Annotated in this window: 55 protein-coding genes and 1 other RNA gene (1 of these 56 running past the window's edge); 44 read left to right on the forward strand and 12 right to left on the reverse strand. The window is 62.5% G+C overall.

What is annotated here, in order from left to right; all coding sequences use genetic code 11:
- The 3 genes from RKP46_RS17610 to clsB form a co-directional block, all read left to right on the forward strand.
- Nucleotides 1-192: hypothetical protein (locus RKP46_RS17610; RefSeq protein ID WP_311107832.1), on the forward strand; the 192-nt coding region annotated here is incomplete at its 5' end.
- 9 nt (nt 193-201) lie between these two features.
- Complete coding sequence (locus RKP46_RS17615; RefSeq protein WP_311107833.1) at nt 202-1,035, forward strand: mechanosensitive ion channel family protein; 834 nt, start codon at nt 202-204, stop codon at nt 1,033-1,035.
- A 164-nt stretch (nt 1,036-1,199) separates the two neighbouring features.
- Complete coding sequence (gene clsB / locus RKP46_RS17620; protein ID WP_311107834.1) at nt 1,200-2,360, forward strand: cardiolipin synthase ClsB; 1,161 nt, start codon at nt 1,200-1,202, stop codon at nt 2,358-2,360.
- On the opposite strand, the gene gluQRS is transcribed toward clsB, so the two are convergent.
- The gene (gluQRS, locus tag RKP46_RS17625) at nt 2,289-3,290 is read right to left on the reverse strand and encodes a tRNA glutamyl-Q(34) synthetase GluQRS (protein ID WP_311107835.1); all 1,002 of its coding nucleotides are present in this window, start codon (nt 3,288-3,290) and stop codon (nt 2,289-2,291) included. The genes clsB and gluQRS overlap by 72 nt on opposite strands.
- A 67-nt stretch (nt 3,291-3,357) precedes the next feature.
- Here gluQRS and argB point away from each other — a divergent pair, with 67 nt between their 5' ends.
- The 3 genes from argB (at nt 3,358) to RKP46_RS17640 (ending at nt 8,664) form a co-directional block, all read left to right on the forward strand.
- Complete coding sequence (argB, locus tag RKP46_RS17630) at nt 3,358-4,245, forward strand: acetylglutamate kinase (protein ID WP_311107836.1); 888 nt, start codon at nt 3,358-3,360, stop codon at nt 4,243-4,245.
- Nucleotides 4,246-4,254: 9 nt separating this feature from the next.
- A complete protein-coding gene (locus tag RKP46_RS17635) occupies nt 4,255-4,905 on the forward strand; it encodes a pyrimidine 5'-nucleotidase (RefSeq protein ID WP_311107837.1) in 651 nt (216 codons plus the stop codon).
- Nucleotides 4,906-5,049: 144 nt separating this feature from the next.
- A complete protein-coding gene (locus RKP46_RS17640) occupies nt 5,050-8,664 on the forward strand; it encodes a PAS domain S-box protein (protein WP_311107838.1) in 3,615 nt (1,204 codons plus the stop codon).
- A 166-nt stretch (nt 8,665-8,830) separates the two neighbouring features.
- On the opposite strand, the gene hemB is transcribed toward RKP46_RS17640, so the two are convergent.
- Nucleotides 8,831-9,847, reverse strand: coding sequence for a porphobilinogen synthase (gene hemB / locus RKP46_RS17645; protein WP_311107839.1), 1,017 nt, complete (start codon nt 9,845-9,847; stop codon nt 8,831-8,833).
- A gap of 208 nt (nt 9,848-10,055) precedes the next feature.
- The gene (gene yihA / locus RKP46_RS17650; RefSeq protein ID WP_311107840.1) at nt 10,056-10,766 is read right to left on the reverse strand and encodes a ribosome biogenesis GTP-binding protein YihA/YsxC; all 711 of its coding nucleotides are present in this window, start codon (nt 10,764-10,766) and stop codon (nt 10,056-10,058) included.
- Nucleotides 10,767-10,907: 141 nt separating this feature from the next.
- Between yihA and RKP46_RS17655 the strand changes: the two genes are divergently transcribed.
- Nucleotides 10,908-11,543: a c-type cytochrome gene (locus RKP46_RS17655; RefSeq protein WP_311107841.1), complete on the forward strand. Its 636-nt coding sequence runs from the start codon at nt 10,908-10,910 to the stop codon at nt 11,541-11,543.
- Nucleotides 11,544-11,599: 56 nt separating this feature from the next.
- Nucleotides 11,600-12,028, forward strand: coding sequence for a CBS domain-containing protein (locus RKP46_RS17660; protein WP_311107842.1), 429 nt, complete (start codon nt 11,600-11,602; stop codon nt 12,026-12,028).
- Nucleotides 12,029-12,032: 4 nt separating this feature from the next.
- On the opposite strand, the gene RKP46_RS17665 is transcribed toward RKP46_RS17660, so the two are convergent.
- The gene (locus tag RKP46_RS17665; protein WP_311107843.1) at nt 12,033-12,671 is read right to left on the reverse strand and encodes a histidine phosphatase family protein; all 639 of its coding nucleotides are present in this window, start codon (nt 12,669-12,671) and stop codon (nt 12,033-12,035) included.
- 254 nt (nt 12,672-12,925) lie between these two features.
- On the opposite strand from RKP46_RS17665, the gene RKP46_RS17670 reads away from it, so the two are divergent.
- From RKP46_RS17670 to RKP46_RS17715, 10 genes are all read left to right on the forward strand, one after another.
- Entirely contained in the window at nt 12,926-14,323 is a 1,398-nt protein-coding gene (locus tag RKP46_RS17670) for an FAD-dependent oxidoreductase (protein WP_311107844.1), read from the forward strand.
- A gap of 110 nt (nt 14,324-14,433) precedes the next feature.
- An RNA gene (gene ffs, locus RKP46_RS17675) (signal recognition particle sRNA small type) lies at nt 14,434-14,532 on the forward strand.
- 152 nt (nt 14,533-14,684) lie between these two features.
- Entirely contained in the window at nt 14,685-16,361 is a 1,677-nt protein-coding gene (gene dnaX, locus RKP46_RS17680; protein WP_311107845.1) for a DNA polymerase III subunit gamma/tau, read from the forward strand.
- A 20-nt stretch (nt 16,362-16,381) separates the two neighbouring features.
- Complete coding sequence (locus RKP46_RS17685) at nt 16,382-16,705, forward strand: YbaB/EbfC family nucleoid-associated protein (RefSeq protein WP_311107846.1); 324 nt, start codon at nt 16,382-16,384, stop codon at nt 16,703-16,705.
- On the forward strand, nt 16,705-17,307 hold the full coding sequence (gene recR / locus RKP46_RS17690; protein ID WP_311107847.1) for a recombination mediator RecR: 603 nt from the start codon (nt 16,705-16,707) through the stop codon (nt 17,305-17,307). The genes RKP46_RS17685 and recR overlap by 1 nt, the downstream gene beginning before the upstream one ends.
- Nucleotides 17,308-17,407: 100 nt before the next feature.
- On the forward strand, nt 17,408-18,004 hold the full coding sequence (gene petA / locus RKP46_RS17695; RefSeq protein WP_311107848.1) for a ubiquinol-cytochrome c reductase iron-sulfur subunit: 597 nt from the start codon (nt 17,408-17,410) through the stop codon (nt 18,002-18,004).
- Between the two features lie 3 nt (nt 18,005-18,007).
- Nucleotides 18,008-19,327 (forward strand): cytochrome bc complex cytochrome b subunit, encoded by a 1,320-nt coding sequence (locus tag RKP46_RS17700; RefSeq protein WP_311107849.1) that lies wholly within the window; start codon nt 18,008-18,010, stop codon nt 19,325-19,327.
- A gap of 12 nt (nt 19,328-19,339) precedes the next feature.
- Nucleotides 19,340-20,050, forward strand: a complete 711-nt coding sequence (locus tag RKP46_RS17705; RefSeq protein ID WP_311107850.1) for a cytochrome c1 — start codon at nt 19,340-19,342, stop codon at nt 20,048-20,050.
- A 103-nt stretch (nt 20,051-20,153) separates the two neighbouring features.
- On the forward strand, nt 20,154-20,750 hold the full coding sequence (locus RKP46_RS17710; RefSeq protein ID WP_311107851.1) for a glutathione S-transferase N-terminal domain-containing protein: 597 nt from the start codon (nt 20,154-20,156) through the stop codon (nt 20,748-20,750).
- Nucleotides 20,751-20,827: 77 nt separating this feature from the next.
- The gene (locus RKP46_RS17715) at nt 20,828-21,259 is read left to right on the forward strand and encodes a ClpXP protease specificity-enhancing factor (RefSeq protein WP_311107852.1); all 432 of its coding nucleotides are present in this window, start codon (nt 20,828-20,830) and stop codon (nt 21,257-21,259) included.
- Between the two features lie 110 nt (nt 21,260-21,369).
- On the opposite strand, the gene hisD is transcribed toward RKP46_RS17715, so the two are convergent.
- Nucleotides 21,370-22,716: a histidinol dehydrogenase gene (gene hisD, locus RKP46_RS17720; protein WP_311107853.1), complete on the reverse strand. Its 1,347-nt coding sequence runs from the start codon at nt 22,714-22,716 to the stop codon at nt 21,370-21,372.
- On the reverse strand, nt 22,713-23,357 hold the full coding sequence (gene hisG / locus RKP46_RS17725) for an ATP phosphoribosyltransferase (protein ID WP_311107854.1): 645 nt from the start codon (nt 23,355-23,357) through the stop codon (nt 22,713-22,715). The genes hisD and hisG overlap by 4 nt, the downstream gene beginning before the upstream one ends.
- A 320-nt stretch (nt 23,358-23,677) precedes the next feature.
- Between hisG and RKP46_RS17730 the strand changes: the two genes are divergently transcribed.
- Nucleotides 23,678-25,192 carry a hemolysin family protein gene (locus RKP46_RS17730; RefSeq protein ID WP_311107855.1) on the forward strand — a complete coding sequence of 505 codons (1,515 nt, stop codon included), beginning with the start codon at nt 23,678-23,680 and terminating at the stop codon, nt 25,190-25,192.
- 55 nt (nt 25,193-25,247) lie between these two features.
- Here RKP46_RS17730 and RKP46_RS17735 read toward each other — a convergent pair whose 3' ends face one another.
- The 3 genes from RKP46_RS17735 to apbC all read right to left on the reverse strand — a co-directional run bounded on the left by RKP46_RS17735 (nt 25,248) and on the right by apbC (nt 29,313).
- Nucleotides 25,248-27,485 carry an arginine/lysine/ornithine decarboxylase gene (locus tag RKP46_RS17735; protein ID WP_311107856.1) on the reverse strand — a complete coding sequence of 746 codons (2,238 nt, stop codon included), beginning with the start codon at nt 27,483-27,485 and terminating at the stop codon, nt 25,248-25,250.
- A gap of 65 nt (nt 27,486-27,550) precedes the next feature.
- Nucleotides 27,551-28,117: a dCTP deaminase gene (gene dcd / locus RKP46_RS17740; RefSeq protein WP_311107857.1), complete on the reverse strand. Its 567-nt coding sequence runs from the start codon at nt 28,115-28,117 to the stop codon at nt 27,551-27,553.
- A 104-nt stretch (nt 28,118-28,221) separates the two neighbouring features.
- The gene (gene apbC, locus RKP46_RS17745; RefSeq protein ID WP_311107858.1) at nt 28,222-29,313 is read right to left on the reverse strand and encodes an iron-sulfur cluster carrier protein ApbC; all 1,092 of its coding nucleotides are present in this window, start codon (nt 29,311-29,313) and stop codon (nt 28,222-28,224) included.
- 793 nt (nt 29,314-30,106) lie between these two features.
- Between apbC and RKP46_RS17750 the strand changes: the two genes are divergently transcribed.
- The 12 genes from RKP46_RS17750 (at nt 30,107) to motD (ending at nt 43,375) form a co-directional block, all read left to right on the forward strand.
- Nucleotides 30,107-31,069 carry a chemotaxis protein gene (locus tag RKP46_RS17750; protein WP_311107859.1) on the forward strand — a complete coding sequence of 321 codons (963 nt, stop codon included), beginning with the start codon at nt 30,107-30,109 and terminating at the stop codon, nt 31,067-31,069.
- A gap of 35 nt (nt 31,070-31,104) precedes the next feature.
- Nucleotides 31,105-32,043: a chemotaxis protein gene (locus RKP46_RS17755; RefSeq protein ID WP_311107860.1), complete on the forward strand. Its 939-nt coding sequence runs from the start codon at nt 31,105-31,107 to the stop codon at nt 32,041-32,043.
- Between the two features lie 20 nt (nt 32,044-32,063).
- The gene (gene cheY, locus RKP46_RS17760; protein ID WP_311107861.1) at nt 32,064-32,453 is read left to right on the forward strand and encodes a chemotaxis response regulator CheY; all 390 of its coding nucleotides are present in this window, start codon (nt 32,064-32,066) and stop codon (nt 32,451-32,453) included.
- Between the two features lies 1 nt (nt 32,454).
- Nucleotides 32,455-33,324, forward strand: coding sequence for a protein phosphatase CheZ (cheZ, locus tag RKP46_RS17765; protein ID WP_311107862.1), 870 nt, complete (start codon nt 32,455-32,457; stop codon nt 33,322-33,324).
- A 9-nt stretch (nt 33,325-33,333) separates the two neighbouring features.
- Complete coding sequence (locus RKP46_RS17770; protein WP_311107863.1) at nt 33,334-35,274, forward strand: chemotaxis protein CheA; 1,941 nt, start codon at nt 33,334-33,336, stop codon at nt 35,272-35,274.
- Between the two features lie 317 nt (nt 35,275-35,591).
- Nucleotides 35,592-36,731, forward strand: coding sequence for a flagellar biosynthesis protein FlhB (gene flhB / locus RKP46_RS17775; protein WP_311107864.1), 1,140 nt, complete (start codon nt 35,592-35,594; stop codon nt 36,729-36,731).
- Complete coding sequence (flhA, locus tag RKP46_RS17780; protein WP_311107865.1) at nt 36,724-38,808, forward strand: flagellar biosynthesis protein FlhA; 2,085 nt, start codon at nt 36,724-36,726, stop codon at nt 38,806-38,808. Before flhB ends, flhA begins: the two co-directional genes overlap by 8 nt.
- Nucleotides 38,805-40,175, forward strand: a complete 1,371-nt coding sequence (gene flhF, locus RKP46_RS17785; RefSeq protein ID WP_311107866.1) for a flagellar biosynthesis protein FlhF — start codon at nt 38,805-38,807, stop codon at nt 40,173-40,175. Before flhA ends, flhF begins: the two co-directional genes overlap by 4 nt.
- 1 nt (nt 40,176) lies before the next feature.
- A complete protein-coding gene (locus RKP46_RS17790) occupies nt 40,177-41,055 on the forward strand; it encodes an AAA family ATPase (protein WP_311107898.1) in 879 nt (292 codons plus the stop codon).
- A gap of 19 nt (nt 41,056-41,074) precedes the next feature.
- A complete protein-coding gene (locus tag RKP46_RS17795; RefSeq protein WP_311107867.1) occupies nt 41,075-41,815 on the forward strand; it encodes an RNA polymerase sigma factor FliA in 741 nt (246 codons plus the stop codon).
- The gene (locus tag RKP46_RS17800) at nt 41,808-42,548 is read left to right on the forward strand and encodes a flagellar motor protein (RefSeq protein ID WP_311107868.1); all 741 of its coding nucleotides are present in this window, start codon (nt 41,808-41,810) and stop codon (nt 42,546-42,548) included. The genes RKP46_RS17795 and RKP46_RS17800 overlap by 8 nt, the downstream gene beginning before the upstream one ends.
- Before the next feature lie 2 nt (nt 42,549-42,550).
- Entirely contained in the window at nt 42,551-43,375 is an 825-nt protein-coding gene (gene motD, locus RKP46_RS17805; RefSeq protein ID WP_311107869.1) for a flagellar motor protein MotD, read from the forward strand.
- An 8-nt stretch (nt 43,376-43,383) separates the two neighbouring features.
- Here motD and RKP46_RS17810 read toward each other — a convergent pair whose 3' ends face one another.
- The 3 genes from RKP46_RS17810 to flgA all read right to left on the reverse strand — a co-directional run bounded on the left by RKP46_RS17810 (nt 43,384) and on the right by flgA (nt 44,863).
- Nucleotides 43,384-43,851, reverse strand: a complete 468-nt coding sequence (locus RKP46_RS17810) for a flagellar protein FlgN (RefSeq protein WP_311107870.1) — start codon at nt 43,849-43,851, stop codon at nt 43,384-43,386.
- A gap of 34 nt (nt 43,852-43,885) precedes the next feature.
- Entirely contained in the window at nt 43,886-44,173 is a 288-nt protein-coding gene (gene flgM / locus RKP46_RS17815; protein ID WP_311107871.1) for a flagellar biosynthesis anti-sigma factor FlgM, read from the reverse strand.
- An 84-nt stretch (nt 44,174-44,257) separates the two neighbouring features.
- Complete coding sequence (flgA, locus tag RKP46_RS17820; protein ID WP_311107872.1) at nt 44,258-44,863, reverse strand: flagellar basal body P-ring formation chaperone FlgA; 606 nt, start codon at nt 44,861-44,863, stop codon at nt 44,258-44,260.
- Between the two features lie 320 nt (nt 44,864-45,183).
- On the opposite strand from flgA, the gene flgB reads away from it, so the two are divergent.
- The 13 genes from flgB to RKP46_RS17885 form a co-directional block, all read left to right on the forward strand.
- Nucleotides 45,184-45,588: a flagellar basal body rod protein FlgB gene (gene flgB, locus RKP46_RS17825; RefSeq protein ID WP_311107873.1), complete on the forward strand. Its 405-nt coding sequence runs from the start codon at nt 45,184-45,186 to the stop codon at nt 45,586-45,588.
- Between the two features lie 2 nt (nt 45,589-45,590).
- A complete protein-coding gene (gene flgC, locus RKP46_RS17830) occupies nt 45,591-45,995 on the forward strand; it encodes a flagellar basal body rod protein FlgC (RefSeq protein WP_311107874.1) in 405 nt (134 codons plus the stop codon).
- Nucleotides 45,996-46,022: 27 nt separating this feature from the next.
- On the forward strand, nt 46,023-46,709 hold the full coding sequence (locus RKP46_RS17835) for a flagellar hook assembly protein FlgD (RefSeq protein WP_311107875.1): 687 nt from the start codon (nt 46,023-46,025) through the stop codon (nt 46,707-46,709).
- 14 nt (nt 46,710-46,723) lie between these two features.
- On the forward strand, nt 46,724-47,974 hold the full coding sequence (gene flgE / locus RKP46_RS17840) for a flagellar hook protein FlgE (protein ID WP_311107876.1): 1,251 nt from the start codon (nt 46,724-46,726) through the stop codon (nt 47,972-47,974).
- A gap of 34 nt (nt 47,975-48,008) precedes the next feature.
- Nucleotides 48,009-48,758: a flagellar basal body rod protein FlgF gene (locus RKP46_RS17845; RefSeq protein WP_311107877.1), complete on the forward strand. Its 750-nt coding sequence runs from the start codon at nt 48,009-48,011 to the stop codon at nt 48,756-48,758.
- 14 nt (nt 48,759-48,772) lie between these two features.
- Nucleotides 48,773-49,555: a flagellar basal-body rod protein FlgG gene (gene flgG / locus RKP46_RS17850; RefSeq protein ID WP_300330985.1), complete on the forward strand. Its 783-nt coding sequence runs from the start codon at nt 48,773-48,775 to the stop codon at nt 49,553-49,555.
- An 8-nt stretch (nt 49,556-49,563) separates the two neighbouring features.
- Nucleotides 49,564-50,253: a flagellar basal body L-ring protein FlgH gene (locus RKP46_RS17855; protein WP_409194164.1), complete on the forward strand. Its 690-nt coding sequence runs from the start codon at nt 49,564-49,566 to the stop codon at nt 50,251-50,253.
- Between the two features lie 15 nt (nt 50,254-50,268).
- Complete coding sequence (locus RKP46_RS17860; protein WP_311107879.1) at nt 50,269-51,402, forward strand: flagellar basal body P-ring protein FlgI; 1,134 nt, start codon at nt 50,269-50,271, stop codon at nt 51,400-51,402.
- Nucleotides 51,403-51,440: 38 nt separating this feature from the next.
- Entirely contained in the window at nt 51,441-52,397 is a 957-nt protein-coding gene (flgJ, locus tag RKP46_RS17865) for a flagellar assembly peptidoglycan hydrolase FlgJ (protein WP_311107880.1), read from the forward strand.
- An 82-nt stretch (nt 52,398-52,479) separates the two neighbouring features.
- On the forward strand, nt 52,480-54,522 hold the full coding sequence (flgK, locus tag RKP46_RS17870) for a flagellar hook-associated protein FlgK (protein ID WP_311107881.1): 2,043 nt from the start codon (nt 52,480-52,482) through the stop codon (nt 54,520-54,522).
- 11 nt (nt 54,523-54,533) lie between these two features.
- The gene (flgL, locus tag RKP46_RS17875) at nt 54,534-55,883 is read left to right on the forward strand and encodes a flagellar hook-associated protein FlgL (RefSeq protein WP_311107882.1); all 1,350 of its coding nucleotides are present in this window, start codon (nt 54,534-54,536) and stop codon (nt 55,881-55,883) included.
- Nucleotides 55,884-55,895: 12 nt separating this feature from the next.
- The gene (locus RKP46_RS17880; RefSeq protein ID WP_311107883.1) at nt 55,896-56,444 is read left to right on the forward strand and encodes a hypothetical protein; all 549 of its coding nucleotides are present in this window, start codon (nt 55,896-55,898) and stop codon (nt 56,442-56,444) included.
- Nucleotides 56,445-56,684: 240 nt separating this feature from the next.
- Nucleotides 56,685-56,948 carry the 5' portion of a hypothetical protein gene (locus RKP46_RS17885; RefSeq protein WP_311107884.1) on the forward strand. The gene runs 21 nt beyond the window's last position, so only the first 264 of its 285 coding nucleotides appear in the window; its start codon is at nt 56,685-56,687; the stop codon falls past the right edge of the window.

Below are 56,948 nucleotides of genomic sequence, written 5' to 3' on the forward strand. Positions count from 1 at the left end.
CTGGTTTTAATACAAGTGTTTGTTGCCTTGTTTACGGTTTTTGTTCCACACAACCCTTCTGAGGCCGGCCAGGCTTCGGTTGCGGGTTGGTCTGTTGCGCGGGCAGCGGCGGCTGGCGCCGGGCGGGCCAGCCGCCGCGTACTTGCCCTCGAGCTCGCCACATGGGAAACTGAACTCACCACTAACCGCTAGGAGAAATCCATGAACGCTCAGGACATTACGCGTTGGCAGGAAATGGCGCTGCAGTACGGCTCGGAACTGGGGATAAAAGTCCTCGCCGCGATCGCCTTCTGGGTCATTGGCCGCTGGTTGATCGGCCAGGTGGGAACGCTGGTGCAGAGCGCACTCGAGCGCCAGAAGGTCGACGCGACGGTCATGCGTTACCTCGGTACCGTCATCAACGTGACGTTGAACATCCTGCTGGTGGTCGGCATCCTCGGCTATTTCGGGATCCAGACGACGACCTTCGCTGCGCTGTTCGCCGCCGCCGGCGTCGCCATCGGACTCGCCTGGTCAGGGCTGCTGGCCAACTTTGCGGCGGGCGTCTTCCTGATCATCCTGCGTCCGATCAAAGTGGGCGATTTCGTCACGGTCGCCGGCATCACGGGTACGGTCAAGGAAGTCGGGCTCTTCGCCTCGGCGATCAACACGCCGGACAACGTCCTGACACTGGTCGGCAACAACAAGATATTTTCCGACACGATCCAGAACTTCTCGCTCAATCCTTATCGGCGTGTCGAGCTCAAGGCACAGTTGTCGGGCGCGGCCGACCATGCAGCTGCCATGGCGCTGCTCAGGGAAAAGATCGGCGCGATTCCGAACGTGTTGGCCAGTCCACCGGTAGATGTCGAGATTCTCGAGTTCAACCTCGTTGGTCCGGTTCTCGCCGTGCGGCCTTACTGCCATAACGATCACTATTGGCAGGTTTACTTCGATACCAATCGGACGATACGCGAGTCGCTGACTGGCGCGGACTTTCCCGCGCCAATGCCGGCCCAGGTGGTCTTTGTCAACCAGCCAGCAAGCGGCGCTTGACACGGTGTGACGCGCCGCCACGGTCGGCCGCGCGGTTCGGCACGTCGGGCGACCCGGGGCGGCTTGCCGCGGGTCGCTGGCGTGCGCGCCAGCGGCTGTCGGGCGTGCCGTTCGTCGGCCAGAGAGTGCTGCCATCCTCGCTTCGGCCCGGGTCGTGACGCGCCATGGCTGCCAGGTTTCTGAGCGGGAATCTGCTCACGCTGCTGAATAGTGGTACCGAATACTTTCCGGCGCTGATCAAGGCGATCGACGAAGCTCGGCATGAAGTGCATCTGGAAAGCTACATCTTCGAAGACGATGCGACCGGCCGTGCGGTCGCCGACGCCTTGTCCAGGGCTGCGCAGCGCGGCGTCACCGTGCGCGTGCTGGTCGACGGTTTCGGCGCGCGCGATTTCGCCGACCGACTGCTGCCTGAACTGCTTGCCGCTGGTGTTCAGGCGCTGGTCTATCGGCCCGATATCGCACGCTTCCAGTTGCGTCGCCATCGCCTGCGTCGCCTGCATCGCAAGCTGGTTGCGGTGGACGGCGATATCGCTTTCGTCGGTGGCATCAATGTCATCGACGATCTGAATACACCACATCAGGTTCCGCCACGCTACGATTATGCGGTGCGCATCGAAGGGCCCTTGCTGACGCCGATTCAGCAGGCGCTGCACCGCTTGTGGGAGATCGTCCTGTGGGCCAAGCTGAACCGCCGCTATCGTCTGCTGCCGACGGCCCAGAAGGAGCCTGAGGCGCGCGGCGAGCAGACGGCGGCCTTCCTCGTGCGCGATAACATACGCCATCGACGAGACATCGAGGAGGCGTATCTCGCGGCCATCGCTGCGGCCAGCGAAGACATCATTCTGGCCAACGCGTATTTTCTTCCTGGGCGGCGTTTTCGCCGGGCTCTGCAGGATGCCGTCAAGCGTGGCGTGCAGGTGGTCATCCTGCTCCAGGGCCGCATCGAGTACCGGCTGCTGCACTACGCAACACAAGCGCTTTACGGCAAGCTGCTCGGTGCCGGGATCCGCATTTTCGAGTATCGGCGCAGTTTCCTGCACGCCAAGGTGGCGGTGATCGACCACCACTGGGCAACCGTCGGCTCGTCGAATATCGATCCTTTCAGTCTGCTCCTGGCGCGCGAAGCGAATGTGGTCGTCAAGGACCGGAAGTTCGCCGATGAACTGCGACGCAGCCTGCGCCAGGCGATGCAGAACGGCGCGCGCGAGCTGCCCTTTGATAGCTGGAAGCGCCTGCCCTGGCATTCCAGGTTACTGCGCTGGGCGAGCTATAATCTGGTTCGCATCCTGGTCGGTATTGCCGGTTACGGGGGCAAGCGATAGGCCGACAGGAAGGCAGCGCGCCGCCGGCACGTGCGCGATCGACCAGGCGGCCGTCGCCCAGTGCCAGAAGTCGCGTGTTGGCCCATGGCGGATTTCTTCGGGCACACTGTACCCGAGATAACGCAAGGCGGCAGCCAGCAGCGTGCTGCCTTGCGTCGGGTCGATGGCTGCGGCGCGTGTCTGTTTGGACAGCTTTTCCCCAGCCATGTCGGTGACGACTGGTAGGTGGGCGTAGCTCGGTGTGGCCAGTGCGAGCTTCCGTTGCAGCCAGATCTGCCGGGGTGTCGAGTCAAGCAGATCGGCGCCGCGGACGACCGCAGTGACTCCCTGCTCGGCGTCGTCGACGACCACGGCCAACTGGTAGGCGAACTGTGCGTCGGCGCGCAGGACGACGAAGTCGCCGACTGCTCGCGCCAGATTCTGCCGGAGACGTCCGTGCACGCGATCGTCGAAGGCGATCTCGCAGTCGGCGACACGCAGGCGCCAGGCCGTCGGGCGCTGTGGCAGCGCGCCGCCAGCGCGGCAGGTGCCCGGATAGATGCGCCCACCATCGAGCGCGGGCACAAGCGAACGGGCAGCAATTTCTCGCCGCGAGCACGAGCAGGGATAAACTTCGCCGGCCAGTTGCAGGCGCTCGAGCGCTGCGCGATAAAGGTCCAGCCGCTGGCTCTGTACGACGACCGCTCCTGTCCATTCGAAACCCAGGCGCTCGAGTGCGTGCAGAATGGCGTCGCTGGCGCCCGGTACCGTTCGCGCCTGGTCGACATCCTCGATGCGCAGCAACCACTCGCCTTGATTGGCGCGTGCGTCGAGGTAGCTGCCGAGGGCCGCAACCAGCGAGCCAAGATGCAGCGCACCCGTCGGCGAGGGCGCGAAGCGGCCCCTATAGTTACCGCGACAGCGACTGTCGTGGCCCAGGCTGAGGTGCACGGACTGGTGCCTTCCTATTTCCGCTCTTGCCGAGTAGAATCACCCGGTAATCACTCGGATTTCAGCCATGCCTGATCGTACTCTCACAGCCAATCACGAGGCCGCAGTTCTCGCCGAGGCGCTGCCCTACATCAAACGCTTTCACGGCAAGACCATCGTCGTCAAATACGGCGGCAACGCAATGATAGACGAGAACCTGAAACAGTGTTTCGCGCGTGACGTCGTGCTCCTGAAGTTGGTCGGGATGAACGTCGTGGTCGTTCATGGCGGTGGCCCGCAGATCGAGAGTCTGCTCAGCCGGGTCGGCAAGAAGGGTGAGTTCGTGCAGGGGATGCGCGTCACCGACGCCGAAACGATGGAAATCGTCGAAATGGTCCTCGGCGGTCAGGTTAACAAGGACGTGGTCAATCTGATCAACCAGGCAGGTGGCAAGGCGGTCGGGCTGACCGGCAAGGACGGCAGTTTCATTCGTGCCAAGAAGCTGCTGCTGGCCGACCGGGACAATGGAGAAGATCTGATCGATGTCGGCCTGGTGGGCGATATCACGCAGATCGACCCGTCGCTGATCGGTCACCTGGAGTCCGGCGGCTTCATTCCGGTTGTCGCACCGATTGGCGTCGGCAAGGGGGGAGAGACCTACAACATCAATGCCGACGTTGTGGCGGGCAAGATCGCCGAGATCCTCAAGGCGGAAAAGCTGGTCTTGCTGACCAACACGCCCGGCGTGCTCGATCAGACGGGCCGCTTGATCACCGGCATGACGCCGAAGCAGATCGTCGACATGGTGGCCGATGGCTCGCTTTCTGGCGGCATGCTGCCGAAGATTGCTTCGGCGCTGGATGCGGCGCGTAATGGCGTCAGAAGCGTGCACATCATCGACGGGCGGGTCGAACACGCCCTGTTGCTCGAAATCCTTACCGACCATGGCGTTGGTACGATGATCAAGTCGCACTGAGGGGTGGCGATGTCGCCGAAAGCTGTTGCTCCCGTATGGCTTTTTGATCTGGACAACACGCTGCACGATGCGCGCCCGAATATTTTTCCGCACATCAATCGTTCGATGGTCGCCTATATCCGCGCCCATCTTGGCCTCGATGAAGACCGCGCCACACGCCTTCGCGAGGATTACTGGCAGCGCTATGGTGCGACCCTGCTTGGCCTGGTGCGTCACCACGGGACCGAACCGCACCATTTTCTGGAGCATACGCATCGGTTTGACGATCTCGGGCGAATGCTGGTTTTTGAACCCGCGCTGAAGCTCATGTTGCGGCGCCTCGTCGGGCGCAAACTGATCTTCTCGAACGCACCGCTGGACTACACCTACGCCATTCTTGATAGAATGGGTATACGAAACCATTTTGCGGCCGTTTACTCGATCGAACGACTTCGTTTTCAGCCGAAGCCGGCGCCAGCGGCGTTCCGTTGTCTCTTGCGTGCAGAAAGCCTGCGCCCGGCTCAGTGCATCATGGTCGAGGACTCGCTGGCGAATCTGCGCGTGGCGAAGCGGCTTGGCATGCAGACAGTCTGGGTCAGCTCGCATACCCGGCAGCCGGCGTGGGTCGATCGGCGACTGACTTCGATTCTCGATTTGCGCCGCCATCGGGCACCGCTCTAGGCGTTGATTGCCGATTGCGCGTCCCGCGCCGGAACAAGTTTTCGGGGTCTGTTCGCGAAATAGGCCACACGCGGTCCGGGTGGCCGATACTCTGATTACCGGTAGTCATGTAGACTCCGGGCGAAAGAACACTCGTCAGGCACCATGAAGGATTCAGGCATCCTCGAGCAGGAACTCGCCGCATGCAGGGCAATTCTCGATTGCTCCGGCATTGCGGTGGTGTACACCCGTCGGCGCCGAATCTACCATTGCAACGCTCGCGCCGAGGAGCTTTTCGGCTGGCCGCCGGGAACGCTGGTCGGCCAGTCCGAGCTCGCTCTCTTTCCCAGCCTGACGCTCTGGCGCGCGCTGTGCAGACAGACGCGTTCTCACTTGCTGGCTGGGCAGACGGCCGCGCTCGAAACCCACCTGGCGCGACGCGACCGGAGCACGCTCGACGCTCACCTGATCGTGCAGCCGGGTGATCCGCTTGAGCCCAGGACGAGTGTGACATGGATCATCCGCGACATCTCCGACGAAGTACGGGCGCGGGCAACCAGCGCCCGCCTGCTGCGCGAGCAGCAACTCATTTTTCAGAATGCCGAGACCGGCATCGTTGTTCTGCGTGATCGCGTGATCCAGCGTTGCAACCGGCGCTTTGCCGAGTTGTTGGGCTATGCGCCGGATGAGTTGATCGGGCAATCCACGCGCATTTACTACCCAAGTGACACCGCCTGGCTGGAGACGGGAGACAAGGCCTACCGGGAGATCTCGGAAACGGGCATCTACCGGGGTGACGTGGTCTTCCATCGGCGAGACGGGGAGCCTTTCTGCTGTCAAATCATTGGCAGCATGATCAAACCCGGCCATCCCGATGAGGGCTATGTCTGGCTCTACGAAGATGTGACCGAAAAACGGCGCGCCGCCAGCGCGCTGCACGCGCTGTTGCGCGAGCAGACGCTGATCTTCGAGCGGGCGCCGATCGGCATCGCTTTTCTGCGCGAACGCGTGATCAGGCGCTGCAACCCGAGCTTTGAGCGCATGTTTGGCTATCAGCCAGGGGAACTGATCGGCTGCTCGACGCGCGTCATCTTTCAGGACGAGGCGGCCTGGCTGAATGCCGGCGAGTCGGCCTACCGGGTGATCGACGAAACAGGCAAGTTCGTTGGTGAAATCGTCTACCGCAAGGCCGATGGCACGCCGCTTTGGTGCCAAGTCACGGGTAGCCTGTTCGATCCCGCCAAGCGCGAGGAAGGACACGTCTATCTGTTTGAGGACATCACCGCGCGTCGTGCCGCCGAGGAGGCGTTGGTCGAGAGTTTGTGGGAGCAGCAGCTCATTTTCGACAACGCGATGATCGGCATCTCGTATCAGCGCGAACGAACGATTCTGCGCTGCAATCGTCGTCTGGAAGAGATTTTCGGATATCCCGCAGGCGGCTTGAGCGGCCGGTCGACGCGCATCCTGTTTCCGAGCGACGAGGCCTGGGAGGATGCCGCCCGCCAGATCGTCGAGCGCTGCGCGGTAGTGCACGGGACCTTCGATGGCGAACTGATGCATTGTCGGCACGATGGCACGCCGATCTGGGTTCATCTGATCGGACGCGCGATTGGCCAGAAGGAGGACGGTGATGTCTGGATCTGGACCTACGAGGATGTCACCGCGCATCGGGCGGCTCAGCAGGCACTGCGCGACAGCCATCTCGACCTGGAACGGCGGGTCGCCGAACGTACGCTCGAGCTCGAGCAGCAACTGCACTTCATGCGTCAATTGATCGAGGCGATTCCTGGGCCGGTCTTCTACAAGAACTGGCAGGGCCGCTATCTGGGCTGTAATCAGGCTTTCCTCAAGTTGATCGGGCGTTCACGCGAGGAGGTGATCGGTGCCAGCGTCTACGATCTGGCGCCACGTGAGCTGGCTGAGCGCTATCAGTTGTCTGACAAACAACTGCTTGAAAAGGAGGCTGGTTCGCTGGTCTACGAATCGCGCGTGGTAGACGCCGAAGGCAACTTTCGGGACGTCATCTTCCACAAGGCGACCTACGGCGGACCCGGCGATTCGGGTGGCGGGGTGGTCGGCGTGATGCTCGACATTACCGAGCGCAAGCGCATGGAGGTTCGCCTGCGTCAGGCGGCGACGGTCTTCGACAGCAGCGCAGAGGGAATCACGATTACCTCGCCGGATGCCGCGATCATCGCGGTCAACCGTGCGTTTACCGAGATCACCGGTTATCGGGAGGATGAGGTCATCGGGCGGAATCCGCGTTTCCTGCAGTCCGGCCTGCACGGGCAGAACTTCTACCGCGAGATGTGGGAGACGCTGGCGCTCCATGGACGCTGGCAGGGTGAGGTGTGGAACCGGCGCAAGGACGGACAGGCTTTTCTCGAATCTCTGACGATCAGCGCCGTGAAAGATAATGCCGGCGTCGTGACACACTATGTAGGCGTCTTTTCCGACATTACCGAACTGCGCAAGGCGCACGATCGGCTTGACCACCAGGCGCACCACGACCCTTTGACCGGGCTGCCGAACCGATTGCTGCTCGGTGACCGTCTGCACAAGGCGCTGCAACGGGCGCATCGGGATGAGTCTGGCCTGGCCGTCTTCTTCATCGATCTTGACCGCTTCAAGAACATCAACGATACCCTGGGCCACCAGGTGGGCGACCGCGTTCTCTGCGAAGTGGCTTGGCGCCTGAGCCGATTGATGCGCGAATCGGATACAGTCGGACGCCTGGGTGGCGACGAATTTCTCATCATAATAGAGGACATAAGCGATCCATCGGCAGCTTCGCACATCGCTGAAAACATTCTCGACGTACTGCAGAATTCCCCGGTGACCGTCAACCAGGAGTTCTTCGTTGGCGCCAGCATAGGGATCAGCGTCTTCCCGCAGGACGGTGTCGATGCCGAAACGCTGATGAAGAACGCAGATGTGGCGATGTATCGGGCCAAGGAACGCGGTCGCAACACTTACGAGTTCTTTACCGGAAGCCTTACCCAGTCTTCGCTCGCCCGCCTGCGTCTCGAGACCGACTTGCGCCGCGCGCTCGAGCGCGATGAGTTGCGGGTGTACCTGCAACCGCAGGTGTCCCTGGCTACCGGTCGGGTACTCGGCGCTGAAGCACTCGTACGCTGGCTACACCCGGCGCAAGGCATGCTCCTGCCGCCCGATTTCATTCGCTTGGCGGAAGAGTCCGGGTTGATCGTCCAGATCGGCGAGTGGGTGCAGCAGTCGGCCATGGCGCAGTGGGCAGCCTGGAGCGCCGCCGGGCTGGCCCCGGGTGTCCTGTCGATAAATGTCTCGGGCCTTGAGTTTGCCCGTGGTCGCATACAGGAAACCGCGCGCAAGGCGCTTGAGGCTTCTGGCCTGTCGGCGCAGCTTCTCGAACTGGAAATCACCGAAGGCGCGATCATGAGTCATGCCGAGAACAGCCTTCAGGTCTTGAGCAACCTGCGTGCAATGGGCTTGCGGGTGGTGATCGACGATTTTGGTACCGGCTATTCGTCGTTGGCACACTTGAAGCGTCTGCCGCTTGACAAGCTGAAGGTTGACCGCAGCTTCGTGCACGGCTTGCCCAACGGTGCCGAGGACTGCGCTATCACGCGTGCAGTGATCGGCCTGGCCCACAGCTTGCAGTTGACCGTGATCGCCGAAGGCGTCGAGCGCGACGAGCAACGCGATTTCCTGGCGCGCGAAGGCTGCGACGAGATACAGGGCTACCTGACCGGTCAGCCGATGCCTTTCGCCGACTACGAACGTTCGTTGCTTCGGCGCTGATCCGTCCGCCTCGGATTGCTTGGACAAATCTGGTGCGCGACCCGGCCCTGGTGCGCGACGACTCGGCTGACGGGCCCGCTCGCCCATCGCCGGCGATCGCCACGTCGGTGTCTCGTTACTGGCTGGCGCCCGTGTGGAAGGCGCGTGATGAACTCTTCGCCAGCCATCAGCCGTCGGTCTTGAGCCAGGTTGCGGCGCTCAGCGCGAAGTAGCTGAGAATCCCGTCCGCGCCGGCTCGCTTGCAGGCCAGCAGGCTTTCCAGGACGCAAGCGCGTTCATCAAGCCAGCCGTTCTGTGCCGCAGCCTTGAGCATGGCGTACTCGCCGCTGACCTGGTAGACGTAGGTCGGTGCGCCGAATTCATCCTTGACGCGGCGAACAATGTCGAGATAAGGCAGCCCCGGTTTGACCATCACCATGTCGGCGCCTTCGGCCAGGTCGAGCGCGACCTCGCGTAGTGCCTCGTCGCTATTGGCCGGGTCCATCTGATAGGTGCTCTTGTTGCCCTTGCCGAGGTTTCCCGCCGAGCCGACGGCGTCGCGGAAGGGGCCATAAAAGCTGGACGCATATTTTGCCGAATAGGCCAGGATGCGCGTATGAATCAGCCCGGCAGTGTCGAGTTCACGCCGAATCCGTCCAACCCGACCGTCCATCATGTCCGACGGGGCGACGACGTCGGCGCCGGCCTGCGCCTGAATGAGCGCCTGCTGCGCCAGGACCGCCAGCGTCTCGTCATTCAGGACGTATTGCCGCGGGTCATCGGCGGCGATCAGACCGTCCTGTCCATGACTCGTATAGGGGTCCAGGGCGACGTCGGTGATCACGCCGAGTTCCGGGAACTCGCGCTTCAAGGCGGTGACCACGCGCGGCACCAGGCCGTCCGGGTTGCACGCTTCCTCGGCGCCCGGCGTCTTGCCGGCGGCGTCGATGACCGGAAACAGGGCAAGCGCCGGGATGCCCAGCGCGAGCGCGCGTTCGGCCGTCCTCAGCAGCCGGTCCAGACTTTGTCTTGCCAGGCCGGGCAGCGAAGCTATCGGTTCCAGCCGATCGTTGCCGTCAAGAACGAAAACCGGATAGATCAGATCGTCGGTCGAGAGTCGTGTTTCGCGCATCAGACGGCGGGAAAAATCGTCGCGACGCATGCGGCGCATGCGGGTGTTCGGAAATGCGGTGTTGTGATCCATAAGCTACGCCAGTTCAAGATAGATAACTTTAATGGGCTGACCCGGTGTCAGTCAGGAACTCGCTGCCCTGCTGCTTGCTCAAAGTGCTTAGATGGCCACGCCATCTCCCGCTTCACCTCCCTAAGCGGGTGCCTTATCCCCTGTAAGGCATCGACGCCCCCGGCCCCCCCTTGCCGGGGGCGTTTCCTTGTCAGTTTCCTTGTCCATCTCAACGCTTGTTGACGGCTACCGCCTGGCGGGCGGTCCAGCCGACTGCTGCGCGCCGTCTTGCCGAGGTGCGTCGGCCCCCCGCGGTGCCCAGCGGTGCCGGGGCAGAGTCGTCGAAGGGCAGATCCAGCCAGCCAGCGAGTACGGCTTCGGCTTCGCGCACGCCAAACTTCTTCAGCCCCGAAAAGATTTGTGCCGAACACTGTGTGCCGAGTTCGGCGAGGGCAGCCCGCACTTGCCGGCAGGTTTCAGCTTGTTCCTGACGGCTGAGTTTATCGGCCTTGGAGAGCAGGACGTGGATCGGCTTGCCGGTTACGGAGAACCAGCGCATCATCTGCTGGTCGAGGTCAGTCAGCGGGTGACGGCTGTCCATGATCAGGAGCAGACCGCGCAGCGCAGGTCGTTCCTGAAGATAGGGAGCGAGCAGGCCCTCCCATTGACTACGGACGTCCACTGGAGCTTTTGCATAGCCGTAACCCGGCAGGTCGACCAGATACTTTCCCTCGTCGATCCGGAAGTAGTTCAGATGTTGTGTTCGCCCCGGAGTCTTGGAAACGAAGGCCAGGCGCGTGTGGTTGGCCAGAGCATTGATTGCAGTTGACTTGCCGGCGTTCGAGCGGCCGGCGAAAGCGACTTCGCAGAGCGCGTCGGCGGGCAGTTCGCGCAGGTCGGCCACCGTCTTGTGGAAAATCGCGTGTTGGAAGAGGGGCATAAGTCAGGCGTGCGGCAGTGGGTGAAAGGGCGGATGCGTGCCAGCGCTCGAAACTGCGATAGAATATCAGCTTTCGGCGCTCGGCTTCACCGGCTTCAAATCAGTCCAAGTTGTGTCAATGTTGTCTATGGGAGTTTCGACATGATTCGTACAACGGCGCTTGCGGTTGTCCTGGCCGCCAGTATCCCAGCCTTCGCAACAGAACAGGCTAGAGCAAAGGTTGACTTGGCGAAGGCCAAGGAGATCGCCGAGACCGTCTGCGTTGGCTGTCACGGCGCTGACGGTAACAGCCCGGCCGCTGCCAACCCGATCATCGCTGGCCAGGTGCGGGAGTACCTGTATAAGCAGCTCGGCAATTTCAAGGCGGCCGACGGCAAGCCGGCGTTGCGCGCGAACCCGATCATGGCCGGTATGGTCGCTGCGCTGTCGGACGAAGACATGCACAGTCTGGCGGCGTATTTCTCGCAGCAAGCGATCAAGCCCTCGGTCGCCCGCGACGAGAAGCTGCTGGCCGAGGGTAAGTCGCTATGGCGCAAAGGAGATTTTGAGAAAGGTATTCCGGCGTGTGCCGGCTGTCACGGGCCAGCCGGGGCTGGTCTGCCTGCGCAGTACCCACGCCTCGCTGGGCAGTATGCCGAATACACTGCGGCGCAGTTGAAGACGTTCCGGACGCACGAGCGCGCCAACGATCCGGAGAAAATGATGCGCGTGATCGCCGGCAAGCTTTCCGACGCTCAGATCAGTGCCGTAGCCGAGTACGCCGCCGGGCTGCGCTGAGCGCTCGTCACCGAATCGTCCAGAGCCGGGCGAGATCGAGAAAGGATGGATGCGTTATGAAGACAATCAGGCAGTTGCTCGCCAGCAAGAGCAGGCTCTTGGTAGCCGTCAAACCCGATGACGCAGTTTTTCATGCCCTGCAGGTCATGGCTGATCACAACGTTGGCTCGGTCCTCGTCCTCGAGAGCGGCAAGCTGGTCGGGATCGTCACCGAGCGCGACTATGCGCGCAAGGTGATCCTGCACGGAAAGGCATCGAAGGATATCCCGGTGCGCGAGATCATGAGCGACCGGGTGCTCTACGTGACGCCCGAACAGACCGTGGACGAATGCATGGCGATCATGACCGAGATGCACTTTCGTCATCTGCCGGTCATGGCCGATGACCAGGTGGTCGGCATCGTCTCGATCGGCGATGTGGTCAAGGAGACGATTTCGCACCAGCAGTTTGTCATCGAGCAGATGGAGAAGTACATCACCGGCTAGTTGGCTAAGGGAGTTCGTCAAGCCCGAACTCGTTCAGGTGTGCGGTCTCGCCCCACGCTTGCAGACGCCATGCCTGCCCGTCGCCGACCACCCAGTTGATTCCGGCGTTGGGAATCAGGAAGTCGCGCGGGATCGAGAGCGCGTTCCCGCGTGCCAGGCGATTGACGATGTCGAGGACTCCGCCGTGAGTGACCACGACGATGGTCTGTCCGCCATGCCGTAGCGCGAGGCGTGAGAGAGCCGTAGCCACGCGCTCATGCAACTGCTGCAGGCTTTCACCGCCGAACGGGATGACGAATGCTGGCTCGCGCGTCTCGAACAGCTGGTATTCGGCCGGGTAGCGGGCGCGTGACTCATCATAGGTCAGGCCTTCGAAAAAGCCGTAGCGGCGCTCACGGAATTCGGCAAGAAAGTGCGGCTGCAGCCTGAGCTGCATCGCGATACGTTCGGCAGTCTGCCGTGCGCGCAGCAGATCACTGCTGTACAGTGCCGCCACCGGCTGCCCGGAGAGCCAGCGGGCCGCCGCCTCGGCTTGCGCCAGGCCAGCCGAGTTGAGCCCGATGTCGATTTGCCCCTGAATGCGCTTTTCAGCATTCCATGTGGTTTCGCCGTGTCGGACGAGACAGATGCGGGTTGCTTTCATGGCCGGATCTTAACCGATCTGGCCGGTTCGGCTGGCGCGGACTTGCTTCGGCAAAGGGCGTTGCCGCGCTCGCTGAGCAGCGCAGCGCTCTCGCGCCGACGGCTCGGTCGCGGCGCGCTGGCAGCCGTTCACCCGGCACCCCATTTCGTGCTGCGCGGCGGACGAAGGTGGTGCCATCGATCAGCGCAGGCAACGGGCGATCGAGTCGCACGTTCGGCCGGTAGGCATCCCGGCAGGAAGGAGTTGGCATATGGATGAGGCGAGTATTCCGGTCGCGCACCACCCAGCCGCTTGGCGAGCAGGCGGCCAGCGCGCGTCTGCGGCGGTCGCGCGACACCGTTTGGCGGCCTGGCGGTGCGCGCGGGCGGCCGACGGTGCGCTGTGCCTTGGGGTCGGCTAGCCTCGTGCGGCACCTGATCATTGGCAACGGACCGGCCGGAGTGGTCGCGGCACTCACCCTGCGGCGGCTCGATCCAAGTGCCGAGATTACCGTGATTGGCGAAAGCGGCGGTGCGTTGCAGTCGGCAGCCTGCACGGCGTATCGCGCCTGCACAGTGGGCGAAGAAGTGGCAAGCGGCACGCCTGTGGACGCCGATCGTTTTGCTCGGTCGTGCATCGAGCTGCGCCACGCGCGCGTCGAAGCGGTCGACACGTCTGCCTGCCACGTGCGGCTGGCGGATGGGCAGGTCGTGCCCTATGATCGGGTGTTGATCGCCACCGGTTCGCGTCCGGTGCGACCGGCGATTGCCGGGATCGATCTGCCACAGGTGTTTACCTGTTGGAGCCCGGCCGACGCGCAGGCCATCGCGGCGGCGGTCGGCCCGGCCGCGCGCGTGCTGCAGATGGGTGCCGGGTTTATCGGCTGTATCAGCCTGCAGGCTCTGGCGGCAAAGGCGGCGCGGCTGACGGTCGTCGAGGTGCGCGAGCGCATGCTTGCACATCTGCTGGATGACATCGCCGGGGATCTGATCCGGCGCTGGTGCGAGGAGCAGGGCGTGCAGATGTGTGTGGGTCGGCGCGTCGTTGCCGTCACGCAGTCCGGCGAACGATTGCGCGCCGAACTCGACGATGGCCGGACGATCGAGGCTGACGCGCTGGTCAGCGCGACGGGTGGTCAACCCAACGTTGCCTTTCTCACCGGCAGCGGTATAGCGCTGGCGCGTGGGGTGTTGGTCGATGCCGCGATGCAGAGCAGCATCCGCGGCGTCTATGCAGCCGGGGATGCTGCGGAAGCGCTTGCAGCCAGCGCCAGTGGTCGATGGGTGAGCGCGATTCGGCCTGACGCCGTCGAGCAGGCGCGCATTGCCGCACTCAACATGGCCGGCCACCCGGTTCTCTTGCCCGGCACTTTCGCATTTTGCATCGTCGACACGCTGGGACTGATTTCTGCGTCTTTCGGACAATGGCAGGGCTCACCCGATTGCGAGCAGGCACAGGTGCTCGATGACGGCGACTACCGCTACTTGCGCCTGGTCTTTTCCGGGGATCGTCTGATCGGCGCGAACAACGTTGGGCACACCGATCAGATCGCTGCCCTGCGTGGACTGATCCAGGGAGGCGTCAGACTCGGCGAATGGAAGGCACGTCTGTTGGCAAACCCACTGCAGTTGACCGAGGCCTACCTGGCGCTGCGACTGGCAGCCAGCGATTGAGCGCAATTGCCGTTTGGCGGTTACTGCCGCGACGCTCGCACATCGGATGAGCGAGTTGGTTAGCATTTCGCGTTTCGCTTGCGCTTCGCCAATGTGGTACGATTCTCCGTGGCGGGTCTCCCCGCATCGCAGGGCGGTGAACCTGGTCAGGTCCGGAAGGAAGCAGCCACAGCCGTCTGATGTGAGTGCCGGGGGTAAGGCTCGCCACCTTCCTTCAATGGCTGCCTTCCGAGCTCCGTTCCCCGCCTGCCTTCATTCCTTGACTGCCTTGCTTCGGTCGACTGCTGGCGCCTGCGATGGTGCCCATGCTGCGGCATCTGGCTCGCCTCGGCCGCGGCATGCCATCTGCTAGAATCGCCGAATGAGCTACCAGGTTCTGGCGCGCAAGTGGCGCCCGCGAACATTCGGCGATCTCGTCGGCCAGGAGCACGTGGTACGTGCGCTGACGCACGCCTTGACCGCCCAGCGGCTGCACCATGCCTATCTGTTTACCGGGACACGTGGTGTGGGCAAGACGACCCTCGCCCGCATCCTGGCCAAGGCGCTGAATTGCGAGCGTGGCGTCAGTGCGCTGCCCTGCGGTAGCTGCTCGGCCTGTCGGGAGATCGATGCCGGTCGCTTCGTCGATCTGCTCGAAGTCGACGCGGCAACCAATACGCGCGTCGACGAAATGCGCCAGTTGCTGGAAAACGCCGTGTACGCGCCGACGCGTGGGCGGTTCAAGGTCTACGTCATCGACGAAGTGCATATGCTTTCGACCTCGGCCTTCAATGCGATGCTGAAGACGCTCGAAGAGCCGCCCGAGCACGTCAAGTTCATCCTGGCGACAACCGATCCGCAGAAGATTCCGGTAACCGTCTTGTCGCGCTGTCTGCAGTTCAACCTCAAGCAGATGACGCAGCCACTGATTGCCGGCCATCTGGCGCAGGTGCTGGCGGCCGAATCGATCAGCGCCGATCCCCCGGCGCTCAGCCTGCTCGCGCGTTCGGCCGCGGGCAGCATGCGCGACGCGCTGTCACTGCTCGATCAGGCGATTGCCCATGGGGCGGGAGTGGTCGAGGAAGGCGCGGTGCGCGCGATGCTGGGAGCCGTCGACCTCGACCACCTGTTTACGATCCTCGATGCATTGTTGGCCGGCGATCCTGCCGCCATGCTGAATATTGCCGACGAGATGGTCGAACGCAGCCTTTCTTTCGACGCGGCCCTGCAGGACATGGCGGGCCTGTTGACCCGCGTGCAGATTGCGCAACTGGCGCCTGCTGCGCTGGCTGACGACTTGCCCGAGCGCGCGCGTATCATCGATCTGGCGGCTGCCCTCGACCTCGAGTTCGTCCAGCTTGCCTATCAGATCGTCGTCCATGGACGTCGGGATCTGGCGTTGGCACCGGACGAGCTGGCTGGTTTCACGATGACCTTGTTGCGCCTGCACGCTTTTCGCCCGACGTCCGACGAGCCGGCGCGTCGGGCGATGCCGCGGCCGGCGGTGGCCACGCCCGCCGTGCCGGCAAGCGGGCAGCGGGCGGTGCTGCCGGCCGGCGAAGCGGGAGTCATGCCGTCTGGCGCCAAACGATCCGTTGCGCCAACCGAGACGGCGCTTCCACCTGGCGAAGCGGTGGGTTTCTTGCCCGAAGCGGCCGGGCGCGCAGTCGCGCCAGGCGCCATCGGTGGCGATTGGTCGGGCATCCTCGGCGGTTTGAAACTCAGTGGCATGGCGCGCGAACTCGGGCAGCACTGTGAATTGCGTGATCTTTCGGCGGTGCAGATCGTCCTGCGTCTGTCGCCGCGCCACCGCCATCTGTTGATGAAGCCGGCGCAGGACAAGCTGCAGCAGTCGCTGGCCGAGTATTTCGGTCGCCCTCTGCGGCTCGCCGTCGAAGTCGACGAAGTGTCCGGCGCCACCCCGGCGGCAGTCGCCGAGCGCGACCGGCGCGAACGTCAGGATCGGGCGATCGCTGCAGTCGAACAGGATGGTTTCGTGCGTGCGATCATCGAGACCTTCGACGCGACACTGATCGAATCATCGATCAAACCCATTTAGTTCACAGCGAGGACAAGAGAATGATGAAGGGTGGAATTGCCGGCTTGATGAAGCAGGCGCAGCAGATGCAGGAAAACATGCGCAAGGCGCAGGAGGAACTGGCGCGGACCGAGGTCGAGGGTCAAGCGGGCGCCGGAATGGTCAAGGTCGTCATGACCTGTGGGCACAACGTTCGACGCGTGACCATCGATCCGACGGTGATGGACGATCGGGAAATGCTTGAGGACCTGATTGCGGCGGCAGTCAACGACGCCGTGCGGCGGGTCGAGGAAGCCTCGCAGGAGCGTCTGGCGGGGTTCTCGGCGGGTCTGAACCTGCCGCCGGGGCTCAAGCTGCCGTTCTGATGACGACGCCGTCGAGCCTCGAGGCGCTGATCGAGGCTTTACGCTGCCTGCCGGGTGTCGGACCGAAGTCGGCTCAGCGGATGGCCTACCAACTGCTGCAGAACGATCGGCCGGGCGCTCGGCGTCTGGCTGAAGCACTGCAGCAGGCGCTTGCCGCAGTGCGTCATTGTCAGCGCTGCAATACCTTCAGCGAGACTGAAATCTGTGTTCGCTGCCTGTCGACAAGGCGCGATGCCAGCCTGCTGTGCGTCGTCGAAACGCCGGTCGACATGAACATGATGGAACAGACGCACGCCTACTCCGGCCTCTACTACGTTCTCATGGGGCGGGTTTCGCCGCTCGACGGCATCGGGCCGAATGAACTGCACCTTGATCGCCTGTTGGCGCGCTGCGCCGACGGCTTGGTACAGGAGGTGATCATCGCGACGAACTACACGAACGAGGGCGAAGCGACCGCGCACTACCTGTCCGAGATGCTCAAGGCGCGTGGCGTGCGGGTGACGCGCATTGCGCGCGGCGTGCCGGTTGGTGGGGAGCTGGAATACGTCGATGCCGGGACGCTGGCGCAGGCTCTCCGTGAGCGGCGAGCGCTCGACGCCTAATCCGGGTGGGTATGCTGCAGTGCAAACCGCGGTGGCCTTGGAGTATAATGCGCCGGTTTAGTTCGTACCAACTTTTCATTACGTGCTAGGGATCAGCGCTATGAGCAATGAAAGCAAGGTGGACGGCGGAAGGCGGCGGCTGGTTGTCGCGACTGCCGCGGTCGGCGGGGTGGGGGCGCTGGCGGCGCTCGTACCCTTCCTGTCCAGTATGCTGCCGTCGGAGCGGGCCAAGGCAGCCGGAGCGCCGGTCGAAGTCGAGATCGGCAATCTCGAACCAGGCCAGATGATGACCGTCGAGTGGCGCGGCAAGCCGGTCTGGATCATCCGGCGGACCCCCGAGATGTTGGAATCGCTGTCCAAGCTGGCCGACGCGGTGGCCGATCCGAAGTCGGAAAAGAAAATGCAGCCGGACTACTGCACCAACGAAGCACGTTCGATCAAGCCGGAAGTCCTGGTCGCCGTCGGCATTTGCACGCACCTTGGCTGCTCCCCTTCGTCCAAGTTCAAGAAGGGTGCCGAAGAGGGTATGGACGCAGCCTGGCTCGGTGGTTTCCTCTGTCCCTGTCATGGCTCGACCTTCGATTTTGCCGGCCGCGTTTTCAAGAGCAAGCCGGCGCCCGATAACCTCGAGGTGCCACCGCACATGTATCTGTCGGAGACGCGAATCCTCATTGGCGAAGACAAGAAGGGAGCTTGAGCCATGGCGGCGAACACCAATTTCGAAAAGTACAAGTCGGACGGATCGCTGCAGGGCAACCTGCTCGAGTGGTTCGACGCGCGCTTTCCGGCAACCTCGATGTGGCGCGGCCATCTGTCCGAGTACTACGCGCCGAAGAACTTCAACTTCTGGTACTTCTTCGGCTCGCTCGCCATGCTGGTGCTGGTGATCCAGATCGTCACCGGGATTTTCCTGGTCATGCATTACAAGCCAGACGCCTCGCTCAACGAGAATGGCATCCCGGTTGCCTTCGCCAGTGTCGAGTACATCATGCGCGACGTTCCCTGGGGTTGGTTGATTCGCTACATGCACTCGACCGGCGCGTCAGCCTTCTTCGTCGTCGTCTACCTGCACATGTTCCGCGGCATGCTGTACGGCTCGTACCGCCAGCCGCGCGAACTGATCTGGATCTTCGGCACACTGATCTTCCTTTGCCTGATGGCCGAAGCCTTCATGGGCTATCTCCTGCCCTGGGGACAGATGTCATTCTGGGGCGCGCAGGTGATCGTCAATCTGTTTTCCGCCATTCCGCTGATCGGTGAGCCGCTGTCGATCTGGATTCGCGGTGACTTCGTCGTCGGCGATGCCACGCTCAACCGCTTCTTCTCGTTCCATGTCATCGCTGTGCCGCTCGTCCTCCTTGGTCTGGTTGCGGCACACATCCTGGCGTTGCACGAAGTCGGCTCGAACAACCCGGACGGCGTCGAGATCAAGAAGCGCAAGGATGTCCACGGGGTGCCGCTTGATGGTATCCCGTTCCACCCGTATTACTCGGTGAAGGACATTGTCGGCGTGATCGTTTTCCTGATGGTCTTTTCGATCATCGTCTTCTTTGCGCCGGAAGGCGGCGGGTATTTTCTCGAATACAACAACTTCATCCCGGCGGATCCCTTGAAGACGCCGCCGCACATCGCGCCAGTATGGTATTTCACTCCCTACTACTCGCTGCTCCGAGCGATGGTCTGGCCGCTGTTCGGGATCGACGCGAAGTTCTGGGGTGTCGTGCTGATGGGTGGCGGGGTCGTCATTCTGGCCTTCCTTCCCTGGCTTGACCGTAGCCCGGTAAAGTCGATCCGTTACCGCGGCCCGATCTTCAAGACGCTGTTGACCCTGTTCGTGATTGCCTTCCTGCTGCTCGGTTTCCTCGGCACGCAGCCGCCGTCGTACGCGTTCTTCGGGGTGATTCCAAGTGCTCCGGTAGCGCAGGTGCTGACCGCCTATTACTTCCTCTTCTTCCTGACCATGCCCTGGTGGTCGAAGATCGACAAGTACAAGCCGGAACCCGATCGCGTGACGATGTAAAGGAATGCAAAAATGAAAAAGCTACTTACGGCGTTGCTCCTTGCTCCGGCGCTTGCCTTGGCCAGCGGTGCCACGCTGCATCTCGACAAGGCGCCCGATGTGCAGGGCGATAAGGCTGCACTGCAGAGCGGAGCGAAGACCTTCATCAATTACTGCATGAACTGTCACGGGCTCAGCTACGCTCGCTACAACCGTCTGACCGAGCTGGGCCTGAGCGAGCAGCAAGTGAAGGACAATCTGCTGTTCACTGCCGAGAAGATCGGCGAGCCGATGCGTGTTGCCGCCCGCCCGGTGGAGCAGAAGCAGTGGTTCGGCGCGGCACCGCCCGACCTTTCGCTGATTGCCCGCTCGCGTGCTTCAGAAGCGGGCAGCGGTGCTGATTGGCTCTATACCTATCTGCGTTCCTTCTATCGCGATGACAAGCGCCCGACCGGCTGGAACAACACTGTCTTCGAGAACGTTGGGATGCCGCATGTGCTCTGGGAGACGCAGGGGCAGCAGATCCTGAACAAGGACCACAAGCTGGAACTCGCGGTGCCGGGCAAGCTGTCGGCGGCTGAGTACGACAAGCAGGTCGCCGAGTTGGTCGGCTTCCTGGTCTGGGTGGCCGAGCCCGGAGCTGCCTTCCGCAAGCAACTCGGCATCGGCGTTCTCGGCTTTCTCGTCGTGCTCTTCGCCGTTGCCTATCCAATGAAGAAGGCGTATTGGAAAGACGTAAAGTAAGCGGCGCGTGAGCGCCCGATTACACGCCGCGGCATCGCCGGCGAGGGGGCAGTGACGCCCCCGTAGCCGTGGCGATGCCGATTCGTTTCTGAGGGGAATGATCATGATGAATCTTTATTCGGGAACCACCTGCCCATTCAGTCACCGCTGCCGTATCGTGCTGTACGAGAAAGGGATGGATTTCCAGGTAATCGACGTCGACCTGTTTGCCAAACCGGAAGACAATGCCATCATCAACCCCTACGGTCGTGTTCCTGTACTCGTCGAGCGGGATCTCATCCTTTATGAGCCGAACATCATCAACGAGTATATCGACGAGCGTTTTCCCCATCCGCAGTTGATGCCGGCTGATCCGATCATGCGCGCGCGCGCACGACAGTTGCTTATTACGATGGAGCGCGAGGTGTTCTTTTACATCGAAGCGCTGGAAAAGAATGGCAAGGCGGCTGACAAGTCGCGCCAGCAAATCCGTGATCGGCTGACCGAGATGGCGCCTGTTTTCGTCAAACAGAAGCACATGTTGGGCGAGGACTTTTCCATGCTCGACGTGGCCATCGCGCCGCTCCTCTGGCGGCTCGACCACTACGGCATCGAGTTGCCGAGAACTGCTGCGCCGCTGATGAAATACGGCGAGCGAATTTTCAGCCGGCAGGGCTTTATCGACGCGCTCACGCCGTCGGAAAAGGCCATGCGCAAGTAGCGCGCTGTCGCGCCTTGTCGCAGGCTGCCGCGTGCGTCTTGCCGGGGCGCAGCCTGCCGCCAGATTGCGGAGATTCCATGGAACTGCCGTCTACCAAGCCCTACCTGATTCGCGCCATTCACCAGTGGTGTTGCGACAACGGCTTCACGCCGTACTTGGCGGTCGCCGTCGATGCGCGGACGCGCGTTCCGCCCGAGCATGTCCGCGATGGGCAGATCGTCCTCAATATCGGCTACGAAGCAACGGCCCACCTCAGTCTGAGCAATGAGGGGATCAGCTTCCAGGCCCGGTTTGGCGGGATGGCGCGCGAGATCGCCATTCCGGTGGGCAATGTGGCAGCGATCTATGCGCGCGAAAACGGTGCCGGAATGGCTTTCGAGCCGGAGCTGGCAGCGCCCGAGGAAGCGGCGGCGGACGGCTGCGCCGATTACCTGCCGGCGGCTGACGAGCCCGATCCGACGACGCCTTCGCCGACAGCGGGTCGGCCGCGACTGCAGCGCGTCAAGTGATCGAGCGCAGGAGGGCCAGGTGAGGAAGCCGGGCCCGGCTGGTCGGAGACAACGCAGCGACCTGGCGCGCGGCTGATCACCGCTACGCAAGGGTTCAGCGTCGCCGAGCGCTAGAGCCGACTGGCGGGTGACGGGGAAAGCGTGTCGTGCTCCTGCCGGTACTCGGCGGCTCGCGCATGCGCTGCCAGGCCTTCGCCGTAGGCAAGCGTTGCCGCGATATCCCCCAGGGCGTGTGCTGCGCGCTGCGAAACGCGGATCAGGCTGCTTCGCTTCTGAAAATCGTACACCCCCAGCGGCGAGGAAAAGCGCGCGCTACCCGAGGTCGGCAGGACATGGTTCGGGCCAGCACAGTAGTCGCCGAGCGACTCGGAGGTGAACGGGCCGATGAAGATCGCACCCGCATGATGGATGTGGGTCAGCCAGTCTTCCGCATTCGCCAGGGAGAGTTCCAGATGCTCGGGGGCGATCCGGTTGGCGATCCGGCAAGCTTCGGCAAGGTCGCGTACGAGAATCAATGCGCCTCTCTTCTCCAGTGCCGCCCGGATAATCTGCTGACGCGGCATCGTTGGCAGCAGCCGGTTGAGCGCCTCGGCGACCCGGTCGAGGTGCTCCGCGTTCGGTGAAATGAGGATGCTCTGCGCCAGTTCGTCGTGTTCCGCCTGCGAGAAAAGATCCATGGCGAGCCAGTCGGGACTGGTCAGGCCGTCAGAAATGATCAGGATCTCGGACGGTCCGGCCAGCATGTCGATGCCGACGATACCGAAAACGCGGCGCTTGGCGGCGGCGACGTAAGCGTTGCCCGGGCCGACGATCTTGTCGACCTTGGGAACGGTCTTCGTGCCATAGGCGAGTGCGGCGACCGCCTGGGCGCCGCCTAGCGTGAACACACGATCGACGCCGGCGAGAGCCGCCGCGGCGAGCACCAGGGGATTGCGCTCGCCGTCCGGTGTCGGGACGACCATGATCAGTTCCGCGACCCCGGCGACGCGCGCCGGGATCGCGTTCATCAGCACCGACGACGGGTATGACGCCTTGCCGCCAGGTACGTAGAGCCCGACGCGCTCGAGTGGGGTGACCTTCTGGCCGAGCAAGGTTCCGCGCAGCGGCCCGTCGTGTTCCTCGTACTGCCAACTCTGCAGCGCCTGCCGCTGATGATAGCTCCGTATGCGCTCGGCCGCTGCGGTCAGTGCCGCGCGCTGTTTCTCGGGCAGACTTGCCAGTGCCTGCTGGAGTTCGTCCGGAGCAAGTTCGAGTTCGCTTGCCGAGTGGATGGCAATGCGGTCGAAGCGGTGGGTGTACTCGAGCAGCGCAGCATCGCCCCGTTGCCTGACATCGGCAAGGATTGCCGCAACCGTTGCCTCGACCGTTGCGTCCTGTGCCGATTCGAAAGCCAGCAGGGCGTCGAGGCGTTGTGCGAAATCGCCGTCGGAGGTCGCCAGGCGTCGGATCGCGATCATCGCTCAACCACGCTGGCGAGCGCAGCGAGAATCGGCACCAGGCGTTCCCGCTTGAGCTTCAGCGCTGCCTGGTTCACGATCAGACGCGAGGAGATATCCATGATGTGTTCAACTGCCACGAGATTGTTTGCCTTCAATGTGCTCCCGGTAGACACCAGGTCGACGATGGCGTCGGCAAGGCCGGCGAGCGGTGCCAGTTCCATCGAGCCATAGAGCTTGATCAGGTCGACATGAACTCCCTTGGCGGCAAAATGTTCGCGCGCAATATTGACATACTTGCTCGCCACCCTGAGCCGGGCGCCCTGGCGAACCGCCGTCTGGTAATCGAAGCCAAGGGGTGCGGCAACCATCATCCGGCAGCGTGCGATGCGCAGGTCGATCGGCTGGTAAAGACCTTCGCTGCCGTGCTCGAGCAGGACGTCCCTGCCGGCGACGCCGAGGTCGGCCGCGCCGTACTGGACGTAGGTCGGCGCGTCGCTCGCGCGGACAATGACGACCCGGACGTCAGCAACATTCGTCGGAATGATCAGGCGTCGCGAAGTCTCGGGGTCCTCGCACGGCACGATGCCGGCACTGGCCAACAGGGGCAGCGTTTCGGCGAAGATGCGCCCCTTCGAGAGGGCGATGGTGATCCCATTCACGACGGCGTTCCGGACGGAAAACCGACATTCTAGCCTAAGCGACCGTCGCTTCGTGCCGGCGTGGCACAGCGCAGCCGCTCGATACTGGCGGCCGGCTGCCACGTTGCGCCTTTTGTGCATGCAAACCAGTCGGTTTCGCCGGCAAATAGCGTATGATTCGCCCGCGGCACGATAAGCGGGGCCAATTTGGTCCAGAAAAAGCAAGAAGCATGTTCGACGACCCGCTCGCTGTGGGATGCGGCGGCGTGCGTCGGCAAGCGGCGGTCATGGGCGGCACACCGTTTTTCGCCGGCTGTGCATAGGAGAGAGGAGGGGTTTCAATGGAACAAGCGACACTGTATTTCAACCTCGTGTTGATTCTGGTTTTCGTCGCCGGCAACGCCTTTTTCGTCGGTTCGGAGATTGCCATTTCGTCAGCCCGGCGCAGCCGGATCAGGCAACTTGCCGAGGACGGCGACAAGCGCGCCGCGCGGGTCGAGATGTTGCACAACGAACCCGAACGTTTCTATTCGGTGACGCAGGTGGGCATTACCCTGGTCTCGCTCGGTCTCGGTGCGGTTGGCATGGAAACGATCAGTAATCTGACCGATTCGAGCTTCGTCAAGCTGTTTTCGCTGTTCGGCAATAGCGAAGCGCTGATCAAGGCGGCGCATACGGTGTCGTACGTCTTCGCTTTTGTCGTCATCTCCTTCCTGCATGTCGTTGCCGGCGAACTCGCGCCGAAGGTGTTGGCTTTTCACAAGGCCGAACAACTGAGCATGGCGGTCGGCTGGAGCATCAACATCCTCTATCTGACCTTCCGGCCACTGATCTACGTCATGAAGCTGTCATCGAATGCACTGCTCTGGGTTTTCGGGCAAAGAGATCTCGGCGGCGGGCACGGCGAAAGCCACTTCACGATGTCGGTCGAAGAGATTCGCATGATCCTCTCGGCCAGCGAGAAGGACGGCACGCTGGCCCGCGAGGAAACCGAAATGATCCGCGGTGTCTTCAAGCTCGACGAACATACCGTGCGCGAGGCGATGATTCCGCGTACCGAGATTCGGGCGCTGGCGCAGGAAGAGACGCTGGCCACCGCGCTGCGTTACTTCCGTGACATGCCACACGCGCGCTTCCCGGTTTACGACAAGAGCCTGGACCGGATCACCGGGGTGGTCGCGATCAAGGAACTGCTCACAGTGATGGCGGAAAGCAGCGGCGATACGCTTGAGGACGTCAGCCGCAAGCCGGTCAGCGACTTCGCCCAGGCGCCGTACATCGTGCCCAACAGCAAACTGCTGAGCGACCTCTTGAAGGACTTCAAGCGCACACGTCAGCAGATGGCGGTGGTCATCGACGAGTATGGCGGGACGGAAGGCATCATCACGCTCGAGGACATTCTCGAAGAGATCGTCGGCGAATACGAGGATGAGTTCACTCGTCAGGCGCGGCGTGTGAAAAAGCTGGTCGGCAGCCAGTACGAGATCGACGCCTCGATGCGCGTTTCCGACCTTGAAACCCTGCTCGACTTCCCGTTCCCGAAGGACGACGATTACGTCACTTTGGCCGGCCTCTTCTACAAGAAGCTGGGCAGCGTACCGCGCGTCGGCGACTCGGTCATGCTCGAGGGCGCGCGGCTGACCGTCATCGAAATGGACAACCACCGGATCACGTTGTTGAAGTTCGAAGACACCGCGATTGGTGACGACGGCGTCGTTCGCCTGGTCGACAACTCTTCTGCTGCCGATCCGGCGGCGCTGGAAGCTGTCGCGCGGCCGGCCGAAGGGACTGCGTCGGCGGCGGGGGATTCAGCGGTCCTCGGCCAAGCCCCGCACGAGAGCGGTGAGCAGCGGTGAGCGAGTCGCCCGCGCGGTTGCGGCGCTGAGGGGCTGCGACAGGCTGAGGCCAGCCTTAGCGGACGCAGTCGACCGAGTAGACCGGCTTGCCGGCGACGATTGCTTTGACCAGCCCGTGCACGTCGGTCTCGAAGCCGGGAAAGCGTTCGTTGAAGTCGCGGGCGAATTGCAGGTAGCGGACAATCGTCGCATTGAAGCGCTCGCCCGGGATAAGCAGCGGAATGCCGGGCGGGTAGGGCGTGAGCAGCGTGCTGGTAATGCGCCCCTCGAGGTCGTCGATCGGTACGCGGTCGATTTCGCGGTGCGCCATGCGCGAGAAGGCGTCGGTCGGTTTCATTGCTGGTTCCATGTCCGACAAGTACATGCGCGTGGTCAGGTGCGCGACGTCGTTGGCGGCATAGATGCCGTGAATCTGTCGGCATAGATCCTTCAGACCGTAGGCCTCATAACGCGGGTTCTTGGCGAGAAACTCCGGCATCACTTTCCACAGCGGCAAATTCTGGTCGTAACCGTCCTTGAACTGCTGCAACTCGGTGACCATCGTATTCCAGCGGCCTTTCGTGATGCCGATGGTGAACATGATGAAGAACGAGTAGAGCCCGCATTTCTCGACGATGATCCCGTGTTCGGCCAGGTACTTGGTGACGATCGCGGCCGGGATGCCGGATTCGGCGAACTCGCCGTCCACGTCCAGACCGGGGGTGATGATCGTCGCCTTGATCGGATCGAGCATATTGAAGCCTTCGGCGAGCATGCCGAAGCCATGCCAACGTTCGCCCGGCTTCAGGATCCAGGCGGCGCGGTCCTCGATTCCTTCGCTTGAGGACTCATCCGGCCCCCACACCTTGAACCACCAATCGGCACCCCATTCGCCCGCGACCTTGCGCATCGTGCTGCGGAAATTGAGGGCTTCGGCAATCGATTCCTCGACCAGCGCCGTGCCGGCTGGCGCTTCCATCATCGCCGCCGCCACATCGCAGGAGGCGATGATTGCGTATTGCGGCGAGGTCGAAGTGTGCATCAGGTAGGCCTCATTGAAGACATCGCGATCAAGTCGCCGTCCTTCAGAGTCCTGCACAAGGATCTGCGAGGCTTGCGACAGGCCGGCAAGCAGCTTGTGAGTGGATTGCGTCGAGAAGATCATCGCATCCTTGCAGCGCCGCCGGTCGGCGCCGATGGCGTGGTAGTCGCCGTAGAAATCGTGGAAAGCGGCGTGTGGCAACCAGGCTTCGTCGAAATGCAGGGTATCGATAGCCCCGTCGAGCATTTCCTTGATCTCTTCGACGTTATACAGGATCCCGTCATAGGTGCTCTGGGTGATCGTGAGCACACGCGGTTTCGCTTTGACTGCGCGCGCGAAGGGGTGCGCCTCGATCTTCTTCTGAATGTTCTCCCAGCGGAACTCGTCCTTCGGAATCGGTCCGATGATGCCGTAATGATTGCGCGTCGGCATCAGGAAGACGGGAATTGCGCCGGTCATGATGATCGAATGAAGTACCGACTTGTGGCAGTTGCGATCGACGATGACCACATCGCCTGGGGCAACGGTCGAGTGCCAGACGATCTTGTTGGACGTAGATGTGCCGTTGGTGACGAAGAAAAGATGATCGGCGTTGAAGATGCGCGCCGCATTGCGCTCGGAGGCGGCTACCGGCCCGGTGTGATCGAGCAGTTGGCCGAGTTCTTCGACTGCGTTGCAGACGTCGGCGCGCAACATGTTCTCGCCAAAGAACTGATGAAACATTCGACCGACCGGGCTTTTCAGGAAAGCAACGCCACCCGAATGTCCGGGGCAATGCCAGGAGTATGAACCGTCCTCGGCATAGTGGGTGAGCGCACGGAAGAAGGGCGGCGCAAGACTTTCCAGGTAGGCGCGTGCTTCGCGGACGACGTAGCGGCCGATGAACTCCGGCGTGTCCTCGAACATGTGGATGAAACCGTGCAGCTCGCGCAGGACGTCGTTCGGAATGTGGCGTGAGGTGCGCGTCTCGCCGTAGAGGAAAATCGGAATATCCTCGTTTCTGCAGCGAATTTCCTTGACGAAGGCACGCAGTCCGGCAACCGTGCCATCTGCTTTGTCGTTCCTGAAGTCCTCGTCATCGATCGACAGAATGAAGGCCGAGGCGCGGCTTTGTTGCTGGGCAAACGAGGTGAGATCGCCGTAGCTGGTCAGGCCGAAGACCTCGAAGCCCTTCTTCTCGATCGCTTTGGCCAGTGCGCGGATGCCGAGACCGCCGGTGTTATCCGAGCGGTAGTCCTTGTCGATGACGATGACCGGGAAATTGAAGTGCATGAGCAATCCAGTGGCGACGATGAACGATGGCCAGCGAAGCGGCAGCTGCCACTCGCCGTGGCGGCTTACATCTTGGGTAGGGTGACGCCAAGCTGACCTTGGTACTTGCCACCGCGGTCTCGGTACGACGTCTCACATTCCTCGTCCGATTCGAAGAAAAGCACCTGGGCTATACCCTCGTTGGCGTAGATCTTTGCCGGTAGCGGTGTGGTATTCGAGAACTCGAGCGTCACATGCCCTTCCCATTCCGGCTCGAAGGGGGTGACGTTGACGATGATCCCGCAGCGCGCGTAGGTGCTCTTGCCCAGGCAGACGGTCAGCACGCTGCGCGGGATGCGAAAATACTCGACGGTCCGCGCCAGAGCAAACGAGTTCGGCGGGATGATGCAGAAGTCGTTGCGGACTTCGACGAAAGAGTTGGGGTCGAAGGCCTTGGGGTCGACGATCGTCGAGTTGAGATTGGTGAACAACTTGAATTCGTTCGAGCAGCGGATGTCGTAGCCGTAGCTCGAAGTGCCGTAGGAGACAATGCGGCGGCCGTCGATTTCGCGCACCTGTCGGGGCTCGAAGGGTTCGATCATGCCGCACTCTGCCGCCATGCGGCGGATCCACTTATCCGACTTGATGGACATCGCTGGTCACCCGGGCACCGAGAAAGCTCAGGGGCTCATTCTACGGTGTCCGGGCAACGGAAGGAACAGCTCACCGCGAACACTTGAGGCTCGCGGCGAGGCGCTCAGCTGTTCTGCACGATGATGTTGGGGAACTTCGCGCTCATGTCACGCGCGCGCTCAGCGACCTTGATCGCCAGTCGACGGGCGATCGCCCGGTAGATCTCGGCAGCGCGCGAGTCGGGCGCGCCGACCACCGTCGGCTGTCCGGCGTCGGTCATCTCGCGGATGCCGATTTCCAGTGGCAGTGCGCCAAGCAACTCGCTGCCGTAGTCGCGACATATCTGTTCGCCGCCGCCTTGGCCGAAAATGCGCTCTTCATGGCGGCAATGCGAGCAGATGTGCAAGGTCATGTTCTCCACCAGGCCGAGGATCGGGATGCCGACCTTCTCGAACATCTTGAGCCCCTTGCGGGCATCGATCAGGGCAATGTCCTGCGGCGTGGTGACGATTACGGCACCGGTTACCGGCACCTTTTGCGCCAGCGTCAACTGGGTGTCGCCGGTGCCCGGCGGCATGTCAACGATCAGGTAGTCGACGTCGTGCCAGTTGGTCTGTTTCAGCAACTGCTCGAGGGCCTGGGTCACCATGGGTCCGCGCCAGACCATCGGCGAATCGACGTCGATCATGAAGCCGATCGACATGGCTTGCAGCCCGTGCGCCAGCAGCGGCTCGATCGACGTGCCATCCTGCGAATCAGGCTTCTGTCCGGCAAGGCCGAGCATCTGCGGTTGTGACGGGCCGTAGATGTCAGCGTCGAGCAAGCCCACCACAGCACCTTCCTGGGCCAGGGCGAGCGCCAGATTGACCGCCGTCGTGCTCTTGCCGACGCCACCCTTGCCCGAGGCAATAGCAATGATGTTCTTCACTCCGGGCAGGGGCTTCAGACCACGCTGCACCAGGTGCGCGACGATCTTCGTCGTCACGCCGACGCTGACGTTGCCGACGCCGGGAATTGCCTTGAGCGCGTCGACGACCATGCGTCTGATCAGGTCAACCTGACTTTTCGCCGGATAGCCGAGTTCGATGTCGAGTGCGATGTCGGCGCCGTCCACCTTGAGGTTCCTGGTGGAGCGCGTCGACACATAATCCTTCCCGGTATTCGGATCGATCACGTTTCTCAGCGCGGCCAATACGGATTCAGTACTTACAGCCATCAGTTCAAGCTCCCTAAAGTCGATACCCGAGTTTTCCGCTACAGTTTACCCGAAAGATCGAAAGAACGCACCCCGTACCTGGTTGGGGCGCCGGGTGCCGGGCCAGCCTTGGGTTGGGCAACGACGTAGCACCTGGTCAGCCGTCACTTGGCGCCGATGACTGCGGTATTTGGTGCTGGCTGGAGATGGCGCTAAAGCTGCGCCCGAAGGCGCCGATTACCAACTGATGAGGCGGCAGTCGAGACGGCGAAGAGAGGTGCCTGAAATGGTGGAAAGGGCAACGTGGACCAAGCGTGGCGGCATGCTCTTGCTCGTCGCCGCGCGCTTGGCCAACGCCAGGCTTCGCGCGCTTTCTCTGCGGCGTGGGCGTTCCCCGAGGGCACATGGCGAGCGGTTTCAGTCTGCTTCCAGCGAACCCCGGACCGAGCACCCGAGGCGCGACTGGCGCTTGCTACATGCCGCTCTCTGGCGACGCAGAGCACAAGGCCACGGCCGCGATGACCAATACACGCTGGCAGCTTCCCGGGCCCGTCGCTGCCAATGCGAAGGGCATGCGCATGCCGGCAGCGCGAGCATACCAGCCGAGGCGGACTCGAGGCGAGAAGGGGCGATCGAACAGCCGTGGTCGGTCTCGACGGAAGGGGTTTGCCTGCTGCCGCTCGGACCGTGGATGCGGCCGGCAAGGAGCTCTGGCGGTGCCCGTTTGCGCGCCGCGAGCAAGACGCGATGGTGTGGCTTGGATTAACATGGTGGAACTGGGCGGCCCGTGGCCCATCTCCCAAGGAAGATGAAAATGTCCGAATTATTGAAGAATATCGACGCGCGCACCAAGCTTGCCGGCACCAACAAGCTGGAAATTCTGCTCTTTTCGCTGGGGACCGATATCCGCACCGGTCGTCGGGAGACCTTCGGGATCAATGTGTTCAAGGTGCGCGAGGTAATGCGCACGCCGCCGATCACGGCGGCGCCGGAAATGCCGGCGTCGGTCGTCGGCATGGTCAGCCTGCGGGGCGTTCTGGTGCCGGTGGTCGACCTCGCTCGTTATGCCGGCGTCGAGTGCGAGGTGGCGCGGGGAATCATGATCGTGACCGAATACGCTGGACATACCCAGGGCTTCCTGGTCGAGGCCGTAGATACGATTCTGCGCCTCGACTGGAGCCAGATGCGTGTTCCGCCAGCGATGCTGCTGGCCGAGATGGGCGGGCTGGTGACGGCAGTCACCGAACTCGCTGATGGCCGGCTGGTGATGATGATGGATGTCGAGAAGATCCTCTCGGAAACGACCAGCTACGATGACGAAATCGTCTACCGCAACATCAAGCCGCTGGAGCATCCCGAGCTGACCGTGTTTTTCGCCGACGATTCGTCGGTGGCGCGGCGCCAGATCGAGCGGACGCTACAGGCGATGGGGGTCAAGTACGTCGCCACGATCAACGGTCGCGAAGCTTGGGACGAGCTGGAGAAGGTGGCCGCCTATGCGACATCGTCCGGCCAGCAGGTGGCCAACCTGGTCAGTCTCGTGCTGACCGACATCGAGATGCCGGAAATGGACGGATACATTCTGACCAAGAAGATCAAGTCGGATCCTCGTTTTGCTGACGTGCCGGTGATCATGCACTCGTCCTTGTCCGGCATGTCCAACCAGCAGCTCGGCAAGTCGGTCGGCGTTGATGAGTACGTGCCCAAGTTTGAACCGCAGCGACTGTCTGAAACGCTGACGCGTCGCTTGTTGACCGTGGCACATCCGGTCGCCTGAGTGGCTTGGGCAGGAGACCTTTTGGGAGCGATACGATGGACCTGATAGAACGGAAGAGCTTGCTCGAAGGCGTAGACGCGAGAACTCGGCTGGCCGGCTCGAACAAGATGGAAATCCTCCTCTTTTCTCTCGGTACGCGCGAGACCTTCGGGATAAACGTGTTCAAGGTGCGCGAGGTCGGGCGGACGCCGCATATCACCAGAACCCCGAACATGCCGCGTGGAGTCGAGGGCCTGATTTCCCTGCGCGGCAACGTGATCCCGGTCCTCTCGCTGATTTCCTTTCTGGAACATAGGGGTGAAGCGGTCGATTCGGGCAAGACGATGATGGTTGCCGAGTACTCGAAGCGGACGCTGGGTTTCCTGGTCCATGAAGTCGATCGGATCATTCGTGTCGACTGGGAAAGGGTGAAAGCGCCGGAGAGTGTCCTGTCGACCAATCAGGGCCTGATTACCGCCATCACCGAACTGGAAGACGGCAAACTGGTGTCGATTCTCGATGTCGAGCAGATTCTGGCCAATGCCTTCGGCGAAGCGATCATCATCGACATTCCACCGGCCAACGTCGGCGAGGATGTCGGCGTCTTCTTTGCCGATGATTCGATCGTCGCGCGCCGCAAAATTATTGAAGTGCTCGACAAGCTCGGCGTCAAACATAAACACGCGACAAATGGTGCCGAAGCCTTGGCGCGGCTGCAAGGAATCGCTGCCCACGCAGCCCAGAACGGGCGCTCTGTGCGCGACGAAATCCGCCTGATCCTCGTTGATGCTGAGATGCCTGAAATGGATGGCTACGTGCTGACCAAGCACCTGAAGAGCGATGCGCGCTTTTCCGGGGTGCCGGTGGTCATGCACTCGTCGCTCTCGTCGGAGGCCAACCGAGCCATGGGCAAGACCGTCGGGGTGGACGCCTACGTTGCCAAGTTTGATGCAGAGGTTCTTGCTGATACGCTGCGCCCATTGCTCGAACGCTAGATCACAGGAGTAAGTAAGGAATGGCTGATCCAAAAATGAAGATTCTTGTCGTGGACGATTTCTCGACGATGCGGCGCATCGTCAGGAATCTCCTGAAGGAACTCGGGTTCTCCAACGTCGACGAGGCGGAAGATGGCGCGATCGCTCTGCAGAAGCTGCAGAACGGCACGTTCGAGTTTGTCGTGACCGATTGGAACATGCCCAACATGGACGGGCTGCAGCTTCTCCAGGCGGTGCGCGGGTCGCCGACGCTCAAGCACTTGCCAGTTCTGATGATTACGGCTGAGGCGAAGAAGGAGAACATCATTGCAGCCGCACAAGCGGGGGCGAGCGGCTACATTGTCAAACCGTTTACCGCGGCGACTCTGTCCGAGAAGCTGCAGAAGATTTTCGACAAGATGGGTGGCTGAGATGAGTGACGCCAACGTGACCGGGGACTCGAAGGAACTGGAAGATCTGTTCGACAGCATTGCCTACGGGAATGCCGCGCCAGCGGCGGCCAGCCCGCCCGCCCGCAAGCCGTCGCTATTGGACCAGTTGCATGAAGGGAATGCCGGAGCCGATGACAACGAGGAGTTGCAGGCCTTGTTCGACTCGCTGGTCGATGGCCGGCGGTCGGCTGAGGGACTTGCCGACCCGCAACCGGGGCCGGGTGGGGACGAAGAATGGCAGGGGCAGGGAAAGGTGTTTCGACGCGTCGGTCAGATGGCCAGGCAGTTGCACGACACGCTGCGCGAGCTCGGTTACCACGAGTTGATCGAAAGCACGGTCGCCGCCATCCCCGATACCCGTGACAGGTTGTCGTACGTGGCCAATCTGACCGAGCAGGCGGCGTGCCGCGTGCTCAATGCGACGGATATCGCAAATCCGCTGCTGGAAGAACTCGACGCGCGCGCGATGGCACTGGCCAACGAGTGGGACGGCGTTTTCGCCAACCGGATCGGGGTCGATCGGTTCAAGGTGTTGGCCGAGGATACACGCAGTTTTCTGAAGACCGGTCTGCCCGAAAAGACCGGTGCGACCAAAGCGCAACTGCTCGAGATCATGATGGCGCAGGACTTTCAGGATCTGACCGGGCAGGTCATCAAGAAGATCATCGCCATCGCCCAGGAGCTCGAAACGCAACTGATGGACGTGCTGATCGAAACCATGCCGGGGGAACGGCGGACCGAGTCGGTAATGGGGCTGCTCAACGGCCCCGTGATCAACGCGGAAGGTCGTAGCGATGCCGTCGCGAGTCAGCAGCAGGTGGACGATTTGCTCGATAGTCTGGGCTTTTAGGAGAGCAAGATGAGTGACTTTGCCGGGATGGAAGACCTGTTGCGGGACTTTCTACAGGAGGCAGGTGACCTGCTGTCCGATGTCGACAACAAACTGGTAGAACTCGAGCGCAGCCCAGGAGATCGGCAACTGCTGAACGACATCTTTCGAGGTTTTCATACCATCAAGGGTGGTGCGGGCTTCCTCAATGCGGTCGAACTCGTCAAGCTCTGTCACCTGACCGAGAATCTGTTCGACAAGCTGAGAAACGCCGAGATGCTCCTGACGCCGAGCTTGATGGATATCATCATGGCGGCAACGCAGGGTGTGCGGCAGATGTTCGCTGAAATTGGCCAGGGGACACAGCCGCGCTCGGCAGAGGCCGAGATCATTGCTGCTCTGCGCAGTGCGCTTGACGGACAAGCGCCGGCCAAGCCATCGGAGGCGCCCACGCGGCCTTCCGGAGCGACAACCCCGGTTGCTCAGGCGTCTGCCGGCGGCGCCTCCGGTGGGCCGGATTGGCAGGCTCTGCACGCGGCTGTTTCGGGAAGCCAGGCGCTGCCGGTTGTCGCCAGCGCTGCCGCGTCGGTTGCCGCGCCAGCGACATCGGCAGTGTCGGCAGCGGCTGCCGAGAGCGGGGAGATGCGGCCGCATTTTCCGCCCGAAGGCCGCCGCGCGACGGACAAGCCGGGTGCCGTCGCCAGCGGTGCTGTCTCCGGGCGGCGGGCTGACGAAAGGGCGGCCAATCGCGAGACGACGATCCGCGTCGACACTGCGCGCCTCGATCAGGTGCTCAACCTGTCGGGCGAGATCGGTCTGACCAAGAATCGCCTGACCAGCTTGCGGGCCGACATTCTTGCCGGGCGAAGCGACAGCGAGACCTTGCAGGCCCTTGACCAGGCGGTCAGTCAGCTCGACCTGCTGGTCTCCGACCTGCAGAACTCGGTCATGAAGACCCGCATGCAGCCGATTGGCCGGCTGTTCCAGAAGTACCCACGGATTGCGCGCGATCTGGCGCGGCAGTTGGGCAAGGATGTCGAACTCGCGCTGCTCGGCGAGGAGACGGAAGTCGACAAGACAATGATCGAAGACCTGGCCGATCCGCTGATCCACCTCATCCGGAATGCGGTCGATCACGGGGTCGAGTCACCGGATGATCGCGTGCTCGCGGGCAAGCCGGCGAAGAGTGTCGTTCGCCTGGAAGCACGCCAGGAGGGCGACCACATCGTTCTGATCGTCGCTGACGACGGACGCGGCATGAGTCCTGAGCGTATCCGCGCCAAAGCGATAGAGAAGAACATCATCTCGGAGGAGGAAGCGAATACCCTCGACGACCGTCAGAGCCTCAATCTGATCTTCCTGCCCGGCTTTTCGACGATGTCGCAGGCGTCGGCGGTTTCCGGACGTGGTGTCGGCATGGATGTCGTCAAGACCAACATCCAGAAACTCAACGGCTCGATCGAGATTCGCTCCGAACCGGGAAAAGGTTCGGTTTTCCTCATTTCGTTGCCGCTCACCCTGGCCATTCTACCGGTTCTCCTCGTCCTTCTGGGGGAGCAGCCGTTTGCTCTGCCCTTGTCGATGGTCAGGGAGATCCTGCCGATCGATCATGCCAACATGCAGGAGGTCGGTGGCAAGGAGACCCTGGTTGTCCGTGGCGAGATTCTGCCGGTTATCGCGCTGTCCCGCCTGCTCGGCTGGCCGCAGGTTCAGCAACCGGACTACGGCGTCCTGATGCAGACCGCGGAACGCAGCTTCATTCTGGCAGTAGACAACTTCGCTGGCCGCGACGACGCCGTGATCAAGGCACTCGACGATTTTCGCCCGCGCGGAGTGGCTGGCGTGACGACCTTGTCGAATGGCCAGATCGTCCTGATTCTGGACATGAAGGAGTTGTTGGCCGATCTTGCTTCAGTCGCCGAGCGCGATGTTCGTGGCAGTCATGTGCGCGCTTTGGAGCTGTTTACCTGAGGGCTGACCGAGCTTGCGTCATGCAGATGGCGCGACGCCGCGTGCACTCGGGCGAAGGAGCGTGCAGGTCGTCCTTGCCAGCAAGGCGTGATGCGGCGCGCGCGCGGTCCGCTTGATCGTCGAGCGTACCACCGCGACTGATCGGACAGCCGGCCAAGCGGCGGTCGAGGGGGCTTCTGCCCCCTCTTTTTTCGCTTGTTGAGCGAAGAGTGTTGTTCTTTCGCCACTAAACGAGAAGCCACCTAAATAAAGCCGCATACCTTCCTATTTTTTATAGTTTTTTCCTATAATAGCCGCGAGAATGGTGAGAACTCGACATGGCTGAGGAAAGCGACTCCGAGAGAACTGAACCCGCATCGGCTCGACGCCTGGAGCAGGCGCGCGAGGAGGGGCAGGTGCCGCGTTCGCACGAGGTCGGTGCATTTCTCGTCCTGATCGTCGCCGCGGCGCTCTTCTGGTTTATCGGCCCCTGGCTGGTCCTGCGGGTGTCTGACATGTTCCGGCGCGGACTGCAGGTCGACCAGGGGATGGCACGTGAGCCGCAACAGATGATGATCCGGCTGGCCGAACTGTCGGCCGATGCCGTACTGACCTTTTCTCCCTTGCTGATGGCCTTGATTCTTGGGGCGCTCCTCTCGCCATTCCTCGTCGGTCGCTGGAATTTCTCCCCGAAAGCCTTGCAACCTGATCTGTTTCGCCTCGATCCTCTGCAGGGTCTGGGCAGGCTGTTCTCGTTCAGTGGCTTGGCCGAGTTGTTCAAGGCGGTGGCCAAGGCGCTTGTCGTCGGTGGCGTGGCGACCTGGATTCTGTGGAGCGAGCGCGGCGAATTGCTGGCGCTCTTTGCCCAGCCGAGCGAGATCAGCCTGTCGAGTGCCGGTCACTTGCTCAGTTTCAGCTTCCTGGTGATCGTTTTGGCAATGCTGCTCATCGTGGCGGTCGATGTGCCGTTTCAGATCTGGCAGTACCACGACAAGCTCAAGATGAGCCGGCAGGAGGTCAAGCAGGAAGGCAAGGAGCTTGAGGGCAATCCAGAGATCAAGGGGCGCATCCGGCAGTTGCAGCGCGAAGCGGCGCGCAAGCGGATGATGGCTGCGGTTCCCTCGGCCGACGTAATCGTTACCAACCCGACGCACTACGCCGTTGCTCTTGCCTACAAGAGCGGTATGCGCGCGCCGTGCGTGCTGGCCAAGGGTGCCGGTGAGGTCGCCAGGCGCATCCGCGGGATCGGTGTCGACAACGGCGTGCCGATTGTCGAGGCCCCGCCACTGGCGCGTGCGCTGCATCAACACTCGGAGATCGATCAGGAAATCCCGACGCTCCTGTACGCGGCGGTGGCCGAGATTCTCGCCTACGTCTATCAACTTGCCGAGTGGCAGCGCACCGGCGGTCATCGCCCGTTGCTGCCGCAGAACGTGGTGATCCCGGCGGAACTGGTCAGCGAGGCGACGAATGGCTAGTGCGGCGGCCGTTCTGCAGGGCGTCTTTGTCCGTTTTGGCCAGCGCCAGATGGCCGGCCCCCTGCTGATCCTGCTGATTCTGGCCATGATGGTGTTGCCGCTGCCACCGCTGGTCCTTGATCTCTTCTTCACCTTCAACATCGCGATCTCGGTCATCGTCATGCTGGTCGCGATGAGCGTGATGAAGCCACTCGACTTTTCGGTCTTCCCGACGGTTCTGCTGATCACCACCTTGCTGCGCCTGTCGCTCAACGTCGCCTCGACGCGGGTTGTTCTCCTTGAAGGACATACCGGTCCGGGTGCTGCCGGCCGGGTCATCGAAGCCTTCGGGCACTTTCTCGTCGGTGGCAACTATGCGGTCGGTTTCGTCGTTTTCATGATCCTGGTCATCATCAATTTCGTCGTTATCACCAAGGGTGCGGGCCGGGTGGCGGAGGTTGCCGCGCGCTTCACACTCGACGCCATGCCGGGCAAGCAGATGGCGATCGATGCCGACCTCAATGCGGGATTGATCGGCGAGGACGAGGCCCGCAAGCGGCGGGCAACGATTGCCCAGGAAGCCGATTTCTTCGGGTCGATGGATGGCGCCTCCAAGTTCGTTCGCGGCGACGCGGTTGCCGGCATTCTGATCATGCTGATCAACATCGTTGGTGGCCTGTTTGTCGGCGTCCTGCAGCACAATCTGGATGTCGCTACGGCGGCCAAGACTTACACGCTGTTGACCATTGGCGATGGTCTGGTCGCGCAAATCCCGGCGCTCATCATCTCGATTGCGGCTGGCATGGTCGTGACGCGCGTCGGTGACGAGGAGGACGTGTCGCAGCAATTCGTCGGCCAGTTGTTCAACAATCCCAAGCTGCTCTATCTGACCGCGGCAATCATCGGTTTTCTCGGACTCATTCCGGGCATGCCGAATCTTGTCTTTCTATTCATTGCGGCGGCGGCTGCCGCCCTTGCCTGGCGGATCGAGGCCAGCTCGCGCGCCGCTCAGCCGTTGCCGGTGGCGCCGCCGCCAGCGCCGCCACGCGAGACGCATGAAGCCACCTGGGCCGACGTCACGCTGCTCGATGTGCTCGGCCTGGAGGTTGGTTACCGGCTGATTCCGCTGGTTGACAAGTCGCAGGATGGCGAGTTGCTGCGCAGAATCCGCGGGATTCGCAAGAAGTTCGCCCAGGAGGTCGGTTTCCTGGTCTCGCCAGTGCACATTCGGGACAATCTCGAGTTGAAGCCGAACGCCTACAAGATCCTCCTCAAGGGAGTCGAGATTGGCGAGGGCGAGGCCTTTCCGGGTAGCTTGCTGGCGATCAATCCCGGTCGGGTTGCCGGGCAAGTGCCGGGTACGGCGACCAAGGACCCCGCTTTCGGCCTGCCCGCCGTCTGGATCGACAACGCTTTGCGCGAGCAGGCGCAGGCCTACGGTTACACGGTGGTGGACGCCAGCACGGTAGTTGCGACGCATCTCAACCACCTGATTCTCTCGCATGCAGCGGAACTGCTCGGCCGCCAGGAAGCACAGGCGCTGCTTGATCATCTGGCCAAGGAGATGCCTAAGCTGGTCGAGGACGTGGTTCCCAAGATGCTGCCGCTCGGTATCGTGCAAAAGGTCCTGCGCAACCTGCTTGACGAAGGCGTGGCCATTCGTGACCTGCGAACGATCATTGAGACGCTGGCCGACCACGCGCCGCGCTCGCAGGATGCGGAAATGCTGACTGCGCAGGTACGCCTGGCGCTCGGGCGCTCGATCGTGCAGGAGATCTTCCCGGGCAACAGCGAAATGCAGGTGATTGCCCTCGATCCGCAACTGGAGCGTATCCTCCTGCAGGCATTTGCCGGAGGCGGCGAACACGCTGCCATCGAACCCGGCCTGGCGGATACGCTGGTGCGCGAGTCCGTTCTTGCCGCACAGCGGCAGGAGGAGGCGGGTTTGACGCCGGTGCTTCTCGTCCCCGGCGCCTTGCGTCCCGTGCTGTCGCGCTTTCTACGGCGCAGCGCGGCCCAGTTGAAGGTTCTTGCCGACGGCGAAGTGCCGGAGAATAGAGTAATCAAAGTCACCTCTATCATTGGAGGGAGGGTATGAACGTCAGGAAATTTATCGCTGCGACGGCGCGTGACGCTTTGCGCAAGGTCAAGGAAACGCTTGGACCAGACGCGATCATCCTGTCCAATCGAGGGATTCCCGGAGGGGTCGAAATCATGGCGGTAGCCGCGCGCGACATGGAGATGATGGTGGCAACACCCGAGCGTCCGACGCCGGTACGCCGGCCCGAAGTGTCTGCACATCGGCCTGAGCCGCCAGCCGTGGCGCCCGCTCTCCCGGAAGCGGCGCGCCCGCCGGTTGTCGCCGCGTCGCCGCCGACACGATTCGCGGCGTCGCCGCCGAACGCTCCGTCCAGCGTGCCGGCACGCTCGGCGGCGCTTGCTCAACGGCCCCAGGCATCGGATGAGGCGCGGCCGGAAGCAGGCAGCGCAGGCAAGGCGGAAGCGGACGTGGTGCCGGCGGCGGTGGTCGACGAGATTCGCGCCTTGCGCAGAATTGTCGAGCACCACCTGGCAGGATTCGCCTACGGCGATCAGGCGCGCGCCGAACCGGTCAAGACCGAAATGCTTCGCCAGATGCTCGACGCCGGGTTCTCACCGCAGTTCGCGCGGGAACTACTCGCCGGCTTGCCGCGTGAGCTTGAGGCGAGCAGTGCCCTGGCTTGGGTGAAGGGGAGCGCCGACCAGTGCATGCTGACAATCAGCAGCGATACCGACGTTGTCGACCGGGGTGGCGTCTATGCCTTGGTGGGTCCGACCGGGGTTGGCAAGACGACGACGACGGCCAAGCTGGCCGCACGTTGCGTGCTGCGCCATGGTGCGAGAAAGCTGGCTCTCGTCACGACCGACGGCTATCGTATCGGCGCACACGAGCAACTGCGCATCTATGGCCGGATTCTCGGTGTGCCGGTGCATCTGGCGCGCGACGCACACGATCTGAGGGCGACGCTGAACGACTTGCAGCACACGCATATGGTGCTCATCGACACGATGGGCATGAGCCAGCGCGATCGCATGGTCAGCGAGCAAGTTGCGATGTTTGCTCAGGCCGATGTCAAGTCGCTGCTGCTGCTTTCGGCAACCAGTCGTGGCGATACGCTCGACGACGTCGTCCGGGCGTATGCCGGTCTGCGTCTGGCTGGTTGCATCCTGACCAAGGTAGACGAAGCAGCAGGCCTGGCCTCGTCGCTCGATGTCATCATTCGCCACCGCCTGCGCATGTTCTATGTGTCGAACGGCCAGCGTGTGCCGGAAGACCTGCACTTGCCGAATCGCTCGTACTTGCTGCATCGCGCGTTCAAGGATCTGCCCGACGGCTCACCGCATCATCTGGACGGCGCGGAGCCCGGCTTGCTGATGGCCAGCGCCGGGGCCTGGGCGGCCTCGGCGGGAGGCAGGTGTGGCTGAAATGCGCGGCGATCAGGCGGCTGGCCTGCGCCGACTGTTCGCCACGCGTCGATCGGTACAGTTCGTCAGCTTCGTTGCCGGGAGTGTTGGTCTTGGGCGGAGCACCTTGCTGGCCAACCTGGCGACTTGTCTGGTTCGGCGGGGCAAGGAGGTCCTGCTGATCGACGAGAATGTTGATGACGATCTGGCGGCGTTCTTTGGCCGGCAGGCGAGTTGCGATCTGCTGGACGCGGCAAATGGTCGGCGGACGATTGCCGATGTCCTCGTCGATGTCGCCCCTGGCGTGCGCGTCCTGCCCGTCGCCCGGCTGGTCAGGCAGCTCGCACGGCTTGTTCGAGGTGAGCAGGAGCGTCTGATCGAGTGCTTGCGCGCAATGACGCCGCCAGCTGATGTCGTCCTGATCGACGCCTCGCTTGATCACCCGCTCGGTTTCTCGCCCCTTGGCCTGGCGACGCGCGAGACGGTCATCGTGGTTTCGACCAACGGCCAGTCGATTACCGAGGCGTACGCCCTGATCAAGCGAGTCAGTCTGGGTTACGCGCGACGTTCCTTTCGCGTCCTGGTCACCAAGGCACGTACGGCTGACGAAGCGCAGGCAATTCATGCCAACATGGCTCGCTTGACGCACAGTCGGCGGATTGCCCAGATCGAGTACGCCGGCTACGTTCCCAACGACGAGCACCTGCGGCTTGCTGCCCAGCTCTGCCAGCCGGTGAGCGCGCTTTTTCCAGAGTCTCCGGCGGCAAAGGCGCAACACAGCCTGGCCAAATCGCTACTCGGTTGGCACAACGACGACGACGCATCGGGCGGGATGGATGATTTTGTGCAACAATTGGTGCACTTGAGCCAACGCATCGAGCCCATCGCCATCTACGCTTGATCTCCTGGTCTGGAAGGGTATGTATAACGCCGCTGGTCAGCTCAGCCGGGATCAGCTGGTGGAGCGCTACGCTCCACTGGTGAAGCGTATTGCCAGCCATCTGATGGCTCGTCTGCCGGCCAGCGTGCAGGTAGACGACCTCATCCAGAATGGAATGATCGGCCTGCTTGACGCGCTCGGCCGTTTCGAGCCGGGCATGGGTGCACAGTTCGAGGCCTATGCCGCGCAGCGAATTCGCGGTGCGATGCTCGACGGCCTGCGCGACAATGACTGGTTGCCGCGCAGTTTGCGGCGGGATTGCCGGCGTATCGAAGTCGCGATTGCTGACCTGGAGCAGGAGCATGGCCGTCCGCCGACCGAAAAGGAACTCGCCGACGCCCTTGGCATGCCCATCGGCGAGTATCAGAAGATGCTGCAGGATGCGCGTTGCCATCAGTTGGTTTACCTGGAAGACATGGTGGCCGAAAATGGTGAAGACTTCCTCGATCGGCACCTGGTCGATGAAGGTTCCGATCCCTCCAAACTGTTCGAGGACGAAAGTATTCGTCAGGCGTTGGTACAGGCCATCGAGAGTCTGCCGGAACGCGAGAAGCTGATGATGGGCCTCTACTACGAGCAAGACCTCAATCTGCGCGAGATTGGCGAGGTGATGGGCGTCTCCGAGTCGCGCGTCTGTCAATTGCACAGTCAGGCGGTGATGCGCTTGCGGGCGCGTCTGTTCGGCGGCGGCGAGAAGAAGAAGGGCCGCGGGCGTGGATAGGATCAGTGCCCTCGGTCTGCTCACCGGCATTCTGGCGATCGTTGGCGGGCAGATTCTCGAAGGTGGGCATGTCGGCTCGCTGTCGCAGCCGACCGCCATGCTGATCGTCGTCGGTGGCACGCTGGGCGCGGTCATGCTGCAGAGTCCTTACGCCACTTTCATGCGCGGCATGCGCATGGCGAAGTGGGTGTGGTATCCGCCGGTGGTAAATTATCAGCAGTTGATACAGCAAATCTCGAACTGGAGCCAGGTGTCGCGCCGGGAGGGGCTGCTTGCTCTCGATGCCGTGGTCCAGAGTCTGAAAGACGACTTCACACGCAAGGGCCTGCAATTGCTGGTCGATGGTGCTGAACCCGAGCGTCTGCGCGAGGTACTAGAGGTCGAGATCGGCACCTTCGAACAGGAGATGAAGCTTTCGGCACGAATCTGGGAGGCGGCGGGCGGTTACTCGCCGACAATCGGCATCCTCGGCGCCGTCATGGGTCTCATTCACGTGATGGAAAACCTTTCCGATCCGTCCAAGCTGGGGGCCGGAATTGCCGTCGCGTTTGTCGCGACGATCTACGGCGTCGGCCTTGCCAACCTGGTCTATCTGCCGATGGCCAACAAGCTGAAGACGCACATCAGTCGCCTGATCGTGCAGCGCGAGATGATCGTCGATGGTCTGGTCGGAATTGCCAATGGCGATAACCCGCGCATCATCGAAAGCCGACTGCGGGGCTATCTTTTCTAAGAATGGCACGGCGCAGGTTTGACGACGAGCACGACAATCACGAGCGCTGGCTCGTATCGTACGCTGACTTCATTACCTTGCTCTTTGCCTTTTTCGTCGTGATGTACGCCCTTTCGTCAGTCAACGAGGGCAAGTACCGCATTCTCAGCGACTCCATGGTCAGCGCTTTTCGCAATCTTCCGGTTCAGGCGACCGGGCAGGTGCCGACCATGGTGCCGTCGCCGGTGCCGAAATCGGGCGTTCTGGCGGCCAAACCGCAGGAGGTGGCGCGTCAGAAGCAGCGCGAGAAGATGCGCAACATTGCCAAGGAAATCATGGAAGTGATGGCGCCGCTGGTCGAACAGGGAAAGGTCCGTGTGCTCGAAACCAGCCGCGGTGTGAGTATCGAGATCAACGACAGCATTCTGTTCTCGCCCGGCCAGGCACTGATCCAGGCGCAGTTGGCCAAGGCCATGCAGTCGATCGCCGAAGTGCTGGTGTCGGCCGAGTTTCCGATCACGATCGAGGGCCATACCGACAACGTGCCCATCAAGAACACGCAGTTTCCGTCGAACTGGGAACTGTCGGCAGTGCGCGCAACGACGGTATTGCGCCTGTTCGCCGATGCCGGTATCGCTGCCGAGCGACTGACCGCGATTGGTTATGCCGACACGCGGCCGGTCGAGCCGAATCTCCTGCCCGATGGTCGGGCGCGCAACCGGCGAGTGACGATACTGATCGACTCGACGATTCCGGAGAAGGGAACTGAGCTTGAATTTCCGGAGCGCAGCCCGCCATCGTCGGCGGCGCGCAACGCTGGTGGTCCATCCGCGGTCATTCCGCGGTAGAAAATGTGTCAGGCTCGGTCAGCGATACGGCTGCTGGCCGATGAGGTGCTCTGCCCGTCCGGGCCGTAGAGCCCAGGTGGCGTGCCGGCACCCAGGATGCTCAGCGCTTCCGCCGTGTGCTGCAGGTGCAGGCGGATCAATTCACCGTTCATCTGGTTCAAGTCGCGAGCTTCTTCGGTGAGCGTGCGCAGGCGGGACCAGGACGCACGAGCTTCGGCCTCGGCCGGGTGTTCGGCCAGCCATGTGGTCATGCCGTGCCTATCCGGGGTGTGGCCGGCCGCGGCGAGCAAGTGGTTGCACCGCTCGGCAACCTGGGCGAGTCGGCTGGCCAGCCTGTTCTTCTCATGGAGCAGGTCGCTCATCTGGTCGACCTGTCCCCGAACGAGCAGTTCGCGCTCGTTACGAAGCAGCGCAACGAAGTGCTCGAGCGCGAGAAACTCGCTCTCCAGCGTTTGCCGCAGGTCGATCGCTGTCACGGTGTCCACCCGTGACCAAGGATCGAGCACAGGATCAGGCACGCCTTTGCGTCGAGATCAGCTCGGTCGCCGAGACGATCAGTCTATCGGCAACTGCCGACGCATTGATCGTAAAGCGTCCGTCGGCGATGGCTTCCTTGATTTCGCTAACCCGTGCGACGTCGAACGACGGTGTTTCGGCCGACGATTGCAACTGGGCGGCCAGCCCACTCAGATGAACCTGGCTTGCGGCCCCGTCGGCTGGCCGGGTTCCGCTGGTCCGATTGCGCGTCTCGTTGATGACGCTCGTGTTGCCTGTTGTGCGGTCGATCTTCACGCTCATGCCCCTCGAAACGTTGTGTTAATCTCTTTATCGGCGGCCCGCGACCGAACTTTAATCTGATTTCGGCAGAATACGGGAACACTGTCAATATCTTACTTCAACAACACCGCCGTGGCGCGCGATCCCGCTGACGATCTGGCCGGAGTTTGTTCTCACCTGAATGAGCTGGCCGTCGGTCGCGTTGCTGAGTGCTTTTCCCTCGTTAGTCACGGTGAACCCGGGTCCGTTCGCCAGCAGTTTGACCATCTGGCCCTGCTGAACAGCCCACGGCGTGATCAGTGCATCGCTGCGCAGTGCCTGGCCGGCGGCCAGCCCATTGCGCAGCGCCTTGCCGATAGCCTGCCGCGGGTCGGTCAGGACGGTGGCCGGCAGCGCTCCGAGGTCGCCGTCTACCAGGCTGAGGTCGGATTCCGCGATTACCTGGCCAGCCGCGAGCTGCCGCGCCGCGCTCAGGTGTTTGCCGGTGATCTTCACCTGGACCGGGACATACACGCTCCAGGCGGTCGGACCCAGACAACGGACGCCAATCGTGCTGCGGCCCCACAGGCGGTTGCCCGGCGGCAGAAAGGGTTCGAAAGCGCTGCAGGCAGCCTGTTGGGCATGCCGGTCGAGCGGACCGAAGGTGTAGCTGACAGCACCGGGCAGGCCTTTCGTCTGGGCTTCCAGGAATTGCTCTACAGCTGCTGACAAGGACGCCTGCCCCGACGCGCTGCCGGCGATAAAGGCAAGCGCGAGTCCGAGCAGGCGAGCGCAGAGTGGTCGGTGGGGCGCACAGGGCGAGAATGGACACATGCCGCCATTCTGCCCGATTCGCAGCCGGCCGGAACAGATTGCTGCGCCGTGCTCTACCGGCAAGCAGACTGCATCTGGCGGCAATTCTTGCCGGCAAGGCGGCAATCTCGGGTTAACACGGCTGCTGTTCGGATGGCCGAAGCTGGCTGGAGACCGTCGGCGGTCCTGGTACGGAGTTTGCGTTCATCCTCACCGGAAATACCGTGGAGGAGGCAGCCATGCTGAGCAAACTTGACCGAGCGCTTTTCTTTCAGGAGCAGGCGCTGACCCTGCGCGCTGCGCGTCAGCAGGTGCTGGCAGGCAACATTGCGAACGCCGACACGCCGCACTATAAGGCGCGTGATTTCGTCTTTGCGACGGCCCTGCAACGGGCTCTGAGCAACCGCGGGAGTGAGGCCGTCCGCTTGGCAACAACCTCGCCGAGGCACTTGGCGGGAAGCGGCGACGTGGCGCCGACAGCGATGCTCTATCGCCAGCCGGGTCAGGCAAGCGCGGATGGAAATACCGTCGAGATGGATGTGGAGCGTTCGCAGCTCGCCGAAAACTCGATCTTTTACGAAGCCGGACTCACCTTTCTCAGTGGTCAGTTGCGCACGCTGAGCAGCGCACTGCAAGGGCAATAGGGATGAGCATTTTCGCGACTTTTCACGTTGCCGGTAGCGCCTTGAGCGCACAGTCGCTGCGTCTGAACGCCGTAGCCAGCAACCTGGCCAACGTGGACAGCGTCGTAGCGGCCAACGGCAAGCCCTATCGCGCAAAGCAGGTGGTCTTCGCTGCCACGCCGATGGGCAATGGCGCAGCGCAGGGCGTGCGCGTGCAGCAGGTGGTCGAGGACAGCAGTCCGGGACGCCTGGTATACGATCCGCGCAATCCGGCAGCCGACGAGCGCGGCTATGTCACGATGCCGAACGTCAACGTCGTCGAGGAGATGACGAACATGATCTCGGCGGCACGTTCCTACCAGACCAACGCGGAAGTGATGAATACCGCCAAGCAACTCCTCCTCAAGACGCTGGCGCTCGGCCAGTGAAGGCAGGCCATCTGATCGGAGAATGAAATGGCAAGCGTACAGCCGAGCAACTCGGCGAGTGACATCTTTGCTGCGCTCAACGCGCAGGCAACGGCGGGCAGCAGCGCTGGCGGGTCGACCAGCGCAGCCGTGCAGGACCGCTTTCTTCAGTTGCTGATCACGCAACTGAAGAATCAGGACCCGCTCAACCCGCTCGATAATGCTGCGGTGACGACGCAAATCTCGCAGATCAACACAGTCGCTGGAATCGAGCGGCTCAACGCAACGCTGGAAACCCTGCTCGGAGCCTATGGCGAGAGCCAGGCAATGCAGGCGGCAGCCTTGATCGGCAAGGACGTCCTGGTCGGCGGTTCGGGGCTTGTCTTGGCCGGTGGCGAGGCGCGTGGTGGGGTGAGTCTGGCTGCACCGGTCGATCGGGTCGTGCTCACCGTCCTTGATGGCGCCGGCAGGCCCTTACAGAAGCAGGTCCTCGGCGCGCACGATGCCGGCAGCTTCAGCTTCGTCTGGGATGGGAGGACCGATGCGGGAGCGGTCGCCGCTCCGGGCAACTATCGCTTTACGGTCACCGCGGAGCGCGCCGGCGAGAAAGTCGAGGCGACGGCGCTTCAGGTTGGTACGGTTTCTGCTTTGATTCGGGACAAGAGTGGCAGTTTTCAGCTTGATCTTGGTGCGCTTGGCCGGGTCAACTTCGACCAGGTGCAGCAGGTCTTTTGAGGTAGAGGTGTGGCATGAGCTTTCAGCAGGGTTTGAGCGGTCTCGGCGCAGCAGCATCGGCGCTCGATGTGATCGGTAACAACGTGGCGAACTCGAGTACCGTCGGTTTCAAGGGTGCGCGAGCCAACTTTTCCGACGTCTATGCGGCATCGCTGGGTATCGTCGGCGCTTCGCAGATAGGGATTGGTGTCGGCGTTTCAGCGATTCAGCAACAGTTCACCCAAGGCAACCTGACGACGACCAACAATCCGCTTGATCTGGCGCTCAATGGCGGTGGCTTCTTCCGGATGAGCAACGCCGGTGCAATTACCTATACCCGCAATGGTCAGTTCCATCTGGACAAGGAAGGCTACATCATCAACGATCAGAACCTTCGACTGACCGGCTATCCGGCTGGTGTCAACGGGCTGATCTCGCCGTCGAATCCGATCGAACTGCAGCTTTCGGCGAGCCAGATTGCGCCGCGGGCAACTAGCGATTCACTCTCGGGCAACCTCACGGCGGTGATCAACCTGGACTCACGCGAGGTCGTGCCGGCGCTGTCGCCATTCAACTACAACAATCCTGACACGTACAACTTCTCAACCGCGCTCAACGTCTTCGACACGCTGGGTGTGGCGCACAACTTGACGACCTACTACGTGCTGAACACGCCGACTGCGCCCGACGGTGGCGAGTGGACCGTATACGCGACGCTCGATGGCGCCAACCCGCAACAACTTCCGGGCAATCTGATCTTTGATACGGCCGGTGCCTTGAGCGCAGCTTCGGCACAGAAGGTCCTTCCTGCCTGGTCGCTGACGACGGGCGCGGTTACCCCCTGGTCACCTGGCACACTCGATTTCACCGGATCAACCCAGTACGGCAGCGAGTCGAGCGTCGATCGCCTGACGCAGGGCGGTTACACTGCCGGGAGTCTGGTCGGTATTGGCGTGGGCAAGGATGGCGTCGTTCAGGGACGCTACAGCAACGGTCAGACGCGCAACATGGGGCAGATCGTACTGGCGACCTTTGCCGATCCGAACGGGCTGCTCAACCTGGGCAACAATCAGTGGAACCCGACCTCGGTATCGGGTCCCGAACTGGTCGGAGCGCCGGCTTCCGGTAGTCGCGGCGTCGTTCAATCGGCTGCCGTCGAAGACTCCAACGTGGATCTGACGCGCCAATTGGTCGATATGATTACCGCACAGCGCAACTACCAGGCCAACGCGCAGACGATCAAGACGCAGGATCAGATCATGCAGACGCTGGTGAATCTGCGCTGACGACTGAGCACGCAGCGGACAGGGAGAGCAGCGAATGGACCGTCTGATCTACACCGCAATGAGTGGTGCCAAGCAGGCCTTCCTGCAGCAGGCCGGGGTTGCGCAGAATCTGGCAAATGCCACGTCCACCGGCTATCGCGCGATGGAGCATCGGTTTCGCGCTGTTCCGATCGTCGGGCCGGGCGCACCGACGCGCGCTTTTGCCGTCGACGCATCGGTCGCCAACGTCTTCGAGCCGGGACCGATGATCGCCACAGGCCGACCACTTGATGTCGCTGTGCAGGGCGCCGGCTGGCTCGCCGTCGAGGGTGCCGATGGGCGCGAAGCCTACACGCGCGCCGGCAATCTCGCTACCGACGCCAACGGCATGCTGCAGACCAGCAGCGGTTTCAATGTGCTCGGCGAAGGAGGGCCGATCACGCTGCCGCCCGACAACACGATCGCAATTGCCGCCGACGGAACGGTTTCAGCCATTCCGCGCCGGGGCGCCGGGGCGCTCAACACGGCCACCGTGGTCGGCCGGATCAAGCTGGTCAATCCACCGCCGACCGATCTCGTGCGCAGCGACGACGGGCTTTTCCGCACGCGTAGCGGCGACGAAGTGCCGCCCGACGAGGCGGTCAGGCTCGCCCCGGAAACCCTTGAAGGAAGCAACACCAATGCCGTCGAATCGATGGTCAGAATGATCAGTCTGGCACGTCAGTTCGAAATGCAGATCAAGATGCTGCAGACGGCCGATGCGAACGCGCGCGCGGCGACGCAGCTCCTGACGATGAACCGCTGAGAGGAAAAAGACGAATGATTCGCTCGCTGTGGACCGCCAGCACCGGCCTGAATGCGCAGCAGGTGCAGATCGACATCATCGCCAACAATCTGGCGAACGTCAGTACGAACGGCTTCAAACAGGCCCGCGGTATCTTTGCCGACCTGATCTATCAGACCTTGCGCCAGCCGGGCGCGCAATCGTCGCAAACGACGCAGATTCCTGACGGTCTGCAGATCGGTCTGGGCGCGACGCCGGTATCGACCGGGCGCATCTTCACGCAAGGTTCGCCGCAGCAGACGGGGAATGGCCTCGACCTGGCGATCAACGGCGCGGGCTTCTTTCAGGTGCTGCTGCCTGATGGAACGACCGCCTATACGCGTGACGGTTCGTTTCAGCGCGACAGTCAGGGGCAGATCGTCACTGCGAATGGCTATGTTCTGCAGCCGGCGATCACGATCCCGGCGAATGCACTGACGCTGACCATCGGGACCGACGGCGTGGTGAACATTACTCAGCCGGGTTCGGCCGCGGCGGTGCAGATCGGCACCATCCAGGTCGCCACCTTCATCAACAACGGCGGCCTGCAGAGCATGGGTGAGAACCTCTACCTGGAAACGGCCTCGAGCGGCACGCCGACGCCAAATACACCGGGAACGAACGGTTCGGGAATTGTTTTGCAGAACTACGTCGAGGCTTCGAACGTCAATGTGGCGCAGGAGCTGGTCATGATGATTCAGACGCAACGAGCTTACGAGCTCAACTCCAAGGTTGTGTCCACTTCGGACCAGATGCTTGGACGCCTGACGCAGTTATAGGCAAGATGATGAACATCTGCGCGGCGGCGCGACGCTGGTCGGTCTATTGCCTGACGCTTGGCGTTGCTGCGTGCACCAGCGTGCCGCCGACCAACGTTCACCAGCCGATGACAGCGCGCCCTCAGCAGCGTTCCGACCAGCTCGTCGCCAACTTGGCGGCGACTGGCAGCATCTACCAGCCGGGCACTTCACGCACGCTTTTCGAAGATCGGCGCGCACGCTATGTTGGCGATACGATTACCGTGACCATCACCGAGAACACCTCGGCGGCGACCAAGTCGAACGCCAGCCTTGCCAAGACCGGCAGTATCAGCGCGGCCGCCGGACCTATCGTCGGCTTGCCTGGAAAGTCTTTTCAGGGGATGCAGTTGACCGCCAACAGCAGCAACAGCGCCAACGGCAAGGGCGAGGCGGCGGCGAACAACGTCTTTACGGGAACCATCACGGTGACCGTGATCGAGGTACTAGCGAATGGCAATCTGCTTGTTTCCGGCGAGAAGCAGGTTGCCATAGGGCATGGTCAGGAGTACATCCGCCTGTCGGGAATCGTCAATCCGTACTTCGTCAACGCGGCTAACACGATTGCCTCGTCGCAGGTGGCGGACGCCCGCATAGAGTACAAGGAAAGCGGTGCGATCAGCGAAGCGCAGGTCATGGGCTGGCTGGCACGCTTCTTCCTTTCTGCTCTGCCATTCTGACGAGGACGCGAATCGATGGTAGACGTCAAGTTCCGGGTAAACCGCTCGCTGCTCTGGCGCTCGCTATGGGCCGGCTTGCTCCTGGCGCTGCTGAGTGCGTCGGCGACCGCCGAACGGATCAAGGATCTGGCTTCGCTGCAAGGCGTGCGCAACAACCAGCTCGTCGGCTATGGCCTGGTTGTCGGCCTGGACGGTAGCGGCGACCAGACGACCCAGACTCCGTTTACCACGCAGAGCATCATCAACATGTTGGCGCAGCTTGGGACAACGCTGCCAACGACGCAATCGCTGCAGCTCAAGAACGTCGCCGCAGTCATGGTGACCGCCATGCTGCCGCCTTTCGCGCGCATAGGACAACAGATCGACGTGACCGTTTCCTCGATGGGCAACGCCAAGAGTCTGCGTGGCGGGACACTCGTCATGACGCCGCTGAAAGGTGCCGACGGGCAGATTTATGCGCAGGCCCAGGGGAATCTGCTGGTTGGCGGTGCCGGTGCCGCTTCCGGTGGCAGCAAGGTGACGGTCAACCATCTGCTCGCCGGTCGCATCGCCGGCGGCGCGACGGTCGAACGCGAGGTGCCGACGGCCTTGGGGCAGGGGCCTTTCATCCATTACGAAATGGGTACGACCGATTTTGCGACGACCCAGAAGGTGGTCGAGGTGATCAATCGCGAAATCGGCCCGGGAACGGCTGAGGCGGTGGACGGCCGGCTGATTCGCGTTTCGGCGCCGCAGGAAGCGAACAGCCGGGTTGCCTTTCTCGGTCGGGTCGAGAGCCTGGAAGTACGCCCGGCGAAGGCCGCGGCAAAGGTGATCATCAACCCGCGTACGGGTTCGGTCGTGATGAATCAGACGGTAACGATCGACTCGTGTGCGGTGGCGCACGGTAATCTGTCGGTGGTGATCAACAGCGAACAGAAGGTCAGCCAGCCGAACGCGCTGGCTGGCGGTCAGACTGTCGCCACCACGCAGAGCGACATCGACGTCCGGCAAAGCGGAGGCTCGTTGCTCCATCTGAAGGCGGGCGTCAATCTGGCCGAGGTGGTCAAGGCGGTCAATGCCCTGGGCGCCGGGCCGCTCGATCTGTTGTCGATCCTGCAGTCGATGAAAGCCGCGGGTGCGCTGCGCGCCGATCTCGAGATCATTTGAGATCCTTTGGCGCTCGACCTTGCTGAGGGGGAACGTGAATGAAGGCCAATGACTATCTGAGCAACCGTCTGGTGCTCGACCCTTCGGCAACGGCCGGGCTACGCAACCGCTTGCGCGAGGACCCGAAGGCCGGTGGACAGCAGGCGGCGCGACAGTTCGAGGGAATGCTGCTGCACATGATGCTCAAGAGCATGCGCGAGGCGACACCGGCTGACGGCATGACCAACAGCGACGAGAGTCGTTTCTTCACCGCCATCGTCGACCAGCAACTGGCGCTCGACCTTGCCGCGCAGGCGCCGACTGGCCTGGCTGCGATGCTGGCGCAGCAGATGGCGCGCTCGCCGCGCGTCAACGTGTCGGCCGGTGGTGGCTCGGCCGACGCCGTACAGCAATCGCTGTTCGCGGCCCAGGCGGCAGCCAACGTAGCGCGCGCTCCGGTAATCAGCGAGGCGCGTCAGCGCTCGGGGCAGGTCGCCGCCGCGGGTGCGACGGCGGGCAGCGCCGGTGGCGCTGGCGCCTCGTCCGGCCGTGCGCGCGATTTCGTCAACCGCGTCTGGCCACACGCAGTCGAAGCGGCGGCGGCGACCGGTATTCCGGCCCGTTTCCTGGTCGCTCAGGCAGCCCTCGAATCCGGCTGGGGAAAGAACGAAATCAGGGCTGCCAACGGTTCGCCGAGCTACAACCTGTTTGGCATCAAGGCCGGGCGGAGCTGGGCGGGCGCGACGACCGAAGTGCAGACGACCGAATTTGTCGATGGCGCACCTCGCTCGACGCGCGCCAAGTTTCGCGCCTACGGGTCGTACGCCGAAGCCTTTCGCGACTACGCCGAAGTCCTGCGCAGCAGACCGCGCTTCGCCGCGGTGATTGGTCAGCAGGATGGCGTCCAGTTTGCCCGCTCGCTGCAGCAGGCGGGCTACGCCACCGATCCCCTGTACGCCGACAAGTTGGCGCGCATCATCGGCGGGACCGCCCTGCGCGAAGCTCTGGCTGCCTGAACAAGAAGTCGCTTCGCGGCGGCTCGCCTAAAGTCCCCCTTGCGACTGCCGTTCACGGAACTGTCAGAAAGGATTTCACGCCATGGCTTCAGGATTGATCGGTACCGGCCTCACCGGCCTGCACGCCGCACAACTCGCACTGCAGACCACCGAGCACAATATTGCCAACGTCAATACGCCGGGTTTCTCGCGCCAGCGGACGCTGCAGGTGGGCAATCCGGGAGTCCTCTCGGGGTCGGGTTTCATCGGTCAGGGAACACGCGTCGCCACGGTCGAGCGCATGTACGACCAGTTCCTGAGTGAACAGGTGAACCGTGCGCAGGCGCGGGCCAGCGAGATGACCAGCTACCACGAGCAGCTGGCGCAGATCGACAACATGCTGGCCGACTCGGCGACCGGTCTGTCGCCGGTACTGCAGGAGTTCTTCCAGGTCGTGCAGCAGGCTGCGGCCAATCCAGGGCAACTCGCGGTTCGTCAAGCGGCGGTGTCCTCCGCCCAGGGACTGGCGGCGCGCTATCGCTCGCTCGGCGAGCAACTGGGGCAGATCGCCAGCGGCGTCAACAAACAGATTACGACCACGGTGGAAGGCGTCAATTCCTACGCCGAACAGATCGCCGCGCTCAATCAGAGCGTGGTGCTTGCCGAAGCGTCGACCGGGCAGCCTGCCAATGATCTGCGCGATACGCGCGACCAGCTTGTCCTCAACTTGAACAAACTGATCAAGACCAGCACGACGGTCGCCGCTGATGGAAGCTTGAATGTCTTCGTCGGCAGTGGTCAACAACTGGTCGTCGGTGCCCGCGCTCTGACGCTGACGATGACGCCCTCGGCGGCCGATCCGAACACACTGGCTGTCGGCCTGCGAACGGCCGCCGGCACGATTCAGGAGATGCCGGAGAAGCTGCTCTCTGGTGGCAGTCTCGGTGGCCTGTTGTCGTTCCGTCGCGAATCGCTCAGCCCAGCGATCAATGACCTTGGACGCAATGCGGCATCGTTTGCCTTGACCTTCAATGCACAAAGCGCGCTCGGTCAGGACTTGCTCGGTCAATCGCAACTGTCCGCCACGCCGAACAGTTTTGCGCCGAATGTATTCAATCTGTTCCCGCCTGCCGTCACCGCCAGCACGCGAAATCCGGCAGGGAGCCCGCTGGTCAGCGCCAGTTTCGTCGATCCGCCGCCCTTCAAAGGCAATTTCTATACGGACTTGGGTAGCAGCGACTACCGTTTGAGTTCAGACGGGACGACCGTTACGCTCACCCGTTTGACCGACAGCAAAGTGTGGACCGGCGCCGATGTCGGCGCCATCAACACGCTTCTGGCCGCCGATCCGCAAGGTTTTACGCTGGCGTCGACGGCACCGCTGCTGGCCGGATCAAGTTACCTGGTTCAGCCGGTACGCGACGCAGCGCGTGGCATCACGGTCAGTCCGGCGGTTGCCGCTGATCCACGCTTGCTGGCGATGGCCGGGCCCTTGCGTACTTCGTCGGGAGCGAGCAACACCGGTAGCGGGGCGATCTCGGCGGCGACGGCCGGCTCCGGGTTCGCAGCCGCGGCAGCGGCCCTGCCGATTGCGCTCACCTTTCAGGCCGGCGGCCTGCAGAACTTCCCGGTTGGCGCACGTGTTTCGATCGATGGCGGGGCGCCGGTGCTCATTGCCGCAGCGACTGACAGTGTACCCTATACCAGCGGCGCAAATATCACGCTGGTCGGTTCGGTCGCCAGCACGCCGCCGGCTGGCTTCAGCTTCACGATCTCGGGTGTGCCGAACAATGGTGACACGTTCACCATAAGCCGTAACACCGGAGCGACAGCCGATGGCCGCAACGCGCTGGCGCTGGGGCAACTGCAGACGCAGGACACGATGTCGGGCAAAACTGACTCTTTCCTCGATTCGTATGCCCAACTGGTCAGCTCGGCCGGCAGCCGGACGCGTCAGATGGAGGTCAGGGCAGAGGCGCAGCAAGCGATGCTCGAACAGGCGGAGAACAGTCGCGAGTCGTTTTCCGGGGTCAATCTTGACGAGGAAGCGGCCAACCTGATCCGCTACCAGCAGGCCTATCAGGCGGCCGCGAAGACTTTGCAGGTGGCGAGCAGCCTGTTCGACACGATACTCGACCTACTCTAGGAAGCGCTCCGATGCGCATCAGCACGAATCAGATCTACGGCGGCGCGGCACGCAGTATCGAGCGCAATCAAAGTCAGCTCGTCAGGCTGCAGAACCAGCTCTCGACCAATCGTCGGTTGCTCAGCCCGGCTGACGATCCGATCGCTGCGGCGCGTGCACTGACCGTCAGACAGAACCGCGAGGTTTCGGCGCAATATGGGGAGAACCAGCAGGAGGCGAGCGCACGCCTCGGACTCGTCGATGTGCAACTGACCGCGGTCGGCGACCTGCTGCAAAGCGTTCGCAGCCGCGTCGTCCAGGCTGGCAACACGATCCTGGCCGACAGCGATCGACAAGCAATGGCTGCCGAACTGGCGACGCGCTTCGACGAGCTGCTGGGTATTGCCAACAGCCGTAACGCAGATGGCGAGTACCTGTTCTCGGGCCACCAGGGGGCAACCGTACCCTTTGCCCGCAGCGCGGCGAGTTCGACCACGGCCGCCGCCACCTACTATGGTGACGACGGCCTGCGCTCGCTGCAGGTCGGACCATCGCAGCAGATGGCGACCAATGTTGCCGGCAGCGAGCTCTTCATGAACATCAGCGACGGCAACGGCAGTTTCTCGACCTCCGCCTTGGGCAACGGTAGCGGTAGTCTGCCGAATCAGGGCACGGGTCAGATCGATCCCGGATCAGTACTCGATCCGCAGAAATGGCGGGATGCCCTGGCCGGCGGCTTTCCCTGGCAAGGCGCGAGCAATCGTCAACTGCAGATTCAGTTCTCGTTGGCCGGCGGTACGCTCAGCTACCAGCTGTTCGACGCTTCCACTCCGCCTCCGCCGGCAGCGCCGCTCACACCGGTAGCGGTGAGCACCGTCCTCCCCTTTACCCCGGGACAGGCGATTCCCTTGGTGACGACGACGCAACCCCCGGCCACGCCGGTCAGCACTGACTTCGGCGCTCAGGTGGTGGTCAAGGGGACGCCGGCGGCGGGAGATACCTTTGCTATCGAACCCAGTACGAACAAGAGCATGTTTCAGACGGTGCAGGAACTGGTCGACCTGTTGCGTACGCCGTTGGGTTCGAGTACCGCCCGCTCGGATTTCATCGGGAAGCTGCAACAGCACTTGGTCAATGTCGACCAGGCGCTAGCCAACGTGAGCCGCGTGCAGTCCACCGTGGGTACTCGCCTGCAGCAACTCGATTCTCTGCTCAGCGCGACCACGGCCATCGACATACAGTACCAGGCGACGCTCTCCGCACTCGAGGATGTCGACTACGCGCAGGCGATCTCGGACTTCATGCGCCAGCAGGCAACCCTCGAAGCGGCAAAGAAGTCCTTTACTGCAATCAGTGACTTGAGTCTTTTCAACTACCTCTGATCGGTGGATCGCATGGTGCGCAGCTTGCTCCTCGTTGCCGTGTCGCTCGTGTCGGCGGCCTGCGCGAGCTCGCCGGAGGGTGGGGTAGCCGGCTCCGATTCACCACCAGCAGAGACCTCGTACTCGCAGTCGCCGAATCCAACGGTCAGGCCGAGCGCTGCCGAAGGCATCGCCCTGGCTGCCGCAGCGACCTATGCGCTACGTCATTACAGCGGCTCGGGCGTCGCTTTGGGCAACGCCGCGGCGGCGGCGATCGCTGCGTACTTCGTTTTTGACCCGCTCGCCGCCAATTGGACGATCGAGGAACGGATGCTGGACAGCTCAACCTTCCTGCTCTCGATGCGCGCCAAGAGTTTTCGCACGGGGGGTGATGGCGAATCGGGGCTGATCCTTCGTCGGCGCGCCAGCCAGTTGCAACGCGAGCGCGGCTCCTGCGCCTTCCGGATTGGCGACTACAGCGAAGGAATAGAATCCAGCACGCCCTTTACGCACCGCTACGCCGAGGGCGTCATACACCTGTTGAACAAGCCGCCATGCAATGCGGCAAAGCTCGGCGGATGACGGCTCGCGGGTGAGCCCGTGAGCAACACGCGATCGGGCGAATGGCTGGCTGACTGCGCATTCTCCCGGCGTACGTGTGTTCACCCGGCGAGAGTCGCTTGTCTGCCTGTGCCCAGGTTGCTGTCACCCCGGTCCAACCTCTGTCGCGCCGACTCCTCGCGTTGGCTAATGTCAACCGCGGACGAGGGAGAACGTTAGACGCAGCATGGGCGCCACGCCACATCGACAGGAGAAGACAGAATGGGAAGTCTGAGCACCGAGTCTTTTGACCAGTTTCTGGACTCACTCAAGGAAGCGGGTGTTGAGATCAGCAACGAAACCGAGTTGCGCGAGCGCTTGGCGGAGGCACAACGTTGGCGCTTTGCTTTCGCGACCTTGGCGACGAACGGTCGGCCATTGGGGATTCGCTTCCAGGACAAGCGTAGCGGTGCGAATGAAGCGGACATTCAGCAGGCACTGGCACGCTTTCAGTTCCCGGAAAGCCTGCAGACGGCGTTTGCTGCC

The organism is Accumulibacter sp. (assembly GCF_031732815.1).
Lineage (GTDB): Bacteria > Pseudomonadota > Gammaproteobacteria > Burkholderiales > Rhodocyclaceae > Accumulibacter.

Coding starts and splice junctions, on each gene's coding strand:
- dnaX (WP_311107845.1), top strand. CDS start 14,685: ATGAGCTACCAGGTTCTGGCGCGCAAGTGGCGCCCGCGAACATTCGGC.
- hemB (WP_311107839.1), bottom strand. CDS start 9,847: ATGGATCACAACACCGCATTTCCGAACACCCGCATGCGCCGCATGCGT.
- RKP46_RS17855 (WP_409194164.1), top strand. CDS start 49,564: ATGAACATCTGCGCGGCGGCGCGACGCTGGTCGGTCTATTGCCTGACG.
- dcd (WP_311107857.1), bottom strand. CDS start 28,117: ATGTCCATCAAGTCGGATAAGTGGATCCGCCGCATGGCGGCAGAGTGC.
- flhA (WP_311107865.1), top strand. CDS start 36,724: ATGGCTAGTGCGGCGGCCGTTCTGCAGGGCGTCTTTGTCCGTTTTGGC.
- apbC (WP_311107858.1), bottom strand. CDS start 29,313: ATGGCTGTAAGTACTGAATCCGTATTGGCCGCGCTGAGAAACGTGATC.
- RKP46_RS17635 (WP_311107837.1), top strand. CDS start 4,255: ATGTCGCCGAAAGCTGTTGCTCCCGTATGGCTTTTTGATCTGGACAAC.
- RKP46_RS17660 (WP_311107842.1), top strand. CDS start 11,600: ATGAAGACAATCAGGCAGTTGCTCGCCAGCAAGAGCAGGCTCTTGGTA.
- hisD (WP_311107853.1), bottom strand. CDS start 22,716: ATGATCGCGATCCGACGCCTGGCGACCTCCGACGGCGATTTCGCACAA.
- RKP46_RS17795 (WP_311107867.1), top strand. CDS start 41,075: ATGTATAACGCCGCTGGTCAGCTCAGCCGGGATCAGCTGGTGGAGCGC.
- petA (WP_311107848.1), top strand. CDS start 17,408: ATGAGCAATGAAAGCAAGGTGGACGGCGGAAGGCGGCGGCTGGTTGTC.
- RKP46_RS17705 (WP_311107850.1), top strand. CDS start 19,340: ATGAAAAAGCTACTTACGGCGTTGCTCCTTGCTCCGGCGCTTGCCTTG.
- RKP46_RS17700 (WP_311107849.1), top strand. CDS start 18,008: ATGGCGGCGAACACCAATTTCGAAAAGTACAAGTCGGACGGATCGCTG.
- RKP46_RS17655 (WP_311107841.1), top strand. CDS start 10,908: ATGATTCGTACAACGGCGCTTGCGGTTGTCCTGGCCGCCAGTATCCCA.
- RKP46_RS17730 (WP_311107855.1), top strand. CDS start 23,678: ATGGAACAAGCGACACTGTATTTCAACCTCGTGTTGATTCTGGTTTTC.
- flgB (WP_311107873.1), top strand. CDS start 45,184: ATGCTGAGCAAACTTGACCGAGCGCTTTTCTTTCAGGAGCAGGCGCTG.
- RKP46_RS17615 (WP_311107833.1), top strand. CDS start 202: ATGAACGCTCAGGACATTACGCGTTGGCAGGAAATGGCGCTGCAGTAC.
- motD (WP_311107869.1), top strand. CDS start 42,551: ATGGCACGGCGCAGGTTTGACGACGAGCACGACAATCACGAGCGCTGG.
- flgJ (WP_311107880.1), top strand. CDS start 51,441: ATGAAGGCCAATGACTATCTGAGCAACCGTCTGGTGCTCGACCCTTCG.
- RKP46_RS17665 (WP_311107843.1), bottom strand. CDS start 12,671: ATGAAAGCAACCCGCATCTGTCTCGTCCGACACGGCGAAACCACATGG.
- RKP46_RS17640 (WP_311107838.1), top strand. CDS start 5,050: ATGAAGGATTCAGGCATCCTCGAGCAGGAACTCGCCGCATGCAGGGCA.
- yihA (WP_311107840.1), bottom strand. CDS start 10,766: ATGCCCCTCTTCCAACACGCGATTTTCCACAAGACGGTGGCCGACCTG.
- flgL (WP_311107882.1), top strand. CDS start 54,534: ATGCGCATCAGCACGAATCAGATCTACGGCGGCGCGGCACGCAGTATC.
- flgK (WP_311107881.1), top strand. CDS start 52,480: ATGGCTTCAGGATTGATCGGTACCGGCCTCACCGGCCTGCACGCCGCA.
- flgE (WP_311107876.1), top strand. CDS start 46,724: ATGAGCTTTCAGCAGGGTTTGAGCGGTCTCGGCGCAGCAGCATCGGCG.
- argB (WP_311107836.1), top strand. CDS start 3,358: ATGCCTGATCGTACTCTCACAGCCAATCACGAGGCCGCAGTTCTCGCC.
- RKP46_RS17710 (WP_311107851.1), top strand. CDS start 20,154: ATGATGAATCTTTATTCGGGAACCACCTGCCCATTCAGTCACCGCTGC.
- RKP46_RS17685 (WP_311107846.1), top strand. CDS start 16,382: ATGATGAAGGGTGGAATTGCCGGCTTGATGAAGCAGGCGCAGCAGATG.
- RKP46_RS17770 (WP_311107863.1), top strand. CDS start 33,334: ATGAGTGACTTTGCCGGGATGGAAGACCTGTTGCGGGACTTTCTACAG.
- RKP46_RS17735 (WP_311107856.1), bottom strand. CDS start 27,485: ATGCACTTCAATTTCCCGGTCATCGTCATCGACAAGGACTACCGCTCG.
- RKP46_RS17670 (WP_311107844.1), top strand. CDS start 12,926: ATGAGGCGAGTATTCCGGTCGCGCACCACCCAGCCGCTTGGCGAGCAG.
- flgC (WP_311107874.1), top strand. CDS start 45,591: ATGAGCATTTTCGCGACTTTTCACGTTGCCGGTAGCGCCTTGAGCGCA.
- flhF (WP_311107866.1), top strand. CDS start 38,805: ATGAACGTCAGGAAATTTATCGCTGCGACGGCGCGTGACGCTTTGCGC.
- RKP46_RS17715 (WP_311107852.1), top strand. CDS start 20,828: ATGGAACTGCCGTCTACCAAGCCCTACCTGATTCGCGCCATTCACCAG.
- flgG (WP_300330985.1), top strand. CDS start 48,773: ATGATTCGCTCGCTGTGGACCGCCAGCACCGGCCTGAATGCGCAGCAG.
- RKP46_RS17880 (WP_311107883.1), top strand. CDS start 55,896: ATGGTGCGCAGCTTGCTCCTCGTTGCCGTGTCGCTCGTGTCGGCGGCC.
- RKP46_RS17860 (WP_311107879.1), top strand. CDS start 50,269: ATGGTAGACGTCAAGTTCCGGGTAAACCGCTCGCTGCTCTGGCGCTCG.
- RKP46_RS17750 (WP_311107859.1), top strand. CDS start 30,107: ATGTCCGAATTATTGAAGAATATCGACGCGCGCACCAAGCTTGCCGGC.
- cheZ (WP_311107862.1), top strand. CDS start 32,455: ATGAGTGACGCCAACGTGACCGGGGACTCGAAGGAACTGGAAGATCTG.
- RKP46_RS17835 (WP_311107875.1), top strand. CDS start 46,023: ATGGCAAGCGTACAGCCGAGCAACTCGGCGAGTGACATCTTTGCTGCG.
- clsB (WP_311107834.1), top strand. CDS start 1,200: ATGGCTGCCAGGTTTCTGAGCGGGAATCTGCTCACGCTGCTGAATAGT.
- RKP46_RS17845 (WP_311107877.1), top strand. CDS start 48,009: ATGGACCGTCTGATCTACACCGCAATGAGTGGTGCCAAGCAGGCCTTC.
- recR (WP_311107847.1), top strand. CDS start 16,705: ATGACGACGCCGTCGAGCCTCGAGGCGCTGATCGAGGCTTTACGCTGC.
- flhB (WP_311107864.1), top strand. CDS start 35,592: ATGGCTGAGGAAAGCGACTCCGAGAGAACTGAACCCGCATCGGCTCGA.
- flgM (WP_311107871.1), bottom strand. CDS start 44,173: ATGAGCGTGAAGATCGACCGCACAACAGGCAACACGAGCGTCATCAAC.
- cheY (WP_311107861.1), top strand. CDS start 32,064: ATGGCTGATCCAAAAATGAAGATTCTTGTCGTGGACGATTTCTCGACG.
- RKP46_RS17755 (WP_311107860.1), top strand. CDS start 31,105: ATGGACCTGATAGAACGGAAGAGCTTGCTCGAAGGCGTAGACGCGAGA.
- RKP46_RS17790 (WP_311107898.1), top strand. CDS start 40,177: ATGCGCGGCGATCAGGCGGCTGGCCTGCGCCGACTGTTCGCCACGCGT.